This is a genomic window from Saccharothrix sp., assembly GCF_031180885.1.
Lineage (GTDB): Bacteria > Actinomycetota > Actinomycetes > Mycobacteriales > Pseudonocardiaceae > Actinosynnema.
On record NZ_JAPSLK010000001.1, the window covers coordinates 700,679 to 755,077 of the forward strand.

Annotated in this window: 64 protein-coding genes, 1 tRNA gene and 2 pseudogenes (2 of these 67 only partly in view); 43 read left to right on the plus strand and 24 right to left on the minus strand. The window is 70.6% G+C overall.

Annotation, left to right across the window (positions count from 1 at the left end; all coding sequences use genetic code 11):
• The 3 genes from RIN75_RS03495 to RIN75_RS03505 all read left to right on the plus strand — a co-directional run.
• Positions 1-369, plus strand: the 3' portion of a protein-coding gene (locus RIN75_RS03495) for an NAD(P)H-dependent oxidoreductase (protein ID WP_309110257.1). Its footprint begins 192 nt before the window's first position; only the last 369 of its 561 coding nucleotides appear in the window; its start codon lies beyond the left edge, outside the window; its stop codon occupies positions 367-369.
• 128 nt (positions 370-497) lie between these two features.
• Positions 498-920 (plus strand): organic hydroperoxide resistance protein, encoded by a 423-nt coding sequence (locus RIN75_RS03500; protein WP_309110258.1) that lies wholly within the window; start codon positions 498-500, stop codon positions 918-920.
• An 11-nt stretch (positions 921-931) separates the two neighbouring features.
• Positions 932-1,408, plus strand: coding sequence for a DNA starvation/stationary phase protection protein (locus tag RIN75_RS03505; protein WP_309110259.1), 477 nt, complete (start codon positions 932-934; stop codon positions 1,406-1,408).
• A gap of 268 nt (positions 1,409-1,676) precedes the next feature.
• On the opposite strand, the gene RIN75_RS03510 is transcribed toward RIN75_RS03505, so the two are convergent.
• The 3 genes from RIN75_RS03510 to RIN75_RS03520 are packed head-to-tail and all read right to left on the minus strand — an operon-like array spanning position 1,677 to position 4,526.
• On the minus strand, positions 1,677-3,488 hold the full coding sequence (locus tag RIN75_RS03510; RefSeq protein WP_309110260.1) for a prolyl oligopeptidase family serine peptidase: 1,812 nt from the start codon (positions 3,486-3,488) through the stop codon (positions 1,677-1,679).
• Positions 3,485-4,282 (minus strand): methyltransferase domain-containing protein, encoded by a 798-nt coding sequence (locus RIN75_RS03515; RefSeq protein WP_309110261.1) that lies wholly within the window; start codon positions 4,280-4,282, stop codon positions 3,485-3,487. The genes RIN75_RS03510 and RIN75_RS03515 overlap by 4 nt, the downstream gene beginning before the upstream one ends.
• A complete protein-coding gene (locus RIN75_RS03520) occupies positions 4,233-4,526 on the minus strand; it encodes a hypothetical protein (RefSeq protein ID WP_309110262.1) in 294 nt (97 codons plus the stop codon). Before RIN75_RS03520 ends, RIN75_RS03515 begins: the two co-directional genes overlap by 50 nt.
• Positions 4,527-4,811: 285 nt before the next feature.
• Here RIN75_RS03520 and RIN75_RS03525 point away from each other — a divergent pair, with 285 nt between their 5' ends.
• The 3 genes from RIN75_RS03525 (at position 4,812) to RIN75_RS03535 (ending at position 8,345) form a co-directional block, all read left to right on the plus strand.
• Entirely contained in the window at positions 4,812-5,177 is a 366-nt protein-coding gene (locus RIN75_RS03525) for a PASTA domain-containing protein (protein ID WP_309110263.1), read from the plus strand.
• Positions 5,178-6,791: 1,614 nt separating this feature from the next.
• Positions 6,792-7,340 carry a hypothetical protein gene (locus RIN75_RS03530; protein WP_309110264.1) on the plus strand — a complete coding sequence of 183 codons (549 nt, stop codon included), beginning with the start codon at positions 6,792-6,794 and terminating at the stop codon, positions 7,338-7,340.
• A gap of 678 nt (positions 7,341-8,018) precedes the next feature.
• On the plus strand, positions 8,019-8,345 hold the full coding sequence (locus RIN75_RS03535) for a tyrosine-type recombinase/integrase (RefSeq protein WP_309110265.1): 327 nt from the start codon (positions 8,019-8,021) through the stop codon (positions 8,343-8,345).
• A gap of 832 nt (positions 8,346-9,177) precedes the next feature.
• Here RIN75_RS03535 and RIN75_RS03540 read toward each other — a convergent pair.
• Together RIN75_RS03540 and RIN75_RS03545 are read right to left on the minus strand one after the other, a co-directional pair.
• Positions 9,178-10,062, minus strand: coding sequence for a GNAT family N-acetyltransferase (locus tag RIN75_RS03540; RefSeq protein ID WP_309110266.1), 885 nt, complete (start codon positions 10,060-10,062; stop codon positions 9,178-9,180).
• Positions 10,059-10,886, minus strand: coding sequence for a GntR family transcriptional regulator (locus RIN75_RS03545; protein ID WP_309110267.1), 828 nt, complete (start codon positions 10,884-10,886; stop codon positions 10,059-10,061). Before RIN75_RS03545 ends, RIN75_RS03540 begins: the two co-directional genes overlap by 4 nt.
• Positions 10,887-11,621: 735 nt before the next feature.
• On the opposite strand from RIN75_RS03545, the gene RIN75_RS03550 reads away from it, so the two are divergent.
• From RIN75_RS03550 to RIN75_RS03660, 23 genes and pseudogenes are all read left to right on the plus strand, one after another.
• A complete protein-coding gene (locus tag RIN75_RS03550; protein WP_309110268.1) occupies positions 11,622-11,945 on the plus strand; it encodes a hypothetical protein in 324 nt (107 codons plus the stop codon).
• Positions 11,945-12,403, plus strand: coding sequence for a Pycsar system effector family protein (locus RIN75_RS03555; RefSeq protein ID WP_309110269.1), 459 nt, complete (start codon positions 11,945-11,947; stop codon positions 12,401-12,403). Before RIN75_RS03550 ends, RIN75_RS03555 begins: the two co-directional genes overlap by 1 nt.
• Positions 12,403-12,786 carry a hypothetical protein gene (locus tag RIN75_RS03560; protein WP_309110270.1) on the plus strand — a complete coding sequence of 128 codons (384 nt, stop codon included), beginning with the start codon at positions 12,403-12,405 and terminating at the stop codon, positions 12,784-12,786. Before RIN75_RS03555 ends, RIN75_RS03560 begins: the two co-directional genes overlap by 1 nt.
• Positions 12,786-13,223 (plus strand): RRQRL motif-containing zinc-binding protein, encoded by a 438-nt coding sequence (locus RIN75_RS03565; protein WP_309110271.1) that lies wholly within the window; start codon positions 12,786-12,788, stop codon positions 13,221-13,223. Before RIN75_RS03560 ends, RIN75_RS03565 begins: the two co-directional genes overlap by 1 nt.
• Positions 13,223-13,420, plus strand: a complete 198-nt coding sequence (locus tag RIN75_RS03570) for a hypothetical protein (RefSeq protein ID WP_309110272.1) — start codon at positions 13,223-13,225, stop codon at positions 13,418-13,420. Before RIN75_RS03565 ends, RIN75_RS03570 begins: the two co-directional genes overlap by 1 nt.
• A 13-nt stretch (positions 13,421-13,433) precedes the next feature.
• Positions 13,434-13,583: a hypothetical protein gene (locus RIN75_RS03575; protein ID WP_309110273.1), complete on the plus strand. Its 150-nt coding sequence runs from the start codon at positions 13,434-13,436 to the stop codon at positions 13,581-13,583.
• Positions 13,583-13,780: a hypothetical protein gene (locus RIN75_RS03580; protein WP_309110274.1), complete on the plus strand. Its 198-nt coding sequence runs from the start codon at positions 13,583-13,585 to the stop codon at positions 13,778-13,780. Before RIN75_RS03575 ends, RIN75_RS03580 begins: the two co-directional genes overlap by 1 nt.
• Before the next feature lie 19 nt (positions 13,781-13,799).
• Complete coding sequence (locus RIN75_RS03585; protein WP_309110275.1) at positions 13,800-13,976, plus strand: hypothetical protein; 177 nt, start codon at positions 13,800-13,802, stop codon at positions 13,974-13,976.
• A 57-nt stretch (positions 13,977-14,033) separates the two neighbouring features.
• Positions 14,034-14,489: an NUDIX hydrolase gene (locus RIN75_RS03590; protein WP_309110276.1), complete on the plus strand. Its 456-nt coding sequence runs from the start codon at positions 14,034-14,036 to the stop codon at positions 14,487-14,489.
• A 101-nt stretch (positions 14,490-14,590) separates the two neighbouring features.
• Complete coding sequence (locus RIN75_RS03595; RefSeq protein ID WP_309110277.1) at positions 14,591-15,040, plus strand: RNase adapter RapZ; 450 nt, start codon at positions 14,591-14,593, stop codon at positions 15,038-15,040.
• Complete coding sequence (locus RIN75_RS03600) at positions 15,037-15,315, plus strand: hypothetical protein (protein WP_309110278.1); 279 nt, start codon at positions 15,037-15,039, stop codon at positions 15,313-15,315. Before RIN75_RS03595 ends, RIN75_RS03600 begins: the two co-directional genes overlap by 4 nt.
• Entirely contained in the window at positions 15,312-15,635 is a 324-nt protein-coding gene (locus tag RIN75_RS03605) for a MazG nucleotide pyrophosphohydrolase domain-containing protein (protein ID WP_309110279.1), read from the plus strand. Before RIN75_RS03600 ends, RIN75_RS03605 begins: the two co-directional genes overlap by 4 nt.
• Positions 15,632-16,762: a DUF2637 domain-containing protein gene (locus tag RIN75_RS03610; protein WP_309110280.1), complete on the plus strand. Its 1,131-nt coding sequence runs from the start codon at positions 15,632-15,634 to the stop codon at positions 16,760-16,762. The genes RIN75_RS03605 and RIN75_RS03610 overlap by 4 nt, the downstream gene beginning before the upstream one ends.
• The gene (locus RIN75_RS03615; protein ID WP_309110281.1) at positions 16,759-19,014 is read left to right on the plus strand and encodes an FtsK/SpoIIIE domain-containing protein; all 2,256 of its coding nucleotides are present in this window, start codon (positions 16,759-16,761) and stop codon (positions 19,012-19,014) included. Before RIN75_RS03610 ends, RIN75_RS03615 begins: the two co-directional genes overlap by 4 nt.
• Positions 19,015-19,245: 231 nt before the next feature.
• On the plus strand, positions 19,246-19,419 hold the full coding sequence (locus RIN75_RS03620; protein WP_309110282.1) for a hypothetical protein: 174 nt from the start codon (positions 19,246-19,248) through the stop codon (positions 19,417-19,419).
• A 12-nt stretch (positions 19,420-19,431) separates the two neighbouring features.
• A complete protein-coding gene (locus tag RIN75_RS03625; protein WP_309110283.1) occupies positions 19,432-19,614 on the plus strand; it encodes a hypothetical protein in 183 nt (60 codons plus the stop codon).
• Between the two features lie 25 nt (positions 19,615-19,639).
• Positions 19,640-20,212, plus strand: coding sequence for a hypothetical protein (locus RIN75_RS03630; RefSeq protein WP_309110284.1), 573 nt, complete (start codon positions 19,640-19,642; stop codon positions 20,210-20,212).
• 183 nt (positions 20,213-20,395) lie between these two features.
• Positions 20,396-20,980, plus strand: a pseudogene (locus tag RIN75_RS43970) (DNA cytosine methyltransferase); the annotation flags it as partial.
• A 330-nt stretch (positions 20,981-21,310) separates the two neighbouring features.
• Complete coding sequence (locus tag RIN75_RS03645) at positions 21,311-21,550, plus strand: hypothetical protein (protein WP_309110287.1); 240 nt, start codon at positions 21,311-21,313, stop codon at positions 21,548-21,550.
• A 97-nt stretch (positions 21,551-21,647) separates the two neighbouring features.
• The gene (locus RIN75_RS03650) at positions 21,648-22,697 is read left to right on the plus strand and encodes a bifunctional DNA primase/polymerase (RefSeq protein ID WP_309110288.1); all 1,050 of its coding nucleotides are present in this window, start codon (positions 21,648-21,650) and stop codon (positions 22,695-22,697) included.
• A complete protein-coding gene (locus RIN75_RS03655; RefSeq protein WP_309110289.1) occupies positions 22,694-24,370 on the plus strand; it encodes a hypothetical protein in 1,677 nt (558 codons plus the stop codon). Before RIN75_RS03650 ends, RIN75_RS03655 begins: the two co-directional genes overlap by 4 nt.
• A 236-nt stretch (positions 24,371-24,606) precedes the next feature.
• Positions 24,607-24,963 carry a helix-turn-helix domain-containing protein gene (locus RIN75_RS43975; protein WP_375295899.1) on the plus strand — a complete coding sequence of 119 codons (357 nt, stop codon included), beginning with the start codon at positions 24,607-24,609 and terminating at the stop codon, positions 24,961-24,963.
• Between the two features lie 63 nt (positions 24,964-25,026).
• Complete coding sequence (locus tag RIN75_RS03660) at positions 25,027-26,538, plus strand: LacI family DNA-binding transcriptional regulator (protein WP_309110290.1); 1,512 nt, start codon at positions 25,027-25,029, stop codon at positions 26,536-26,538.
• A 126-nt stretch (positions 26,539-26,664) separates the two neighbouring features.
• Here the strand turns inward: RIN75_RS03660 and RIN75_RS03665 are convergent.
• Both RIN75_RS03665 and RIN75_RS03670 read right to left on the minus strand, forming a co-directional pair.
• Positions 26,665-26,738: transfer RNA gene (locus tag RIN75_RS03665), tRNA-Pro, on the minus strand.
• Between the two features lie 39 nt (positions 26,739-26,777).
• The gene (locus tag RIN75_RS03670) at positions 26,778-27,737 is read right to left on the minus strand and encodes a metallophosphoesterase (RefSeq protein ID WP_309110291.1); all 960 of its coding nucleotides are present in this window, start codon (positions 27,735-27,737) and stop codon (positions 26,778-26,780) included.
• Between the two features lie 64 nt (positions 27,738-27,801).
• Between RIN75_RS03670 and RIN75_RS03675 the strand changes: the two genes are divergently transcribed.
• On the plus strand, positions 27,802-28,269 hold the full coding sequence (locus RIN75_RS03675; RefSeq protein ID WP_309110292.1) for a GatB/YqeY domain-containing protein: 468 nt from the start codon (positions 27,802-27,804) through the stop codon (positions 28,267-28,269).
• 525 nt (positions 28,270-28,794) lie between these two features.
• On the opposite strand, the gene RIN75_RS03680 is transcribed toward RIN75_RS03675, so the two are convergent.
• On the minus strand, positions 28,795-31,251 hold the full coding sequence (locus tag RIN75_RS03680; RefSeq protein ID WP_309110293.1) for a transglycosylase domain-containing protein: 2,457 nt from the start codon (positions 31,249-31,251) through the stop codon (positions 28,795-28,797).
• Between the two features lie 258 nt (positions 31,252-31,509).
• Here RIN75_RS03680 and RIN75_RS03685 point away from each other — a divergent pair, with 258 nt between their 5' ends.
• Positions 31,510-31,797: a WhiB family transcriptional regulator gene (locus RIN75_RS03685; RefSeq protein ID WP_121223621.1), complete on the plus strand. Its 288-nt coding sequence runs from the start codon at positions 31,510-31,512 to the stop codon at positions 31,795-31,797.
• On the opposite strand, the gene RIN75_RS03690 is transcribed toward RIN75_RS03685, so the two are convergent.
• The 5 genes from RIN75_RS03690 to RIN75_RS03710 are packed head-to-tail and all read right to left on the minus strand — an operon-like array spanning position 31,798 to position 34,713.
• The gene (locus RIN75_RS03690; protein ID WP_309110294.1) at positions 31,798-32,919 is read right to left on the minus strand and encodes an ArsA-related P-loop ATPase; all 1,122 of its coding nucleotides are present in this window, start codon (positions 32,917-32,919) and stop codon (positions 31,798-31,800) included.
• Positions 32,916-33,908, minus strand: coding sequence for an ArsA-related P-loop ATPase (locus tag RIN75_RS03695; protein ID WP_309110295.1), 993 nt, complete (start codon positions 33,906-33,908; stop codon positions 32,916-32,918). Before RIN75_RS03695 ends, RIN75_RS03690 begins: the two co-directional genes overlap by 4 nt.
• A 43-nt stretch (positions 33,909-33,951) precedes the next feature.
• Positions 33,952-34,203: a hypothetical protein gene (locus RIN75_RS03700; protein WP_309110296.1), complete on the minus strand. Its 252-nt coding sequence runs from the start codon at positions 34,201-34,203 to the stop codon at positions 33,952-33,954.
• 4 nt (positions 34,204-34,207) lie between these two features.
• Positions 34,208-34,462, minus strand: coding sequence for a hypothetical protein (locus tag RIN75_RS03705; protein WP_309110297.1), 255 nt, complete (start codon positions 34,460-34,462; stop codon positions 34,208-34,210).
• The gene (locus tag RIN75_RS03710) at positions 34,459-34,713 is read right to left on the minus strand and encodes a hypothetical protein (protein WP_309110298.1); all 255 of its coding nucleotides are present in this window, start codon (positions 34,711-34,713) and stop codon (positions 34,459-34,461) included. Before RIN75_RS03710 ends, RIN75_RS03705 begins: the two co-directional genes overlap by 4 nt.
• Before the next feature lie 176 nt (positions 34,714-34,889).
• Between RIN75_RS03710 and RIN75_RS03715 the strand changes: the two genes are divergently transcribed.
• The 4 genes from RIN75_RS03715 (at position 34,890) to RIN75_RS03730 (ending at position 37,431) form a co-directional block, all read left to right on the plus strand.
• A complete protein-coding gene (locus RIN75_RS03715; RefSeq protein WP_121223613.1) occupies positions 34,890-35,045 on the plus strand; it encodes a DUF4177 domain-containing protein in 156 nt (51 codons plus the stop codon).
• Positions 35,042-35,500 (plus strand): RidA family protein, encoded by a 459-nt coding sequence (locus RIN75_RS03720; RefSeq protein WP_309110299.1) that lies wholly within the window; start codon positions 35,042-35,044, stop codon positions 35,498-35,500. The genes RIN75_RS03715 and RIN75_RS03720 overlap by 4 nt, the downstream gene beginning before the upstream one ends.
• 1 nt (position 35,501) lies before the next feature.
• Positions 35,502-36,104, plus strand: a complete 603-nt coding sequence (locus RIN75_RS03725) for a hypothetical protein (protein WP_309110300.1) — start codon at positions 35,502-35,504, stop codon at positions 36,102-36,104.
• 91 nt (positions 36,105-36,195) lie between these two features.
• Entirely contained in the window at positions 36,196-37,431 is a 1,236-nt protein-coding gene (locus RIN75_RS03730; protein WP_309110301.1) for a hypothetical protein, read from the plus strand.
• 136 nt (positions 37,432-37,567) lie between these two features.
• Here the strand turns inward: RIN75_RS03730 and RIN75_RS03735 are convergent, their stop codons facing one another.
• Positions 37,568-38,467 carry a Gfo/Idh/MocA family oxidoreductase gene (locus RIN75_RS03735; RefSeq protein ID WP_309110302.1) on the minus strand — a complete coding sequence of 300 codons (900 nt, stop codon included), beginning with the start codon at positions 38,465-38,467 and terminating at the stop codon, positions 37,568-37,570.
• Positions 38,468-38,471: 4 nt separating this feature from the next.
• Entirely contained in the window at positions 38,472-38,828 is a 357-nt protein-coding gene (locus RIN75_RS03740; RefSeq protein ID WP_309110303.1) for a hypothetical protein, read from the minus strand.
• 69 nt (positions 38,829-38,897) lie between these two features.
• On the opposite strand from RIN75_RS03740, the gene RIN75_RS03745 reads away from it, so the two are divergent.
• Both RIN75_RS03745 and RIN75_RS03750 read left to right on the plus strand, forming a co-directional pair.
• Positions 38,898-39,662 (plus strand): NUDIX domain-containing protein, encoded by a 765-nt coding sequence (locus RIN75_RS03745; protein ID WP_309110436.1) that lies wholly within the window; start codon positions 38,898-38,900, stop codon positions 39,660-39,662.
• Positions 39,659-40,411 (plus strand): MBL fold metallo-hydrolase, encoded by a 753-nt coding sequence (locus RIN75_RS03750; protein ID WP_309110304.1) that lies wholly within the window; start codon positions 39,659-39,661, stop codon positions 40,409-40,411. Before RIN75_RS03745 ends, RIN75_RS03750 begins: the two co-directional genes overlap by 4 nt.
• A 169-nt stretch (positions 40,412-40,580) precedes the next feature.
• On the opposite strand, the gene RIN75_RS03755 is transcribed toward RIN75_RS03750, so the two are convergent.
• A complete protein-coding gene (locus tag RIN75_RS03755; protein ID WP_309110305.1) occupies positions 40,581-40,871 on the minus strand; it encodes a hypothetical protein in 291 nt (96 codons plus the stop codon).
• Here RIN75_RS03755 and RIN75_RS03760 point away from each other — a divergent pair.
• Positions 40,870-41,199: pseudogene (locus RIN75_RS03760) on the plus strand (winged helix-turn-helix transcriptional regulator); the annotation flags it as partial. The gene RIN75_RS03755 and the pseudogene RIN75_RS03760 overlap by 2 nt on opposite strands.
• Positions 41,200-41,216: 17 nt before the next feature.
• On the opposite strand, the gene dnaN reads toward RIN75_RS03760, so the two are convergent.
• From dnaN to RIN75_RS03780, 4 genes are all read right to left on the minus strand, one after another.
• Entirely contained in the window at positions 41,217-42,317 is a 1,101-nt protein-coding gene (gene dnaN, locus RIN75_RS03765) for a DNA polymerase III subunit beta (protein WP_309110306.1), read from the minus strand.
• Between the two features lie 83 nt (positions 42,318-42,400).
• A complete protein-coding gene (locus RIN75_RS03770; protein ID WP_309110307.1) occupies positions 42,401-43,639 on the minus strand; it encodes an MFS transporter in 1,239 nt (412 codons plus the stop codon).
• A 572-nt stretch (positions 43,640-44,211) separates the two neighbouring features.
• A complete protein-coding gene (locus RIN75_RS03775) occupies positions 44,212-44,886 on the minus strand; it encodes a Crp/Fnr family transcriptional regulator (protein WP_015097742.1) in 675 nt (224 codons plus the stop codon).
• A 192-nt stretch (positions 44,887-45,078) separates the two neighbouring features.
• Positions 45,079-45,330 carry a hypothetical protein gene (locus RIN75_RS03780; protein ID WP_015097743.1) on the minus strand — a complete coding sequence of 84 codons (252 nt, stop codon included), beginning with the start codon at positions 45,328-45,330 and terminating at the stop codon, positions 45,079-45,081.
• A 219-nt stretch (positions 45,331-45,549) separates the two neighbouring features.
• Here RIN75_RS03780 and nth point away from each other — a divergent pair, with 219 nt between their 5' ends.
• Genes nth through RIN75_RS03805 form a run of 5 tightly spaced genes read left to right on the plus strand, consistent with a single transcriptional unit; the run spans position 45,550 to position 49,545 of the window.
• Entirely contained in the window at positions 45,550-46,317 is a 768-nt protein-coding gene (gene nth / locus RIN75_RS03785) for an endonuclease III (RefSeq protein WP_309110308.1), read from the plus strand.
• Positions 46,314-46,898: a TlpA disulfide reductase family protein gene (locus RIN75_RS03790; RefSeq protein ID WP_309110309.1), complete on the plus strand. Its 585-nt coding sequence runs from the start codon at positions 46,314-46,316 to the stop codon at positions 46,896-46,898. Before nth ends, RIN75_RS03790 begins: the two co-directional genes overlap by 4 nt.
• Entirely contained in the window at positions 46,895-47,557 is a 663-nt protein-coding gene (locus tag RIN75_RS03795; RefSeq protein WP_309110310.1) for a CoA pyrophosphatase, read from the plus strand. The genes RIN75_RS03790 and RIN75_RS03795 overlap by 4 nt, the downstream gene beginning before the upstream one ends.
• A gap of 16 nt (positions 47,558-47,573) precedes the next feature.
• A complete protein-coding gene (locus tag RIN75_RS03800; protein WP_309110311.1) occupies positions 47,574-48,761 on the plus strand; it encodes a MarP family serine protease in 1,188 nt (395 codons plus the stop codon).
• A 37-nt stretch (positions 48,762-48,798) separates the two neighbouring features.
• Positions 48,799-49,545: a methyltransferase domain-containing protein gene (locus RIN75_RS03805; protein ID WP_309110312.1), complete on the plus strand. Its 747-nt coding sequence runs from the start codon at positions 48,799-48,801 to the stop codon at positions 49,543-49,545.
• On the opposite strand, the gene RIN75_RS03810 is transcribed toward RIN75_RS03805, so the two are convergent.
• The 4 genes from RIN75_RS03810 to acs all read right to left on the minus strand — a co-directional run.
• Positions 49,514-50,446: an alpha/beta hydrolase gene (locus RIN75_RS03810; RefSeq protein ID WP_309110313.1), complete on the minus strand. Its 933-nt coding sequence runs from the start codon at positions 50,444-50,446 to the stop codon at positions 49,514-49,516. The two genes, RIN75_RS03805 and RIN75_RS03810, sit on opposite strands and share 32 nt — an antisense overlap.
• Positions 50,447-50,454: 8 nt before the next feature.
• Positions 50,455-50,940, minus strand: a complete 486-nt coding sequence (locus RIN75_RS03815) for a phage holin family protein (protein WP_309110314.1) — start codon at positions 50,938-50,940, stop codon at positions 50,455-50,457.
• Positions 50,941-50,981: 41 nt separating this feature from the next.
• Entirely contained in the window at positions 50,982-52,178 is a 1,197-nt protein-coding gene (gene nhaA, locus RIN75_RS03820; protein WP_309110315.1) for a Na+/H+ antiporter NhaA, read from the minus strand.
• A gap of 262 nt (positions 52,179-52,440) precedes the next feature.
• A protein-coding gene (acs, locus tag RIN75_RS03825) for an acetate--CoA ligase (protein WP_309110316.1) crosses the window boundary here: on the minus strand, positions 52,441-54,399 show its 3' portion. 27 nt of this gene lie beyond the right edge of the window; only the last 1,959 of its 1,986 coding nucleotides appear in the window; the start codon falls outside the window, past its right edge; it ends in the stop codon at positions 52,441-52,443.

Sequence of the window (54,399 nt, forward strand, 5' to 3'; positions counted from 1 at the left end):
GACGCGCTGCGCGTCGCCGACGGCGTGGTGCTGGTCTCGCCCGGCTACCACGGCACGGTGTCCGGCCTGGTCAAGAACGCCCTCGACTACATCGAAGACCTCCGCGCGGACGAACGCCCCTACCTGCACGGTCGCGCCGTCGGCTGCGTCGCCGCCGCGCACGGCTGGCAGGCGGCCGTGACCACGCTGACCGCGTTGCGCTCCATCGTGCACGCCCTGCGCGGCTGGCCCACACCGCTCGGTGCCGCGATCAACTCCCGCCAGGTCGACTTCGACCTCGAAGGCGGCTGCTCGGACACCACGGTCGCGGACACTTTGCGCACGATCGGGCGACAGGTGGCGGAGTTCGCCGCGTCACAGACCCGTTAAGCGGCTCTACTGGACGGGTACCTCTGCGAGGGGCGTGAGCTGCCACACCGCCGGGTGTGGTTCGGCTTCGGCCGGGTGTTGGGAGTGATCGGAAGCTCCGACCACCAGCTCGAAGGAGAGCGTTCACCATGCAGGTGCTCTACACGGCGGAAGCGACGGCCGCGGGCGACGGCCGCAACGGCGAGGTCCGGTCCTCGGACGGTGTGATCGACGAGCAGTTGGCCACCCCGAAGGAGCTGGGCGGTCCCGGCGGCGACAAGACCAACCCGGAGCAGCTGTTCGCGGCCGGCTACGCGGCGTGCTTCCACAGCGCGCTGAAGCTGGTCGCCCGGCACGGCAAGGTCGCCCTGGGCAAGACCACCGTGACCGCGAAGGTGAACCTCGGGCCGAACGGCAACGGCGGCTACCAGCTGGCCGTCGACCTGCACACGCACATCCCGGGCGTGCCGCAGGACGTCGCCGACGACCTGGTCGCCAAGGCGCACCAGGTGTGCCCGTACTCCAACGCCACGCGCGGCAACATCGAGGTGGCGCTCACCGCCACCGTCTGAAGGAGGCGTCCATGAGCAAGTCCCCGATCACCAGCCCGCTGCCCGAGGCGGACAAGAAGTCCGTCGGCGCGGTGCTCCAGGCGACCCTGGTGGACTTGATCGACCTGTCCCTGGTCGCCAAGCAGGCGCACTGGAACGTGGTCGGCAAGAACTTCCGCAGCGTGCACCTCCAGCTCGACGAGCTGGTGACCACGGCCCGCACCTACACCGACGAGGTCGCCGAACGGGCCGCCGCGCTGGGCGTCTCGCCCAACGGCAAGGCCAAGACCGTGGCCGCCGCGTCGGGTGTGCCGGAGTTCCCGGACAACTGGCTCAAGGAGGACGAGGTCGTCGCGGCGGTCGTGAGTGCGCTCGCCAAGCTCATCGAGCGGCTGCGGGCGCGCATCGACGAGACGGACAAGTCCGACCTGGTCACGCAGGACCTGCTGATCGAGATCACCAAGAACCTCGAGCAGGCGCACTGGATGTGGCAGGCCCAACAGGCCTGACCGACCCCCGGAACACGCCCCGCGGGACGCCTACCCGGCGCCCGGCGGGGCGTTCCTGTTTCCTCGCCCGCCTCGAACTGTCGTACCCCGGTGGGACAATGGAAACGGGGCCGAGGCCGCCGTCTCTGCGGGAGATTGAGGGCCGGAGGCCGCCATCCCGCAGGAGATGAGGGCCGCCGGTCCCGCGGAACCAGCGGGCCGCCGTCCCGCGGAACCGGAGCCCGGAGGCCGCCGTCCCGCGGGAGATGGGGCCGCCGTTACACGTCGGTCAGAGCACGGTTCGCCGGGCGAAGGCGACCTCGGCCGCGGTCTGCCGGATCGTCTCGGCGACCACCAGCGAGCCGTGGCCGGCGTCGTACCGGTACACCTCGTACGTCGCGCCCCGCTCCGCCAGCCGGTCCAGGTAGTTGTCGATCTGCCGGATCGGGCAGCGCGGGTCGTTCTCGCCGGCCAGCACCAGGACCGGCGCGCGCACCGCGTCCACGTACGTCAGCGGCGAGCACTCCCGGTAACGGTCGGGCACCTCTTCGGGTGAACCGCCGAACAGCGCCCGGTCGAAGGCCCGCAGGGGCTCCATCTCGTCCTCGTACGCGGCCAGGTAGTCCGCGACCGGGACGCCGGCGATGCCCGCCGCCCACAGGTCGGGCTGGGTGCCCAGGGCGAGCAGGGTCAGGTAGCCGCCCCACGACGCGCCGTTGACCACGCACTTCGCCGGGTCGGCGAAGCCGGAGGACACGGCCCACTGGTGCACGGCCGCCACGTCCTCCAGCTCGGTCAGGCCCGGCCGGCCCTCGATGGCGTCGCGCCACTTCGAGCCGTAGCCCGTCGAACCCCGGTAGTTGACGTGCACGACCGCGAAACCGGCGTCCAGCCAGACCGCGCGGTACGCCGAGAAGCGATCTTCGTCGGCCGCGTGCGGACCGCCGTGGAGGCTGAACACGGTCGGCAGCGGACCGTTCCCGGCGTTCTGCGGTCGGGCGACCAGGGCGTGCACGTCGCCGACGAAGACGTCCTCCAGCTCGACCGACGGCGGAGCCTTGTGGCCCGGCGGCGACAGCAGCACGCGTTCGTCGCCGTCCACGTCCAGGACCCGGACCACGCCGGGCTGGGCGGCGGAGGACCAGGAGTATTCGACGGCACCGTCGGGGCGGACGTTCGCCGAGCCGACCGTCCCGTGTGGAGTGTCCAAAGCGGACAGTGTGCCGGTGGTCAAGTCGTAGCGGTGCAAGGTGTTGCGCGCCTGGAACGTGTGGACGACCAGCAACGCCGACGCGTCCTCGTACCAGTCCGCGCTGATCTCGCCGGGCAGGTCGATCGAGATCTCGGTCTCGGTGTCCGCCGCCACGTCCCAGATCAGCAGTTCCTCGCGGCCGCGGCGCTCGTGCAGGACCAGGAGGCGGTTGTCGCCGCGGACCGGGCTGAACGCGATGGCGTCGAGGCCCTTGCCCGGGCCGTCCCACTTCTCGGCCACCGGCGTGCCGTCCGGGGTGACCACGCGCAGCGCGGTGTGCCGGTTGTCGCCGTGCTCGGAGTGGGCGAGGGCGATGAGCGTCTCGTCCTTGGACAGCGCGGCCACGCCGCCGTCGTTCTCGTGGGCGTAGATCACCGCCGCCGGACCACCCGACCGGGACACGTACACCGCCGTCCCGTCGTCGGTGGACGTGCCGACGACGACCACCTCGTGACCGATCTCCAACCCCGCCGGGTACGCGGCGGGCACGCCCTCGACGGCGGTTTCGACCTCGCCGCCGGGCTTGAACGGCTCGCGCACCCAGACGCCGAACTCGTCGCCGTCGGTGTCGTTGAACCACCAGATCGTCTCGCCGTCCGGGCTCAGCGCCGCGTGGGACGTGCCGTTCGGGCGGTCGGTGACCTTGCGGTGGGTGTCCGCGCCGCGGTCCCACGCGTAGATCTCCCAGACGCCGCTGGAGTTCGACAGGTAGAGGCTGCGGTCCGGCGCGTCGTCCGCCCAGCCGGGCAGGCTCACCCGGGGCGCGGTGAAGCGGTCCCGCCAGCGGGCTTCGGCCTCGGGGTCGTCGAACAGCGGCTCGGGGACTTCGGCGGTCGGGTGCGTCGTCACCCCTCCGATCCTGCCGGCTGCCGCGCGGTGACCAGGTGGTAGTCCACGAGACCGCGTTCGGCGGCGGGCAGCCAGCCGCGGTCCCAGTGGTCGCGGTGGGGTCCCTGCGCGAGCCACCGGTCCAGGCCCGCCCACACGTGCGCGCCGATGCTCTCGGCCCGCACCTCGGTGAACCCGGCCGCGCGCAGGTCGTCCAGGAAGCCCTCGACGGTGTGGGGCAGGTCCAGGCCGCGCGCGAACGAGTCCAGCAGGTCGCTCAGCTCCGGTCCGGCGCCGTGCGCGGCGAAGAACGTCGTCACCGCGAGCCGGCCGCCGGGCACGAGCACCCGCGCGCACTCCCGTGCGAACCCGGCCAGGTCCTCGAAGTGCTGCGCCGCCTCCACGGACAGGACGCGCTCGAAGGTGTCGTCGCCGAACGGCAGGTCGTCCGCCGCGCCGACCCGGAACTCCACGTCAGGCGTGTTCCGCCGGGCCCGTTCAACCTGCTCTGGGACGAGGTCGACCCCGCACACCACTCGCGGCCCACGCCCCACGACCTTCCGCGCGCCGACCCCTTGCCCACACCCGACCTCCAGGACCCGGTCGTCCGCGGTGACGTGGAGGGTGTCCAGAACCGTGTCGTAGAGGGCCTGCTGGGCGGCGATGCGCTGGTCGACGGTCAGCTCGCCGTCGAGCGGGATGTCCCGCCAGTACCCGAAGTTGATGAACCCGCCCGCGAAGACGTGCAGGGCGGCGAGGTCTTTCTCACCGTAGGTCCGCCGCCGGACCTCGGCCCGGATCGCCTGCTCTTCCATGCTCCCGATCGTGCCCGGGTCTTGAGTCCAGTTCCTCGTCGAGGATGCGGTCGAAGGTGCGGGACGCGCGGGTGAGTGCGCTCACGGCCAGCCCGACCACGGCGACCGCGAGGCCGACGACCAGGCCGACCACGGGGTTCACCAGCACCGTCACGAACCCGGCCGCGCCGAGGCAGACCAGGCTCCAGGCGATGAAGCGCACCCGGGCGGTGGAGGTCGGTTTCGTCGCGGAGACGGTGCTCATGGTGACTCCTCGCGGGAAGCGTCCGGGCCGACGCGTTGTCCGACATTTCGCGTCGATCTCCACGCCCGTTACCGTCCGTGAGTTGAACCGTCAACCTTCACTCATATGGCTTAACAGAACGTGACCGCCCCTCGGCTGTATAACTACAGTACGTCAGAGTTCCGCTACTGAGCTGAAGATTCACTACATCGTGTGGCTCTGCCACGCCGGGCACTCGGCGGCGTAACGCGATCACAGAGCGTGCCGACACGGGAACAAGACCCGACCGAAGGGGCCCGCCGCCCGATGACCCTCAGCCGCTCGGCCGCGGCCGCACTGGCCTTGATCGCCCTGACCGCGTGCTCACCGCCCACCACCGCTATCCGCCCGACCGAGGCGCCCTCACCGTCCGCCGCTGCCACCACCATCGAGCCGCCACCCACCGCGAAGACGTGCACCGTCCCCGACGTCGTCGGCATGGTCCACCAAACCGCCCAGGACACCATGCAGGCCGCCGGCCTCTACCGCCTGCGCGAGGAGGACGCCACCGGCCAGGGCCGCGCACTGGTCGTCGACCGCAACTGGACGACCACGGCCCAGAGCGTCCCCGCCGGCCGGGTCGTCGACTGCACCACGGAGATCCTGCTGTCGGCCAAGAAGATCGGCGAGTGAAACGGCGAAGGGGCTGCCCGATGATCTCGGACAGCCCCTTCGGCTGGTCGGGGTGACAGGATTTGAACCTGCGACCTCTTCGTCCCTAAGCAAAGGTCCAACTCCGGTGACCTACTCGTTCGCGCAGCTCAACCACCGTGTCAGGTCCGTTGACGTCCGGGCGCGTATGCCTACGAACGGGGTCGTTGTCACACAGTTGGTCACTACGCTGACCCCCGAGTTGACGTGCGCTTAAGCCGTGGAGCGCCCGAGCGCCCCATGTAGTCACTCCAGCCGGTCGGGTTCAGGCGCTTGACAGGGCTCTGAACTGCCAACCACAGCCCTTCTGCCGCATGGACTCCACGTCCGTGCTGGCTGCACAGGGGGCAGGCGAGGCCTGACCGTAGAGCGCGCCTCACTCGACCAGCGTGTCCACCCTCTCAGGCCCTACCGGCCGTCACCAACGTCATGACCCGCAACAGCTAGACCCGCGCCGGCCCACGAACTGCCCACTAGCGCGCGGGGGTAGTAGGACCTCACGTCGCACCAGGCGACCGCGCAACCACGCGGAAGCCGGAGGGCCAGGGTGGTAGGGCGGCCGGGTTCTGTGTGCCCTTCGCCCAGACCGGCGTGTTATGCGTGCCATGCCTCTAAACCGGCCGCTGCTGCCGTGATTGTCGAACCCTCACCGGATCGGATGAGCGGCTGGCGTCGCTGAGCAATGGCTGAGACCTGTGGATCGGCCGGTGAGGGGCCGCACCTTCCCGGTGATCGAGTAGAGGTCTCAAACAGGCCGACGTTGGCGCGTCGGTCGGGAAGGCACGCCCATGCTCACCGTAGTTCCTGACCCCCGTATCCGGTGACAACGACCAGCCGGCCGCCGGGGGGCACCACCCGTTCACAGCGCGAAAGGCTCTTGACCAGCGCGAACGCGGTCAAGGGCCTTACTCGTCTATCCGGCCGTGTCAGGTGGAGTCCGGCCGCCTACGGGTGTCCGGGCCAAATACGGCCAAAGTTCAGCAGGACCTGACGCCTCCGGACCGCACCGCTCCTGGCCCTCCGACCTTGCGCCACGAACGGGTGACCGTTGCGAACGGATGGTTCACTGAAGAGTTCTTCCTTGCCTACAACCACGAACACCGACACTCCGGCATCGGCATGCACACCCCGCATCCGTCCACTTCGGAACCGCAGAACAGATCCGCGACCGACGCCAAGCCACCCTCGACCGCGCCCATGTCCGACACCCGCAACGCTTCGCGCGCCGCCCCAACCACCCCGACTGCCCAAGATGGCCTGGATCAACCAGCCCATCGGGCAACCACAACCGGCACCATAAACACAACCTTTCTCATCTAAATTGACGACTAGCGCGACGCCGTCATCGCCGGGCGGGTGACTGTGCGTACTTTACGGATCACTAGTGACAGGGCGGACGAGTTATACGGCTTACTGTGACGTGGATTCCGGTCACGCTTCGCTCAACTGATCTCACCCATCCACACGTGTGTGGGAACTAGTTGGTTGAGCCTGGCAGCGGAGACGTCGCTGCTGGACACTACCTCGTGTCCAAATTTCTCTCCGGGCGATCGAAAGATATTCGAGCGTCGCTCTGATACATGTCAGGAGGATTCCGTGCGAGCCCTACGTGTTCTCGTTGCCGCCGTTGCCGCCGTTGCGCTGCTCACCAACGCCGGCCCGGCCATCGCGCAGGACGAACCCGCAACCCGAGATTTCGAGTCGACGGGCATCTTCTATTTGCAAGAGAACCTCGACCTACAGTCGGTCCCGGTAAATCAATACGCGGACTCCCAACTCAGGGTCCGGTTTACTCAGCCCGGTATATACGATCTCGACTACAATGTGCGCGGCGCGATCTCCGGGAGGACACCGTTCGACGCGCTCATCGTCGTCCGACTCTGGAATGAGACAACGAGCAGCGTGGTGGGCGGTAGCGAACGCATGGTGGTGCATGTCATCGACCGCGACCCAGCCGATCTCCCGGTGGGCGCCAACGACACGATTCCGATTAGTGAGCGAATCACGGTGGACGGCGTACCGACCACGATCGTGCTGCAGGCGATGCGATTCGTCAGGCAGCCCAGCGGGAATACGACGGCGGCCTGGATCTTCTCCAACCCGCACGGCCGCACCTCCGTCCGTGTTCTCAAGGTGCACCCGTAGCCGTTCCAGGCCGAAGCAAAAATCCGGATCTCTGGCCATGCGTGTTTGTGCAGCTCAGATACCAGATGACGTCCGTTGACGTCCGGGTACGTATGCCCGCGAACGGGGCCGTTGTCACGCAGTTGGTCACGCGCTGACGAGGTGAGCGCCCAACCGTCACGTACCGGCTTCCCGTCGTCCGCGACCCTGACTCGCTCAAATCAGGCGCTCCACAGGCTTCTGAGCGGCCAACGACAGCCACTCTGTCGCCCCGTTCGCCCGACTCTTGCACACTCCAGACCGGACCACCCACGCGTGTGCGGGGGGAAGACGTGTGGTTCGAGCACCCCGACCACGGCAAGCAGGGGCCACCCCTGCGTGTGCGGGGAAGACGGGGACGCGCTGCACCTCGGCAAGCGCGTCCGCGGGCCACCCCTGCGTGTGCGGGGAAGACACTTCTTGACCTGGGACTATAGCGGCCAGTGGCCTGGGTCTCATTCACTTTGCAGCCGGACCGCACTCTGGCATCCCCACTGACCGGCACTACAACGGGTAGGTGAGGCCGTTGGCGTCCGTCCGGGTGTGTATCCGTGATCGCGGCCGTTGTCGCGCAGTCGCCCGCTGCGCTACCTCTCCTACCTCCTCCCTCTCTCGGGGATGGAAAACAAACCCGCAAACCCGCAGGGACCAGGCACAAGGGTGGCTGACCTGGGCAAACACCGCGCGGGTTTGGGTGTGGGTTTGGCAGATGTGGCGGCTTTGAAACCCGCATCCAAACCCGCCAGACCGCCCTCGGTCCTCAAGGCGGCGGGACTGAACGCCGCCGAGTGGACGCCGCATGAGCTACGTCACAGCTTCGCGTCCCTGCTTTCGAACAAGGGGATGACCATCGAGCAGATTTCGCGGCTGGTCGGGCACAGCGGAACTTCAGTCACTGAGGAGGTCTACCGCCACCAGATCCGGCCCGTGATCCAGGACGGGGCGATCATCATGGATCAGATCTTCCCGGTGGTCGCGGAACCGTAGTCACGCAGTTAGTCACGCAGGAACGAGTCAGGGCCGGTATGTCTTAAGACATACCGGCCCTGAGCTGGTCGGGGTGACAGGATTTGAACCTGCGACCTCTTCGTCCCGAACTAGGTACGGCACCCGCGCCGACCTGGGTGCACACCTAAAAGCCCTGGTAGGGACGTTGGTGGCTGTTGGTCCATGTCGGCATCCGGAGCACTCCATCGCCACTGCTTCTCCCAGATTTCTCCCCAGGGCCACACCCCTACTCGCGGGGGATGAACGTTCGCCACGTCGCCTGCCCTCGGAGCCTGGCGGTCGTGTCCAGGATGAGGTCATGGCAGCCGCAGCCAGCCACGTTCGAGCGCTCTACAGGCTTCTGAGCGGCCAACGAGAGCCGCTGTGCCGCGCCGTCCGCCGGGGCCAGCCGCGCCAGTCCCAGGCCCTGCCACCACGCCTACGCGCCCCCAGGCGGGTTCTCCCCGCCCTCCGGGTGGCTCGTTGCGTGGCTGTACTGCTCCTACTCCCCCCTCTCAGGATTAGAGAACAAACCCGCAAACCCGCAAGATGCTGGAGCAAGGGCTGTTGACCTGCACAAACACGGCGCGGGTTTGGGTGCGGGTTTGGATGACACGGCGGGTTTGAAACCCGCACCCAAACCCGCCAAACCCGCGCACGGGAGGCCACAAGCCCCCTACTACCCCGTGCGGGGTAGTAGGGCCGTCCTGCCCTGGTTGCCCGCCTGCGCCAGGCCTGCCAAATCCGTCTTATCGAACAGCAGAGCAACGAGTAGGTTCACGAGGGCAGCGAAAAGGGGGCACCGCGACTAAGCGGTGCCCCCTTTCTCGTTTTAGTCCATACCTGTTAGTGTCCGGTAGTACATCCCATTCGCCTGCTTAATCTGCGACGCTTTGACTTCAAGCGCTCGCGATGCTTGTTGCAGTGCGACATCCCAAGGGTCGATAAGCGTTTTGTTGCCGTCTTCTCGCTTCAATTCGCGTAGCACCTGTGCGGCGTCAGACGCAATCGGTGACGAACGCTTCTCCAGGGCGTTCGCCGCGATCTCAAGGGCCGAGTTCCAAGGATCGTCACAACTTGCCGGTTCAGTTTCGCGGATGTTGGCCACAAAGTTGGCCGCTTCGATCCATGCTGCTGCCAAGCCGTCGGGATCGTACCGATTCACGTGCTCCCCCAATCCAACTGCGCGTTGCATCAGTGCCCCTGAACCGCGAATTCGACCCGGGACCGTTAGATCTTCGGCGGTGACCTCAGCCACCTTGATGAACCCATGTCGTTTGTAGTAGTCCTGCAACGATTGGTTGTGCCGGTGGACATCCAGGCGTAGCCACTTCTTCCCCCAAGCCGCAACTCGCTCCGCCGCCCAATCGAGCAACGCGCCACCGATGTCGTGCCCGGCCGCGCGTCGCCTGACTGCCATGCGGAAGACATAGCCGCCTGTCTCGGAACCGTCCGGCCAACCGTGCGCGAACTGAGGATCGGCGGCTTTCGAGAGCGTGACTGTCGCGACGGCCTCACCAGTCTCGTCACGTGCAAGGAACGTCATACCGTGTTCGATATACGACCGAATCCTGTCGGTTCGCCACGTTGCGTCGCTTGTGAACGAGGCGGGCCACTGGTCGATGCCGCGCCCCTTTAGCCAACCTGCGGCATCGTCAAGGATCTCCAGAACCGTCGGCAGTTCGTCCGGCTGTGCAACATCGATCGACAGCTTCAAGAGCTTTCCCCGCGATTCCCGCTGAGAGCGGATTGGTTCACGGCAAGTTCGTAGCGAACGAACTGACGATCTCCCGCAAACACGCTGACAAGGACTCGAACACGCCTACCCTGGTCGTCAATGCCGATGCGGGCGTGCTCACCTACCGGAGTCCCCTTGGGCAGGAGCAGCAACTCTGCTTCTTCATCCCTTGGCATCCGTGAACGCAGTTCATCAATGAACTTCACCTGTCGGATGCCGAGCGAGGCGATAATGCCTCCCGGCATGGTGATGTCGCGCTCTTCAAGCAACGGAGCGACGCCGTTCACCTGTCGTGTTGCGATGTCTTCAGGGAACCACGAGTCAGCAATCATCGCGGGAGTCCACTCAATCGCGCCGGGGCGGCGGACCGAACGGATGCGCCGCCGACGGTAGAGCCGCGTTTTTGATTCGACGTCGAGCCACTTGGCGACCTGTGCGGGTGCCGCTCGCTGCGTGACGGTGACCTGCTGACGCGCTTCCCAGCCCTGATGTTCGACGTCGTTCGCCCACTGGTCCACGCCGCGAACCACGTCGTCCTGGTACTCGCCCACCTCGAACTTGGTGGCGTTGAAGCTGATCTCCAAGGAGCTACGGACGGTGCGGCCGACGCTTCCTGCCCCAGCCGACACCAGCCCGGCCTGCTCCAACCGGGTGAATGCGTTCCGGATTGTTGATCTGGCTACGCCGTACCTCTCGACCAGTTCCCGTTCCGGGGGCAGCTGATCTCCCGGGGCGTATTTGCCCTGCTCAATGGCCTCGCGCAGATCGTCGTAGACGACCTGCCAACGCGCCCTGCTGTCCACCTTTGCGCCTCCCGGTGTGGCCGGTTTGGTCAGTTTGGAGCGTACCAAGTGCTTGCGCCCGCGTCTCGATGGTGCCTATGGTACGTACCAAGCGAACCAAGGGCGAAGAGGTCGCCAAGCCACCAGCCCCGTTCCGCTTCCGATCTTTGAGAACTGCATACGTTCCTGGATTCAGCGACTGGGCATGGGCTGACGAAGGGGGTGGGCCGTACGGCGGCGCGGTGAGAGCCGGTCCGCTAGGTCTGTCCACACTGGAGGGAGATCACCCGACATGGTTCGGGCGGATCCCAGAAGGTGATTAAGCCCTTCCCGCCGCACGTGGTTCTTGCCGTGCGTTGCCGTGGGAGACGTTGCCCTGATCGCTGCGTGTGCATGGTCCCGGCTGGGAAAGCCGCCGGGACGTCCGCAACCCGTGCGCCTTTCCGCCGTGGACGTAGCGCAGTCGTTCTTTGACATCTCCACAGTGTTCGAGCGGTCCGCCTGCCTGCCCTGTCTGAAGGGCTGAGGGGGCCTGGCCGCTGTCAGCCGCGATTGCGGCTGGCTCTCCGGTGTGCGGATCTCGCCCGGCACCGGGGAGCAGTCACATGAGACGCATCCGTTGGATGCCGTTCCCCCGCATCACACCCGCCGACCCGGGGCGGGTCCACTCGCTGATCGTCGGCGGGATGCGGGGGTTCGGGAACCAACGGCATCACCTGGTTCCTCATCTGATTCCGACGCAAGGAGCTTCGACCGATGCAGAGCTACGACTTCACGGCGGCCGGCACCGACTCCGAGCCGACCGCCGACGACATCGCCGCGATCGACGCGTCCGGGGTGCTGACCACCCTGGACGCCGAGTTCCACCACCTGATCAGCCACCCGAAGCTGGCCGCCGAACTGGCCGAGATCCGCCAGGCGCAGCCGGTGCGCACGACCGCCCTGCTCGACGGCAGCGCCCGCGCCGCCCGTGACCTCCGCATCGCGCAGCGCGCCCTGGGCACCACGGTGCGGGTGCTGGCCGTGCACAACGGGTTCACGACCGGCGCGCCGGTCCAGGCCGGAACCGAGGCCGCGTGATGGGGCCGCAGTCGGTGGAGTCCGCGTTCGCGGACGTGGCGGCGCAGATCGGCCAGGCGAACGGCAAGGCGACCGGGTTGCTACCGCTGTTCGGCGGCGCGGTGGTCGGTGTGGTGGCGCTGGCGGCGCGGCCCATGCCGCTGGTGGCGCAGGTGCTGTTGGCGTTGGCGGGAGCGTGCACGTTGGCGGCGGTGCTCGCGCTGCTGTCGGTGGTGCGCCCGCAGTTCACCCCCAGGGACGACAACGGTTTCCCGTTCGCGGCACGGTTCGCCGACCGGCCCTCCGCGCTGCTGGAAGCGTTGCAGGAGCGGCCCGGCGACGTGGCGATGGCGACGTACACGGTGCGCCTGGCGCAGATCGTGCGCAGCAAGTACGTGCGGGTGCGCACCGCAGTGGACCTGATCGTGGTGGCGCTGCTGCTGGTGGCTGTCGCCCTGACCGTGATGGCGGTGGCGTGATGACCAGGACCAAGACGAGGACGCCCGCGATTCGGCAGGCGGAGATGTTCGCGGTGTTGGCGCTGCACCTGACCCGCAACCCGGACCTGTACCCGGTCCACCTGGGCGCGGGTGGCCACCTGCAGTTGGAGTGGGTGCCCGGCGAGTTGGACGCGGTCGAGTTGTTGAAGTGGGCCGACTCGCTGAGCACGCCGGAGTTCGTCTACTCGGTGATCAGGGACGAGGCGTTCGTCTACGTGACCGGGGTCGCGGGCGGCCGGGAGCTGACCGTGTGGACGGTGGTGCGCGGCCTGGTGACCGCAGCCGGCCTGAACCCGGTGGCGCACAACAGGCCGCTGCCGGCGGACGTGTTGCGCGAGTTCGCGGACGGGTTGTGGTCGTGATGGCGGGCAAGACCTTCCCGTGGGTGCTGACTCCGTCCGTGCCGTGGGCGGACGGCCCGCAGTTCACCCGAGGTGTCCACGACGGGTTACCGCTGCTGTCCTACGGATGCGCGCCCCGCACCAGGTTGGCCACCCGCCGGCAGCTGCGGGAGATGGGGTTGCGCCCCAACGGTCAGGACCCGGTCGCGGTGCTCTATGTGCGGCACAGAAGGTCCGGCAAGGCCAACTTCGCCAGCCTCTACCTGATCGACAAGGCCGCGCCGGTCCGCCCGATGACCCGGGCCAGGTGGACCGCGCTGGCGAAGGCCAACCTGGCGCGGCGGATCTGCCCGCAGTGCGGCCGTGACCGCTTCTACGTCATCCCGCCCACGTTGGGCGCGTGCTTCGACTGCGTCGTCGCCAACGAGACCACCGAGAACGAAAGGCAGGCCGCGTGATGAGCCACTACATCCACCCCATCACCCCGTTCGACGAGAGTGTGTCAAGGCCCCGGTGGAGCGCCGAAGCGCACCGCGACGAGGCGCGGCGGCTGCTCACGCTCGCGGAGCACGACGACACCGCGAACCGTCTGGCCGCAGCCCACGTGCACGCCGTGCTGGCGCTGTCGCTGCGCCCGTTGCCGGGATCGGCGTGATGCGCCGGCGACCGTGACCCGCCGCTGGGACGGCGAGCCGGAAACCCCGGCGGACAAGCGGTTCTTCGACCTGCGCGCCACCGGCCACACCGGGCCGATCGACCAGGACGGCCACGCCGTGCCCCGACACCTGACCATCGACGACCTAAAGGGAGACGCGTGATGTTGATCCCCGACCCGGACGGCACCGCCCACGCCTGCAAGAAGGGCTGCGGCCTGACCACCGTGCTCGCCGTGATGGGCGACGGCCGCCCGGTCCGCGTGCACTGCGGCACCTTCCGCACGGCCTGCCCCGGCCAGCCGACCCGGCAGACCCCGCAGACCTGGACCCGGTTCGCCCGGCCCGCGCACGCGGCCTGACCTCGCCCGGAGGCACGTGATGTTCGGACGCAACAAAGCCCAGCAGGCCACCACGAAGCCGGCGAACGACACCAGCACCGCGACCAACACCAAGAAATGCAACCACGAGATCTACTCGGGCTACCGCGAGGGCGACTTCCTCGTGTGTTCCTGCCACGACTGCGACCACTGGTGGACCCGACGCGTAGCCGGATAGCCGACCTCGACCCGTCGACCACAACGAGTTCCGATCACGAGAGGTAACGAGGAAGTCATGGAGACCACGAACGCGAGCCTCGCCACCGACATGGTGTTGCTGGCCCCGGACGCCGCCGGGGTGTGGCACGTGCTGTTGATCGAGCGCGGCTGGGACCCGTACGCGGGCCGGTGGGCGCTGCCCGGCGGCTACGTCGAGCCGCACGAGACCTTCGCCCAGGCGGCGGTGCGGGAGTTGTTCGAGGAGACCGCCGTGCACAGCCCGGCCGGGGTCGAGCAGGTCGGGATCTACGACGCGCCGACGCGCGACCCGCGCGGCCGTGTGGTCTCGGTGGCGTTCGTCGCCGTGCTGAGCCGGCCGGTCCCCGCGCAGGGCGGCGACGACGCGCGCACCGCCCTGTGGTGGTCGCTGGCCGAGGTGTTCGACCCCGCCTCGCCGCTGCCGCTGGCGTTCGACCACGCCCGCATCCTCACCGACGCCGTCGCGGTGGCCGGAGTCCGCTACCGCCCCTGACTTCGCCCGGACCGGCGGCCCACTCCCGCCACAGGAACTGCCACCGGTCCGGTCCACCCCAACACCGCCCCCACCCAGGGGCGGGTCAGGAGAGACCAAGCATGTCCGACAACGCTGCCCACCACCAACCGCCGACGGTGCACCTGGTGTCGTTCGGCTACCTGCACGGCGAACCGCCCGCCGCCGACATCGTCGTGGACCTCCGCCGGGTGCTGCGCGACCCCGCCCGCATCCGGGACGGCGGCCTGCTCGACCTGGACGGCCGCCACCCCGTGGTGCGCGACGCCGTCATGACCACCCCTGGGGCGTTGAGCCTGGCGGCCGGTGTGTTCCTCGCCGCCGTGGCGCTACACGAGGCCGGCAAACCCGTGACGGTCGGGTTCGGCTGCGCGGGCGGGCGGCACCGCTCCGTGGCGCTGGCCGAACACATCGCCGTGTTGATGCTGGCCGACGGCTTCGGCGACCCGATCCCCGTGCGGGTGGACCACCTGCACGTCCACCTGCCGCGCGTGCTGCGCGACGGCGACGACACCCCGGGGGGCGGGCGATGAGCGCTGTTCCCGCCCCGGTCCTGCTGCTGATGGCCGGGCTTGCCGTCGCCGGGCTGATCGTGTTGTGGAAGGTGCTGCTCACCGCCGGCCTGATCGGGCTGACGCAGTGGGTGGTGATCACCCAGACCGACAGCCCCACCGCCGCGCTGATCGTCTTCGGGCTGCCCGCCCTGGCGTTGGCGTTGGTGCTGCGCCGCTCCATCCCGCCCCACCGTTTCCCGCGTCGTCCCGCCGGTCCCCGGTTGCGACCGACCCGTGAGGGGGTCGTCCGGTGACCGGTGTGTCCATGCCGGCGGGGCTGCCCGCAGTGGCGCGGGAGTTCGCCGAATCCCTGCGCGCCCACGGGTTCGACCCTGAGCGCGCGGCCGACCGGCAGGTCATGTGCCTGGCCGAGGAAGTCGGTGAGTTCGTGGGTGCCTACCGCCGGTTCACCGGGCAGGCCCGTCGGACCGGCACCGCCGAGGAAGTACGCGACGAACTGGCCGATGTGGTGCTCGCGGCGTTTGTCGCCGCGTACGAGCTGGGCATCGACCTGGCCGCCGCGATCGAGGACAAGACCCACACCATCCGCGCCCGAGGTTGGAGGACCCGATGAGCACGTGGCAGGAGGAACGTCGCGCGAACCGTGCCGCCGAGGCCGCGATCCGGCGGGCGGACAAGGACGCCGAAGCCCAACGGCGTCGGGCCGACCAGGCGGCGGCGGTCCAGCTGCGGCAGGAGCGGGCCGACACCGCCCGGGACCGCCGTGTCCGGGCGGTCAAGGCTGCGGGGGCCTGGGTGCGGTCGAACGTGCTGGAACTGCTGTTCGTTCCGGTGATCGTGGTTCCGGCCGTGCTGGCGTGGACGGCGATGGCCGCCTACGGGCAGGAGGTGTTCGGCCCGGCCGGCGTGTTGCTGCCGCTGTTCTCCGAGGGCGCGATGTGGACGTTCGCGTTCGCCGTGCCGATGGCGCAGCGCGCCGGCCGCTCCACCGGCTGGCTGCACCTGGGCGTGTGGGTGTTCGCGGCCGTGGCCGCGATCCTGAACTACGTCCACGGCCAGACCGTCGCCCACGGCGTGGTCATGGCCCTGGTGTCGGTGGGCGGGGTCGTGGTCCACCAACTCATCACCGCCTCCCCGCTGGGCCGCCGCCCGACCCGGGCCGAACGCGACCACGCCCGACTCCAGCGCCTGGCCGCGCGGCGGGTGGTCGCGGTGCGGCGCGCCGCCGTGCGGCAGGCCGCCGCCGCGCTGGCCGCCGACGGCACCGCCACCCTCGTGCACGCCCCCGGCGTGGTGCGGCTGCGCCGCCGCGTGCTGGGCCGCGCGCGGCTGGTGCCCGCCGTCGTGGCCGGGCTGCCCGTCGCCGGCGGTGCCGGCGACAGCATCGCCGAGCAGATCGCGGCGGAGATCGGCGAGTACCTGGGCGCGCTGCCCGCGCCGCGCCCCACCGCCGACGCCGCCGACGACCGGCCCGGGACGGGCGCGGAGATCGGCGCGCGGCCGGCGGGAACAGCGGAAACCGACACCGCGCCGACCGACCCGAAGATCACGCGCTACAGCGCGCGGGTGCGGGCCGCGATCGACGGCGAACGGCTTCCCGCCGACCCGTCCCGCAAGCAGGTGCAGCGGTTCCTGCGCTGCCGCGCCGAGGACGCCGCCGCCGTGCACCGCGTCCTGTTCCCCGCCCACCCGGACAACGGCCCCGACGACGACGGCCCCCGTGAGGAGGTGACCGCATGACCACGCCCCACCCCCACCACGACCGCGACCACGACGACCCGCGCGGCGGGACCGGTGTGCGCGACAACGTCGTGCCGCTGCGCCCCGCGCCGCCCGCCGCAGGGACGCAGATCGAGCCCGCCCCGCCCGTGGTCGAAGGCGAGTTGCTGACCGAGGAGGAGTCGGCGGCGCTGGACCGCCGGCTGGCGGCGCAGCGGGCCGAGCGGCTGCGCGCGGCGGCGGGCACGGTCGCGCGGGTGGTGCGCACCGGTGCCACCCACGACCGGACCCGCCGGGCCGGGCGCGCGGTGGTGCGCAACGCCCTCTACGTGCCGGCCGGCGCGGGCGTGGTGGGCCGCCAGGTGTGGGAGGCCCACACCACCGCCCGCTACCAGCGGATGATGCGCGCGGCCGAAGCCGCCGGGGACTTCGCGGCGGTGGCGGAGTGGGAGGAGCGGCAGGCCCGGTTCGTCGCCGAACGGCACCGCCGGATCATGACGTGGCTGGCCGCCCCGGTGCACGTGGTCAAGGCCGTGCTGGTGGTGCTGGTCGCGCTGGTCGGTGTGCTGGTGCTCACCGGCCTGGTGCTGGCGGTCGACAGCGGGGACCTGGCCGCGTTCCTGACCCCGTTCGCCACCACGTTCGCGGTGCTGTCCGGGGTGGTGTCGGTGATCGACGCGGTGTGGGGGCCGTTGACCACGGTGGCCCCGTTCGCCGCGCTGGCGTGGCTGTGGCATGTGGGCCGCACCCGCACCACCCCTCCCGCGTGGGTCGCCGCGCACCGGCCGGAGGACCGCGCGGACGTGCCGATCACCCCGTCGGTCCTGGTGACCGCGCTGCGGGACCTGGGCGTGTCCAAGCTGACCAAGGAAATCAAGGCGATGGGCGACGCCGGCGCGGGGATGCTCGGGCTGATCCGCATCGCCGGGTGCGGTGTCGAGGTGGACGTCACCCTGCCCTCGGGGGTGTCCACCCACGACATCACCGGCAAGCGACGACGCCTGGCGGAGAACCTCTACCGGCACGAACACGAGCTGTTCATCACCATCCCGCCGGCCGCGCGCACGGTGCGGCTGTGGATCGCCGACCCGGGCGCGCTGGACGAACCGATCGGCCCGTCCCCGCTGGTCACCGACCCCACGACGACCGCCGACATGTACACCGGCCGCGCCCCGTGGGGCCAGGACCTGCGCGGCGACGCCATGGCGTTGTCGCTGCTGCAACGGCACCTGCTGATCACCGGCCTGTCCAACCAGGGCAAGACCGCCGCGCTGCGCGCCCTGGCGCTGTGGCTGGCCCTGGACGCCACGGTGGAGTTCCGCATCGCCGACCTGAAGGGCATCGGCGACTGGCACATGTTCGCCGACCTGGCCACGGTCCTGATCGAAGGCCCGACCGACCCCGACGCCTGCGCCGCGACGCACATGCTCGAAGCCGGCGTGGAGGAGATGGAACGTCGCCTGGCCGCCGTGGACCCCGAGACCCACAAGAACGGCGTCACCCGCGACCTCGCGCGCGCCGGCCAAGGGTTCCACCCCCTGGTGCTGATCGTGGACGAAGCCCAGCAGGCGTTCATGAACCCCGCCATCGGCGAGGACAAGCGGCCCTACGGCGGACAGACCAACAAGAGCCGCTACTTCATGGCCGCCCGCAAAATCCACAACCAGGGCCGGGCGGTCAACGTCACCCTGTGGCAGGGCACCCAGAACCCCACCGACCAGAACCTGCCCAAGCTCGTCCGCGAGGGCGCGCACATCCGCGCCTCCCTCGTCGTGGGCACCGAGAGCGAGGCCCGCATGGCGTTGGGGGACAAGGCCGTCAACGCCGGCGCGGCACCGCAGGAACTGCGCCAGGGACTGGACAAGGGAACCCTGCTCGTCGCCGGCGACGGCGTCCCGCTGCCCCCGCAACAGGCCGCCATCACCGTGCGGACCCACTTCATCGACGGAGAGGACGCCACCGCCATCGCCGACCGCGCCAAGACCCTGCGCACCCGGCACACCGCCACCGACACCACCCCGGCACCCGCACGCGACCTGCTCGCCGACGTGGAACAGGTCATGGGCGAGGAAGTCCGCGTGCTCACCGAAGTGGTACGTCAGCGCCTAGCCGAACTGGACGCCGTCACCTACGAAGGCATGACCGCCGAAGACCTCACCCAAGGTCTCGCCCTCGACGGCGTCGAGCCCTACAAGTACAACGGCCGCAAGCACCTCAGGCTCGCCGAAGTCCGCGACGCGCTCACCGTCCGTGACAACCAGCCCGGCGAGTGACCCGGGGAGCGAGCTGGGGAGGCCGCCTCGGGCTGGGGAGTGCTCCCCAACCCCCTCCCCAGCCGCGCTCCCCAAACTCCACCAGCACGAACACCGTCTTGGGGACCCAGGGACCCCGGTAGCCGCGACCTGCTGAAACACCGGGAAGAAACCACTTCCGCGCGGGTGGCCACGCGTCCCCAGGCGATGACGCACACCCAGAATCAACTACAGAAAGTGATGGAGGCGACCGTGTCGAAGCAGATCATGCACCTGGGCAACCGCAGTTGGTGGGACGGCACCCTCAAGACCCTCTGCGGTCTGACCATCCCGGACGGAGGGGCCGAGAAGGTCTGGTTCCCCTCCCTGTCCAGGCACACGCCGTGCCCGACCTGCGAAGCCGTCCACCAGCGGACCAGCCGGTAGAGAGGGCTGGTCATGGCCAAGAACGCCCAGGACGACGGCCTGATCCACGTCGAAGTGTCCCGCAGTTGGTGGGACGGCCACTCCAAGACCGCGTGCGGCCGGCGCATCGAGAAAGCCGAGACGGTCTGGACCTGGTGGACCGACCGGAAGTGGTGCACCACCTGCAAGGCCTACGACAAGGCCAAACGCACGTAACCGCACCTCACAGCAGGGACGTGACATGTGCCGAACAGGCGGACGCCGCTGCGACGGCAGCAACCACACCAGCCGCTCCACCCAAAACACCCGCAAACGCGTCTCCCGCGCCCGCAAAGCCCTACGCGAAGCCAAAGCCGGCGGTGACCAGGACGCCATCACCCGGGCACGGCAACGCCTCGCCACCGCCCGCGCCGCCCACCAGGAGGCCAGGAACGCCATGCGCCACAACGACAACACCCCAGACCAGGATAGGGACGTGACCCCGGACAACGGCCCGGACGTCCACACGAACCGGCCGTCCACACACGACACCGACCGATCCGGACCGGGCACCGTGCGCGTGGTCAACAACCACGTCAGCCACATCAGCGGCAACGCCACCGTCTACCAAGCCGACGTGATCCACGGACCGCTCGTGTTCGACGCAGGCCCGGCCGGGGACGTGACCACCGAACCCGCACCGCGCACGACCCGCCCGGGCGGCTCCGGACGCGTGCGCGTGCAGGCCGGGCTGATCTTCGGCGGCGTCCACGGCGCAGACGACGACGTGGACGTGACCGCCGCGAACATCCGGCACGACCCCGACACCGACTGACAACTTCGGCGCACCCCAGCGCCGGGGCGGCAGGAGGACCGGACCGGCGAAGAGGCGTAGCCGGCCAACCTCCAACCCAAGTGCCTTCGGACTCTTCCCGGGGTCCGGGGGTCCGCTGACATCACAGCAGCCCGCGTCGGGGACGTGACCACCACACCGTCCCCGGCGCGGGACCCACCAGACATGACCGTCCACAACAGACGGAGGCTTCGCCATGCCCTTATCCGCGATCAAGGCCGCCACGCACGCGCGAGGGGTGGCGTGAGCACGCTGAGGGTCGGTGGCCTGTTCGAGGGCTACGGCGGCTTGACCGCCGCCATCCGCGCCGTGCTGGGCGGCCGGCCCGCCTGGTTCTGTGAGAACGACCCGGGCGCGTCCGCCGTGCTGGCGCACAACCAACCCGAGGTGCCCAACCTCGGGGACATCACCCGCGTGGACTGGGACACCGTGCCGGGCGTGGACGTGCTCGCCGGCGGGCCGCCCTGCCAAGACCTCAGCCTCGCCGGGGCAGGCGCGGGTCTGCGGCGGGGCACCCGGTCCGGACTGTGGTTCCACATGGCCGACGCCATCGCCGCGCTGCGCCCGCGCCTGGTCGTCATCGAAAACGTGAGGGGACTGCTCAGCCGTGAAGCCGATAGCGACGTGGAACCCTGCCCGTGGTGTCTGGGAGACCGAGCAGACGTCCCTGCTCTGCGGGCACTCGGAGCCGTACTCGGCGACCTGGCCGGCCTCGGGTACGACGCGCGGTGGTGTGGCCTACGCGCATCCGACGTCGGCGCGCCACACGAACGGTTCCGGATCTTCGTCGTTGCTGCCCACGCCGACAGCGGCGGATTCGGACCGCTCCAGCGCGACGTACGTGAGGGGGAACCCGACCCTGGTGGGCGCGTTGTTGCCGACACCGACCGCGTCCGACGCCAACGGCCCCGGCCTGCACGGGACCGGAGCGGCGGACCTGCGCACCACCGTCCGGATGCTGCCGACGCCGACCGCACGCGACGGCAAGGGGCCGAACCAGCGCGGGGACGCGACGTGCCTGCACGGGGCGCTGCTGTCCAGTGGGGAGCCTACGAACCCGCAGTCCGCCGCTGGGAAACCGTGCTAGGGCGACCCGCGCCCGCACCCAGCGTCCTCGGACGCAAGGGCAACGCGGTGCTCAACCCGGTGTTCGTGGAATGGCTCATGGGCCTCGACCAGGGGCACGTCACCGCCGTACCCGGCCTGTCGCGCACCCAACAGCTCCGCATCCTCGGCAACGGCGTCGTGCCGCAACAGGGCGCTGCGGCCCTGCGCCGACTACTGCACCGCGAACACAACGCCGTCCCGCAGGCGGCATGACCACGGCCGGCCAGGCGGCCCGCACGGCTTCGCCCAAGCCGCGCCACGTCCACCGGCACCACGTTGCTGATCACTGCCCGGATCGGAGGGATCGACCATGTCCACAAACTCTGTTGCCGACCGCGCGGCCGGTGCGGCCCGGTGGGTGGCGGCCCGTCTGGGCTGGCAGGTGCTGCCGCTGCACCCGGACACCAAGCGGCCCCTGGCGGGCTGCCCGGACTGCCGGGGCAGCGGGCACACCGCCGCGCAGTGCCGCTGCCTGGCCCGCCGTGCGGGCGCGTTGTGCCACGGGGTCTGGGCGGCCAGCAACGACCCCACCGTGGTCGACCGGTGGGCGACCCGGTGGCGCACCGGGGTGTGGGCGGTGCACCTGGGCGTGTCCGGCCTGCTGTGCGTGGACCTGGACGTCCACGGCGGCACCCCGCCCGCCCAGCCGCTCAACGGCGTCCCGTGGCCCGACGGCGAGCCGCTACCGGTGGACGGCATCGGGACCTTCGCGATGCTGGCCGGGCTGCGGGACGCCCCGGTGGACCCTGGGACCCTGTCCACCGAGACCCCCTCGGGCGGGCTGCACCTGCTCTACACCGCCCAGCCGGGCCGGTGGAAGTCCAGCACCGGCCGGGTCCGCGACGGCGACGACACCGTGCGCACCGGGCTGGGCTGGCAGATCGACATCAAGGCCCACGGCGGCTACGTCATCCTGCCCGGCTCGACCACCGCCGCCGGCACCTACCGGCGCGCCTCCGCGACCGTCACACCCGCGCCGCTGCCGGGCTGGCTCGCCGCAGACTTGGCCCGCACCGGCCACGACAAACACGCCACCGCGCCCAGGCCGCCGGCACCCCAGGTCACGGTCACCGCACGCGGCGACGAGCGGCAGGCCCGCTACGCGGCGGGGGCGCTGCGGTCCGCGTGTGCCGAGATCGCCGCGATGCCGCCGGACTCGGGCCGCAACCGCAAGCTGTTCCGCTCCGCCTCAAGGCTGGCCGGGATGGTCGAGGCCGGGTGGATCGACCGGGACCAGGTGGAGACCGCGCTGGCCGAGGCCGCCGCACACGCCGCACTCCCGGCCGGGGAGATCCGCTACGCGATCGCGTCCGGCTTCCGCAACACCCGGCCCGCGCCAGAGCACAGGAGCGCTTCATGACCATCGCCGCCGACCCGACCGCCGACGCGCCCGCAACGGACACCGCGCCCGCCGACAGGTTGGCCATCCGGATCGGCGGCGAAGCCGACACCATCCGCGTGCTCACCGCCGCCGTCGCCGAAGGCGCACTGCCGGACGTGTTCGTCTCCGGCGGCCAACTGGTCCACCTGTCCCGCGTCTCCGGCGCGGCCGACCCCGGCGACCAGCAGCCCACCGCGCTCCCGGTCCGGGCCGACCCGGTCACCGCCCCGGCGCTGGCGTTCCTGCTCGCCCACCACACCTACGTCCACCGGCTCAAGAAGGACAAGGAGACCGGCGAACTGGCCGAAGTGGAGGCCAGCCCCACCAAGACCGCGCTGTCGGCGGTGCTGTCCTCCCGCTACTGGCCCGGCGTGCGCCCGCTGGCCGGCATCGTCGGCTCACCCGTGCTGCGCCCGGACGGCACCCTGCTCCACACCACCGGCTACGACCCCGCCACCAGCCTCTACTACGCGCCCACCACACCCATGCCGCCGATCCCCGCCGTCCCCACCGGGGACCAGGTCGAGCAGGCCCGGGAATTCGTGCTGGGCAGCCTGCTGCGGGACTTCCCGTTCGTCGCCCCGGCAGACCGGGCCAACCACCTGGCCTTGTTGTTCGCGCCGATCCTGCGGCCCTACCTCGGGTGCCTCACCCCGTTCGGCCTGATCTCCGCCACCACCCAGTCCAGCGGAAAAACCCTGCTCGCCGAGATCCCCGGCTACCTCTACGGCAGCAAAAACCTGGTCTGGCGCAAAGGCGACGACTCCGAGCTGGAGAAATCCATCACCAGCGCCCTGCACAGCCCCGCACCGATCATGCTGTGGGACAACATCGCCGAAGGCAGCGTGGTGTCCTCCGCAGTCCTCGCGCAGCTGCTCACCTCACCGCAGTGGTCCGCCCGGATGCTCGGGTCCTCCGGCGCCGGGTTCACCGCCGTCAACGACAGGCTGTGGCTGGCCACTGGCAACAACATCCGCCTGGGCGGGGACATGGCCACCCGCACCGTGCTGGTCCGACTCGACCCCAACGACCCCCACCCCGACCAGCGCGACCAGTCCCGCTTCGGCATCCCCCATCTCGACAGTTGGCTCAAACACCCCGCCAACCGCGTCACCGTGCTGCGACACCTGCTGATCCTGGTCATGGACTGGATCAACGCCGGGGCACCGCGCAGCGGCCACACCATGCGGCAGTTCACCAGCTGGGCACAGGCCGCCGGCGGACTGCTCGCCCACCACGGCATTGACGGGTTCCTGGACAACCTCGCCGACATGCGCGAGGCAGACGACGAAGATGCCGAATGGGTCGCGTTCCTCGCACGCTGGCACGAACTCAACCACGACCGACCGGTCACCAGCCGCCACCTTCGGCAGCAAGCCGAAATCGACATCGTCAACGGCGCGCCAGTCGACCAATGGGAAGGAGCATTCCTCACCGACGACCAAGGCCGCATCCCCTCAACCAAATCCATCGGCCGCATCCTCACGGGACACATCGGCCGCTGGCACGGCGACTACGTACTCCGATCCGCCATGGACACCCACGCCAAAGCCCGCGTCTTCTGGACCGAAACCCGCACTACCTGCGAACAGGCCACCGACGAAGCCGGAGACCACCACTCAGCCGAGGGACAACACGACCTCTGGCAGTAGCACCACGGCCCGGCCGGCGGCCCCGACCAGTCCCGACGCGGACCTGCCGGCGGGTCTGCGGGTTTGGCCCGACCCCTCGCGGGTTTGCTGCGGGTTTGACCTGAACCCAAACCCGCGCCACATCACCGCAGGTCAGACGGCCTGCGCGGCCGGATCGGCGGGTTTGCGGGTTTGACACGTCGTCCCCCGCACCCGCACAGCACCAACGCACGTACCGACCTCGGGAGGTAACTCCAGTGAGCAGGCAACAGGGGAACCGGTCCACGAGTTCACCAGGAGGGCCGGTCTACTACCGTCCCACCGAAGTGGCGAGGATGCTCCGCTGCTCCGAGTGGTGGGTTAAAGAACAGGCGCGCAAACGCCGAATCCCGTTCAGTTGGATCGGGGGCAGCTATCTGTTCACGATGGAGCACATAAGCGAAATCGTAGCCCTCTTTGAACAGCGACCCGGGCCGCCTACTGCGGCCCCGGCGACGACCGAGAATGTCCGTTCTGCCCGGACACTCAAGGCGATCGCAGGGCAGTCAGTCGCTCGCCTCACTGCGCGCACGCCACGTCGCGCACAGGTAGCACGCGGAACATCAGCAGCTTGACGACCAGGATGCCCCGTCACCGCGCGACCAGGTGACGGGGCATCTGCCTGAAGCGGGGGAATCGTGGGATATGCGGAGAAACGTGGAAACTACTGGCGTGGCCGGTACAAGATCGGGCCGGGGAAGTACGGGACGGTCTCCGATGCGGACGGCGTAACGATCCGCTTCGACAAGAAGCGAGATGCCGAGAACGCCGCCGACGAAGCTGAGGCGGCGATCCGTAATGGTAAATGGCGCGATCCTTCGGCTGGTGGCATCACCTTCGGGCAGTACGTACGCCGATGGTATGCGGCGCAGGATCTTGCCGCATCAACGATGCAGAACTACCGGAGGCACATCGAAGAGCATCTTCTGCCAGTGTTCGAAGAGACGGCGCTGCGCGACATCCTGGCGGCCGACGTGAATACCTGGGAGAAGCAGGAGAGGGAAGTGGGATACGCCGAATCCAGCATCAAGACCTGGCGTGGGACTCTCCACCTGATCCTGGCCGATGCCGTCGAAGAGGGTTTGATTGACACTAACCCTGCGGCACGGCGTCGTGGCCGGGGCAAGAGGTCCGGGCGTTCGAAGAACCGTGGCCCCGAGAAGGCTGTGACGACAGCGCTGGGAATTCTACTCATCGCCGAACGCGCAGCCCTCCTGTCGGGCCGTGACGATGAGTTTGTTGCAATTGTGACCAAAGGGTTCACCGGAATGCGTTGGGGCGAACTCGTCGGCCTCGAAGAGGACTACGTGCGATCGGCCAGCATTCGAGTGGAGTGGCAGCTTTACGAACTGGACACCGGAGAGCTTCACCGATGCCCTCCGAAGGACGACTCGCACCGCACGATCGACATACCGCCGTGGCATTCGGAGCTATTGATTGCGCACCTGGCGCACAACGGCCGGCAGAAGGCGTGTTCCTGTCACGGTCGGAACTACGTGTTCAGCGGGCACCGGGCCGCCAACGGTGCCGTACGCCAGGTCGGCGCGAAGCTGCTCGACGTCGCCCGGCTTGCTGGCGTTTCCACCGGGACCGTGTCGGCGGTCCTCAACCGCCCGGAAACGGTCCGGGAGGCAACACGCCAACTCGTGGAAGCGGCCATCTCCGAGCTGGGTTACGTGCGTGGCGGTGCGTCGGGTGTGCTCGCGGCTCACTGGCGTAGGAACGGGTTCGCTACCTGGCTCTTCCAACCGGCCGTCACCGGCTGGTATCCCCGGAAAGCGCCCTCACCGGCACGCCCGGTGCCGCTCATCGGCAACCCGTGGCCCGGCATCCCGGTACGCGGCCGAAACGCCGCAGGCCGGGCTGACGCGTGCTGGCTGCCGATCGCCAAGGGGCTGACGCCGCACGGCCTGCGGCACACGCACCGGACGCTCCTGGTGGAGCTGGGGGTGCCAGAGAAGCTGATCGACGACCGTATCGGGCACGAGGACGGCTCTGTACAGGGTCGGTACACCCACGTAACGGCACTCATGCGGGAACGGCTCATGGAGGACCTGACAAGGCTGTGGGAGGCCGCCCTGGACGCTAGGCGGGAGATGTGCCCGACTTCGCCCGTTCAAGCCCTGGACTGGCTGCTCCGGGCGGACTGAGCGGGGGAGCCGGCTGGGAGAAGAAAACCATGATCTTCTCCCAGATTTCTCCCCAAATGGGGCGGAACACGAGTCAGGCCCGGTCCACATCTTCCGTGGACCGGGCCTGACCTGCATTGACCGGCGTCGGGGTGACAGGATTTGAACCTGCGACCTCTTCGTCCCGAACGAAGCGCGCTACCAAACTGCGCCACACCCCGGTCTCGCCCGGCCCCCGCGGGAACCGAACGAGGAGAACTCTACCTGACGTTCCCACCCACTCCGAACCGGGTATCCCTTTCCGCCACCGACCCGGCCTGACCAGCGTCGAAGGGACGCGGCACCAGGGTCAGCAGGCTGGCCTCCGGCGGGCAGGCGAAGCGGACCGGCGCGTACGGGGACGTGCCGAGGCCGGCGGAGACGTTGAGCCACATGTGCGCGCCCCAACGGGAGACGCCGCGGGCGCGCGAGCGGTCCAGGTCGCAGTTGGTCACGATCGCGCCGTAGCCGGGCAGGCGGAGTTGGCCGCCGTGGGTGTGGCCGGCCAGGACCAGGTCGTAGCCGTCGGCCGCGAACGGGTCCAGCACGCGCGGCTCGGGGGAGTGGGTCACGCCCAGGCGCAGCGCCGCGTCCGGGACCGGGCCCGCGATGTCGGCGTACCGGTCGCGCTTGAGGTGCGGGTCGTCCAGGCCCGCGGCGAACACGGTCTGGCCCGCGACCTCGAACGTCCGGCGCTCGTGGGTCAGGTCCAGCCAGCCCCGTTCGACCATCGCGGCCCGCAGGTCGCGCCACGGCAGCGGGATGCCGTGGATGCGCTTGGTCTTCGCCGACGGCAGCAGGTAGCGGGCCGGGTTCTTGGGGCGCGGCGCGTAGTAGTCGTTGCTGCCGAACACGAAGACGCCCGGGCGGTTGAGCAGGGGGCCGAGCGCGCGGATCACGGCGGGGACGGCCTGCTTGTGCGCGAGGTTGTCGCCGGTGTTCACGACGAGGTCGGGTTCGAGGTCGTCCAGCGCGGCGACCCAGCGCTGCTTGGACTTCTGGCCCGGCATCATGTGCAGGTCCGAGATGTGCAGGACCCGCAGCGGCGCGGAGCCGGGCGCGAGGACCGGCACGGTGGCCTGGCGCAGGGTCCAGTGCCTGCGCTCGATGCCCGCCGCGTAGGCGAGCGTGGCCGTGCCGAGGGCGGTCGTGGCGAGCAGCGTGCGGCCGAGCGTGTTCACGTCTTCGAGGGTAGGGGGTTGACCGGTTCGGGGCGCACGCCGGTGCCCGGTAACGTTTGCCCACATGGCGGAGCTGAAGGCGCGGTTGCAGGCGGATCTGACGGCGGCGATCAAGAACCGGGAGACGGTCCGGGCGGGTGCGCTGCGGATGACCCTGGCCGCGATCACCACCGAGGAGGTCTCCGGCAAGGCCGCGCGCGAGCTGTCCGACGACGAGGTGCTGAAGGTCATCACCCGCGAGGTCAAGAAGCGCCGGGAGGCGGCCGAGGCGTTCGCCGGCGCGGGGCGGACCGAGCAGGCCGAGCTGGAGCGCTCGGAGTCCGCGGTGCTGGAGGACTACCTGCCCGCGCAGCTGTCCGACGACGAACTGGCGGCGATCGTGGCCGAGGCCGTCGCGGAGGTCGAGGCGCAGGTGGGCGCGGCTCCGGGCCCGAAGCAGATGGGCCAGGTCATCAAGGCCGCCAACGCGAAGGTCGCGGGGCGCGCGGAGGGCGGCCGGGTGGCGGCGGCGGTGAAGGCCAAGCTGAGCTGAGGGCTTGACCCTGAAGGCTTGAACGCACGAGCCGCCCGCCACGCGAAGTGCCGGGCGGCTCGCTGCATTCGGTCTTCGGGTTCGCGGCGTCCGGGCTCCGGTTCGCGTCGCGTGCCGGTCTACAGCTCCCGGTTGGGCGTTCACCGCCGGCCCGCGGGCCTGGGCTCGACGCTGACCCCGCAACCCTGGGTTCCGCGCCGGCCCGCAGTCCTGGTTTCGCCACCGAGCGCTGGTGTCCGGCCTCCGGTTCGGCGTGCGTCCGCCGGCCCCCGATTCGCGTTCAGCGCCGGCCTTCGGGCCCCGGATTCGCGTTGAGCGCCGGCCTCCGGCCCCGATTCCATTGTCCCACGGGGGTACGACAATCCCGCTTCAAGCGCCCCGGGGCTCATTTTCCCACGCGGGTACGACAATCCGGATTGGAGCGCCCCGGGGCTCATTCTCCCACCGCGGTACGACAATCCCGAGTGGAGCGCCCCGGGGCTCATTGTCCCAGGCGGGTATGACGATCCAGCGTGCGCGGCGCTATCAGCCCGGTGGATCAGTTGGCAGGGTTATCTGCGGTGGGTCGGTTGGTCTGCCGTTGCCCGGTGGCTGTGGGTCGCCGGGTGCGGGTGGGTTCTGGGTGCTTGTTTCCGTCGGCGCCGGCGGTGGGACGTAACCGGTCGACACCAGCAAGGTCACCACGGTCCCACGCAGTGCCGAACCCCGGGGCGTCTGGCCGACGACGGTTCCCTTGGGCTGCTGGGAGTTCCGGTTCGACACGGTCACCTTGTAACCGGCCTCCTCCAGGATCCTGGTGGCGTCGTTGACGTTGCGCCCGACCACCTCCGGGATCTGGATCTCCTTGCCGCCCTTGCGGTAGCGCTCCTCCACCGGGGGCAGTTCGCTGCGCGGCAGTCCTTCGTGGACCTTCGTCATGGTCTCGAACCACGTCCGCGCGGGCACGGTGCCGCCGTAGATGTCGCCCCCGCCGCACAGCCTCGGCGGGCCGCCGTTCACGCAGATGCCGCGCGGGCTGGTGCCGTCGTTGAACGTCTGCACGGCACCGGCGAAGTCCGGGGTCGCGCCGATGAACGCCGCCGACTTGTACTCCTCCGTGGTCCCCGTCTTGCCGATCACCGGCCGGTCCCACTTCACGCTCTTGGCCGCCGCCGCCGCGGTGCCCTGGCCCTGGTCGTCCTTGCTCAGCCCGACCGCCAGGCCGTTCGCCAGACCCTCGGCCACGACCTGCTCGCACGGCGCCTCGTTCACCGGCACCTGCTTGCCGTTGCGGTCGGTCACCTTCCCGATCGGCGACGGCGGGCACCACACGCCGCCGCTGATGATCGTCGCCGCCACGTTCGCCAGCTCCAGCGTGCTCACCGGCGCGGGCGACAGGGTGAACGACGCGTTGCCGCCGTTGGCCTTGTAGAACTCCGTCTGCGACACCCGCAGCCCCTGCTCCTTGGCCTTCGGGTTGGGCCGCTCGCCCGCGAGGTTGGTCGCCATCGTCTCGCGCATGCCCAGCCGGGACGCCATGTCCACCACCGGGTCCATGCCCAGCTGCTCCTCCAGGATCACGAACCCGGTGTTCGGCGAGGTCTGCAACGCGGTCTGGAGGTTCATCTGCGACGGGTAGTTCGACGACGCGTTGCCCAGGCAGTACCACCGGGTGCCGGGCTCGCCGGTGGGCGGGCACTTGTCGCCGCCGCCCTTGAACACCCGCGACACGTGCGAGTTCGGCGTGGCCATCATGTTCTCGATGCCCATGCCCTTCTCCAGGGCCGCCGCCGCGGTGAACACCTTGTAAACAGATCCGGCGCCGAACTTGTTCTCCACCCCGGACGGCAGGTCGTAGGTGGTCTGGAACTGGTCCGCCTTAAGGCCGTAGTCCCGGTTCGCGACCAGCGCCAGCACCTCGTGCCGCTCGCGGCCCGGCCGCACGATGGCCATGGTGTTCGCGATGCCCTCGGTGTCCTTCGCGACCTGCGCCTCGGCCGCGGCCTTGGCGTGCGAGGTGATCGTGCGGTCCAAGGTGGTCTGGATGGTGTAGCCGCCGGTCTTCAGCTGTTCGAGGCTGAAACCGTTGCGCTGCAAGTAGGTCACCACGTACGAGCAGAAGAAGCCGTTCTCCGGCCCGGCGCCGACGCACCCGTTGGGCGGGGTGCGCACGGGCGTCGCGAGGCCCAGCGGCTCCTTCTTCGCGGCCTCGGCGGCGTCCTTGGAGAGCTTGTCGTTCTCGACCATCTTGTCGATCACCTGGTTGCGCCGCTCCAGCGCCTTCTCCGGGAACGCCTCCGGGTTGAGCGCGGACGGGCTGTTGACCATGCCCGCGAGCACCGCCGCCTGCGGCACGGTCAGCGCGTCCGGCGTGGTGTTGAAGTACGCCTGGGACGCCGCCGCGATGCCGTAGATCGTCGAACCGAACGGTACGACGTTCAGGTAGCGCGCGAGGATTTCCTCCTTGCCGAGCTTGCGCTCCAGTTGCAAGGAGATGCGCGCTTCACGCGCTTTGCGCGCAATGGTTTGCTCCTGCGCCCGCTGCGCCTCGACCTGGTTGTTCCGCGCCACCACGTGCACGAGGTAGTTCTTCACGTACTGCTGCGTGAGCGTGGAAGCACCCTGCGTGACCGCGCCGCTGACCTGGTTGGTGAACCCGGCCCGGATCGTGCCCCGCCAGTCGACGCCCTGGTGCTCGTAGAACCGCCGGTCCTCCACGGAGACCAGCGCGGCCTTCATCGTGGGCGAGATCTTCTCGGGCGGGACGAGCACGCGGTACTGGTCGTAGAGGTACGCGATCGGCGCACCGTCCTTGTCCGTGATCGTCGTGATCAGCGGCGGGTCGGTGGTCACCAGGTCGGCGGAGATGCTGTCGACCGTGTCGGACGCTCTGTTGGACACCAGGCCCAACGAGCCCACGACGGGGAACATCATGCCCGCGAGGAGCACCCCCGCGAGCAGACACAGGCCGAGCAGTTTGAGCACGCCGTTCCTGGCCCTCATGCAGGTCAGGTTACCCAGGTCACGTCCAGGTGAGACGGGTCGCGGGGCATTCATTACCCAGGATGAGTACGAGTACTCAAGACAGGTAACAGGTGGGCAACCCAGGGTTGGAGGTGGAACCGGAAGGCTCTACAGTCCGTCACTGTCCAAGACAGCAGCCGATGGCACGACCACTCGATGGTGAGCCTACGGCATCCGCGGCAGGGGTGTGGCGGATTTCTGAAGAGTCTGGGCACTGTGTGAACTGAGGTGGGGGTTATGCAACAGGGGGATTGGCGGATCAAGGCTTCGTGCCGTGATGAAGAGCCGGACCAGCTCTTCGTCCGGGGTGCGGAGCAGCGCAAGGCCAAGGTGGTGTGCCTGGGGTGCCCGGTGCGCACCGAGTGCCTTGCCGAAGCCCTGGACAACCGGATCGAGTTCGGCGTCTGGGGCGGCATGACGGAACGGGAGCGTCGCGCGCTCTTGCGCCGGCGGCCCGACGTCACGTCGTGGCACGAACTCCTGGACACCGCGCGCCAGGAGCACCGGGAAGCCAAGGTCGGGTAGTCACTCGCCCGCGAGCCGCCGGCCGATCTCGTGCAGGCCGTCGAGGTCGTGCACGTCGGTCGGCAGCGCGGGTACCCCGACCAGGGGAACAGCCGGGTGCGCGCGGGTGAACCGCGCCAGCAGTCGCCGCTCCCGATCGGCGACCGCCACGCGGTCCGCGTGCACCCGCAAGACCGCAGCCGCGAGGGGGGCGTCACCCGAACGCTCCAGCTTCTCCGCCGCGGCCAGCGCGCCCGGTGCCGGGAGGGATGCCAGCACCGGGTGCGTGCGGTTGGCCACCAGGCCGTTGATCGGCATGTCCTCCGCGGACAGGCGTTCCACGAAGTAGCTGGCTTCCCGCAGCGCGTCCGGCTCGGCCGCCGCGACCACCAGGAACCCCGTACCGGGTGAGCGCAGCAGGTCGTAGGTGGCCTGGGCGCGCTGCCGGAAGCCGCCGAACATGCTGTCGAAGGCCTGCACGAACGTGGACGCGTCGTGCAGCAGCTGGCCGCCGACGATGGTCGACACGGCCTTGGTGAACAAGCCGAACCCGGCCCCGACGATCTTGCGCAGGCCCAGGCCGCCGGCCCGCGCGGGCGCGGACAGCAGCCGGATCAGCTTGCCGTCCAGCACGGTGGACAGGCGCTGCGGCGCGTCCAGGAAGTCCAGGGCGCTGCGGCTGGGCGGGGTGTCGACGACGATGAGGTCCCACTCGTCGCGGGCCACCAGCTGGCCCAGCTTCTCCATCGCCATGTACTCCTGCGTGCCGGAGAACGACGTGGAGATCGTCTGGTAGAAGGGGTTGGCCAGGATCTGCTCGGCCCGCTCCCGGCCCGCGTGCTGCCACACCATGTCGTCGAACGTGCGGCGCATGTCCAGCATCATCGCGTGCAGTTCACCCTTCGGGGTGAACCCGTCGACCTTGACCTCGCGCGGGTGGTTGTCCAGCTCGCGCAGGCCCAGCGACTGCGCCAGCCGGCGCGCCGGGTCGATGGTGAGCACGACCGCGCGGCGGCCCCGTTCGGCGGCCCGCACGGCCAGCGCCGCGGCCGTGGTGGTCTTGCCGACCCCGCCGGAGCCGCAGCACACCAGGACCCGGGTCGCCGGGTCGTCCAGCAGCGCGTCCACGTCCAGCCGGTTCACCGCACACCCCGCGCGACCAGCACCTCGGCCAGCTCGTACAACGCGGCCACGTCCACCCCGTCGGTCAGCTCGGGCAGCTCGACCGACGGCAGGTCGGCCTCCGCGAGCAGCTCGTTGGCCTGCTGTTCCATCCGCACCCGCGCCGCGTGCTCGACGGTCTGGTCGACCAGGCCGTGCAGCACGTCCTCGTCCACGTCCAGACCGGCGGCTTCCAGACCGGCGCGCAGGCGGGCCTCGTCCACCCTGCCCTCGGCGGCGCCGGCCAGGGAGCGGGCCGGCAGCCGGGGCGGCCGGACCCGGTTGACGAACACCGCGCCGGGCCGCAGGTCCGCGGCGTCCAGCTCGGCGACCGCGTCGAGGGTCTCGCGCACCGGCATCTCCTCCAGCAGGGCGACCAGGTGGACGGCCGTGTCACCGGAGTGCAGCAGCTTCACCACGCCCTCGCTCTGCCCCTTGATCGGGCCCACTTTGGCCAGGTCCGCCATGGCCCGGGTGACGTCGAGGAACCGCACCACCCGGCCGGTGGGCGGCGCGTCCAGCACGACCGCGTCGTACTCGTGCCGACCCGTCCTGCCGGCGCGCCGCACGCACTCCTTCACCTTGCCGGTGAGCAGCACGTCCCGCAGCCCGGGGGCGAGCGTGGTGGCGAACTCGATCGCGCCCATGCGGCGCAGCGTCCGCCCCGCGAACCCCAGGTTGTAGAACATGTCGAGGTACTCGAGCAGCGCCGCCTCGGGGTCGACGGCCAGCGCGCGCACCTCGCCGCCGCCGGGTGCGGACGCGATCCGCTCCTCGGCGTAGGGCAGCGGCGCCCGGTCGAAGAGCTGGGCGATGCCCTGCCGGTTCTCGACCTCGACGAGCAGCACCCGCCGCCCGCCGGTGGCCAGGGCCAGCGCCAGGGCGGCGGCGACGGTCGTCTTGCCCGTGCCGCCCTTCCCCGTGACGACGTGCAGCCGGGCGCGGGTGAGCTCGTCGGTCCAGCCGTTCACCGGATCAGCGTATGCGCGTCCTGCTGAGAACCGCCTGGCACGGTCAGTCCATCAGCGTGATGAAGGCCACCGCCATGGCGGTCGCGGCGACGGTGCCCCAGGCCGCCACGGACGGCAGCCAGTACGCGATGAGCACCGCCACGAGCCCGACGACGGCGAGCCCGATCAGGCCGGCCCGCCACACGTCGGCGCCCCGGGCGTGCTTGCGGTCCCGCGCCTGCGCCATCGCGACGAGCACGAGCACGAGACCGCCCACCACGAAGGCGCCCGTCGCCACGATCCGCCAGGTCTCCACTCGATCAAGGTAGCGCCGAACCGCCTGGTTGGGCAGGGTTCACCCACACGAGGGTGGTGGTGATGTCATGTCCCTCCTCGAAGTACTTCAGGGAGTTGACCGCGCCGGGGGTGAGCATCCGGAACTCACCCGACACCGCGGCCACCTCGGCGTGGTCCTCGAACTCCATTCCCCATGCGGCGACCCACTGCTCCTCGTCGTCGCTCTGCACCACGGCGAACAGCCGCGGCGCCAACCCGCTGACGTCGAACGCGCTCACGCGGCCCCCTCGCCGTTCGCGTCCGGCGGCAGGTCCACCACGATGAACCCCCGCTCCTCCGCCCACTCGGCCGCGTGTCGCCCGATGGTGAGCAGCAACTGGGCCAACTTCCCGGCCCAAGCCTCGATAGGCTCGGTGTACTCGGTCGTGCTCATCCCGGTCGACTCGTCCATGACCCGGGCGATGAACCTCTTGCACTCGTCCAAAGCCCGCCCACACCCCGCCGCGATCTCCAACTCGTCCCGGTCCATCCACCCCACCTGTTGATCCCCGAAGCGCCGGGAGGACGCATCGTTCGTCCTGGCGACATAACGATACCGCGCGGTGCCAAGATTCCAGTCGAATCGATCGGGTGGTTCTGGTGGTCACCGGGCTCGTTGGGCGGACCTGAAGCGGTGGGGTGCGCGGTCCGGCTAGGCTCCCCGGCATGCAGAAGTGGGAGTACGCCACTGTCCCGCTGTTGATCCACGCCACCAAGGCGATCCTGGACCAGTGGGGCGAGGACGGCTGGGAGCTGGTCACCGTCCTGCCCAACCCCTCCGGTGAGCAGCACGTCGCCTACCTGAAGCGGCCCAAGGCATGAGCTGGCGGGACCGCCTGGCGGAGCTGGGCGTCGAGCTGCCGCCGGTCGCCGCGCCGGTCGCGGCCTACGTGCCGGCGGTGCGGTCCGGGAACCACGTGTACACGTCCGGCCAGCTGCCGTTCGTGTCCGGGGCGCTGGCCGCCACCGGCAAGGTCGGCGGGGACGTCAGCCCCGAGGAGGGCAAGGCGCACGCCCGGACCTGCGCGCTCAACGCGCTCGCCGCGATCGACGACCTGGTCGGGCTCGACAAGGTCGTCCGGGTGGTGAAGCTCACGGGTTTCGTGGCGTCCGCCGAGGGGTTCACCGGGCAGCCCGCCGTGATCAACGGCGCTTCGGAGCTGTTGGGTGAGATCTTCGGGGACGCGGGCAAGCACGCGCGCGCGGCGGTCGGCGTGGCCGAACTGCCGCTGGGCGCGCCGGTCGAGGTGGACCTGATCGTCGAAATCGGGGAGTGAGATGTCGGACACGTGCCACGAGCTGTTGCTGCGGCTGGCCGGCCGCCTGCCGGACGACGTGCTGTGGCGGTTCCGCGACTGGGCCGCGTCCGACGCCGTCGTGGTGCTGGCCCGCGCCCTGCCCCGCACGTTGCTGCACGACCGGATCGGGCTGACCGACCACGAGCAGCGCCTGCTCATCGACGCCCTTGTCCCGCACGGCGCCGATCTTTCGGCGATCAGTTCTGTCAAGGGACTGGACGAGGAGCCCGATCCCGGTTACACATTCACCCCGGAATCACCCGAACGGGTGCTGATGGGCGATTCCGCGACCGTAGTGCTCGGCGCGACCCTGCGCGGGCGCCCCGGGGTCGGCGAAGTCCGGTCCACGTGGCGCCGGGGTCCGGGCGGGGCCAGGAGGCTCATCCTGGTCACGGCCACCTCCGGGTACGCGCGCCTGGCCGGTGAACTCCAGCGGGTGCTGCGGGCGCTGGGCGAGCACGACCCCTGCGTGGAGGTCCTGCCCGCCGGAACGGACCTGCCGCCCTACCACCGGGCGGCGTTGGCGGCTTCGGAGCTGGTGTGCACCGGCGCCGAGGCCGACGGGCACCTGGTGCCCGTATAGACCCGTCGCAGCCGCGCGGGCCGGAAGGAGAGCAGGCGTGACGAACGACGGAGTGGGGCTTCCCGTCCGTTTACACGACCTCCTGTTGGCGTTGGCCGGACGCGTTGACGACGACGCGTTGACCTGGGCTCGGGAGCTGCTGGCGGTCGCCGAACTCGACCGCGCGGTCGAGCTGGTGGTGGGCTGCCTGCTGGCGGGGCGGATTCCGGTCTCCGTGGACGAGAGACGCGAGATCGGCTGGCTGCTCGGCGAGGTCCGCTCGGACGTCGCGCTGGCGGACCGGCTGTTCGCGGTCGAGCAGGTGCCCGTGCAGCGGCACCGGTTCACCGTCGAGTCGGACCCCGCGGACGGGCTGGCCGAGGTGCTGGGCAAGACCATGTCGGTGCTGCCGGACGTGCGCTCGGTGCGGGCCACGTGGCGGTCGACCCCGGCGGGTGCGGCGCCCGGACCGCTGCCGCAGCGGGTCGTGCTGGTCGACATCGGCCCGTCCGGGTTCGCGCCCGCGACGGCGTACCGGGTGGACGGCGTCCTGCGCCGGGCCGGGATCCGCGCGGTGGTCGAGGTGCTGACCGTGGGGACGCCGTTGGGCGAGTACCACGCGGCGGCGACGTCGACGGCCCGCGAGGTCTTCTTCCAGTCGGCCCCGGTGCCACCGCCCGCGGCGGCCGGGACCACGTGGTTCGACGGCGAGGTCCGGGACGGGGCACCGGTGGTCGAGCCGGAACCGGTGCCCGCGGAACCAGAACCCGGCTCCAAGTCGCGGCGCTCCCGCGCGGAGTCGTTCGAGGGCGCGCAGCCGTTCCCGCCGAAGCCGGTGAAGCGGCTGCCGGTGCGCGAGGTCGAGGAGCCGGTGGCCGACGCCCCCGAGCCGCCCGCGACCGCGATCGCCCCGGCACCCCCGATGACCCCGGTCGACCCGGCGCCACCGCTGCCACCGGTGTCGGCGACCCCGGTCGACGAGCCGACCCCACCCACCGACGACCGCCCGGAACTCCCGTCCCGACGCCCCGATCCGCTCCCCACCCGCGGCTCCCGCGCCGACAAGCGCAACCGCGTCGAGGAGCCGCCGGTGTCGCGGACCGAGGAGACGACGGAGCTGAACCCGGACGACCTGGCCGCCCTCCAGGCGGCCCTGGCCGACGGCAACGCCCCCGCGTCGGTCCACCTGCCGCCCACCGTGGACGCCAAGCTGAGCGACCGCGAGCGGGCCCTGTTGCAGCAGCTGCACGAGGAGCTGGCGCAACGGGAGCAGCAGTCGTGGCCGGGCAGCGGACCGGAGTACGTGAACGGCGTGCCGAAGCCGAACAACGGCAAGTACCCGGGCTGACCAGACGGACGCGACGCCGCCGGACCACTCAGGTGCTCCGGCGGCTTCACGCCTGAGATCGGTGCTCCAACGGCTTCACGCGTGGAACTGTCGGTGGGCCGTGCGACGATCGAGACGGGGCCGGAGGCCACGCCCGTCAGACGCCCGCTTTGCGGCGGGCTTCGTCGATGATGCGTTGGAGGTGCAGGCCGCGGCGCACGTCGCAGCGGTGGGTGGTGGTGCCGCTGTCGACCATCGCCACGAAGTCGTCCAGCAGGTTGGTGTAGCACTGCTGCGCGCCCGTCCCCCGGTCCACGAGCTGCCGGTACCCGTGCTCGCCGAACACGCTCACCTCGACCACCGGCGGCACCAGCGGCACGTTCATCGTCAGCGTCGCGGTGCTCGTCGCGCCGCCCTCGTGCGCCAGCGCCACCTGCCACAGGCCCGCGGCCGAGCGGTGCGCGCTGATGACCTCGGTGATCGTGCCCAGCGCAGCGTCGAGGATGTCGAACGCGTGCGGCCCGATGTCGTCGATCGGACCACGCTCGTGCCGCCACGGCGAGTTCGAGAACGGCCCGTCCAGCAGCGCGCCGGTCAGCCACCGGGCCGTGCCGCCGATCCACCCGCCGGTCTGCCGCAACTGCTCGAGCTGCTCCTCGGTCTCCGGCGCGAACCGCCGGGTCAGCACCACCAGGGACGCCACGCCGGCGTCGGACACCGCGTCCGCCAACCGGATCGCATCGTCCACAGTGGACGCGATGGGCTTCTCCAGGATGACGTGCTTGCCCAGTCCCGCCGCCTTGATCGCGATCTCCGCCTGCACCTCCGGCGGCACGGCGAACGCGACCGCGTCCACGCCGGCCAGCAGCTCGTCGGGATCGGCGGCCGCGGTAGCGCCGTACGACTCGGCCAACTCGGCGGCGGCCTCCGGGCGGCGGGCCCACACCGAGGTCAGGCGGGTTCCGGGGTGGTCGGCCAGGCCGGGCGCGTGCACGAGCTTCGCCCACGGTCCGGCTCCGACGAGTCCTACGCGCAACTGTTCGTCCACGACGCCCATACTTTCATCGGCCGCCTACGTAAGTCGAGGCGGGCACGAAGATCCGGCCGCTGTTGCCGAACCGCAGCTCGACGCCGTCCGCCTGCCGCACCACCTCCGGCTCGTGCCCCCAGCCCGCCGGGACCTCGACGACGTGCCCGTGGTCTTCCGATTTCCCGAGCCACACCTCGTACTCCGGCGCGCCGAGCAGGGTGCCGACCTCCTTGACCCAGACTCCCGGCTCACCCGGGTCGGCGCTGATCGTGTCGCGGCTGGGCAGGAAGGCGAGCACGGCCAGCACCGCCGTCATGCCGGTGCCGACCACCGCGCCCAGCACGAACAGCAGCACGTTGAGCAGGCAGCCCCTCTTCGCGGTGTCCACAGCGGATCATCCTCGTCGTAGGCTCGGGTCGTGCGCGAACTTCCCGAACAACTGGTCCTGCCGCCGGGCATGGTGCCCGACGTCGTCCCCGAGGTGCCGGTGACGCCGCGCGACGCCGCGACCGTCGTCCTGGTCCGCGACGCCGACACCGGGTTCGAGGTGTTCCTCCAGCGGCGGGTCCTGGGCATGGCGTTCGCGGGTGGGATGACCGTGTTCCCCGGTGGCGGTGTCGACCCGCGAGACGCCGACGCGTCCGTGGCGTGGACCGGTCCCGGCCCGGAGTGGTGGGCGGAGCGGTTCGCCTGTTCGACGGAACTCGCGCGCGCACTGGTGTGCGCGGCCGTGCGGGAGACGTTCGAGGAGTCCGGTGTGCTGCTGGCCGGGCTGTCGGCGGACACCGTCGTCGCGGACACGTCCGCCTACGCCGACGCGCGCGAGGCGCTGGTCAGGCGCGACCTGTCGTTCGCCGAGTTCCTGGCCCGGGAGGGGCTGGTGCTGCGCGCCGACCTGCTGCGGCCGTGGGCGAACTGGGTGACGCCCGCCGAGGAGCCCCGCCGGTACGACACGCGGTTCTTCGTCGCGGTGCTGCCGGGCGGGCAGAAGGCGGACGACGTCACATCGGAGGCTTCGGACGCGGGCTGGCAGCGGCCCGCGGAGGCGTTGGAGGATTGGCAGGAGGGCCGGCGGCTGCTGCTGCCGCCCACGTGGGTGACGTTGTCGGAGCTGGCCGAGTTCCCGGGGGTGGCGGACGTGCTGGCGGCGCCGCGCGAGGTGGAGAAGATCATCCCGAAGCTGGTGCGGGACGGCGACGTGGTCCGGGCGGTCGTGCGGTGACCCCGCCGTACGGGCAGTTGCGCGAGGTCACGCCGTTCGCGTCGGTCGTGCTCGCGGAGAACCCGGGCGTGATGACCCTTGAAGGCACGAACACGTGGCTGCTGCGCGCGCCGGGCGCGGAGTCGTGCGTGGTGGTCGACCCGGGTCCGCTGGACCGGGCGCACCTGGAGCGGGTGGCCTCGTTCGGGCCGGTCGACGTGGTCCTGCTGACCCACGGGCACCACGACCACTCGGAGGGGGCGGCGGAGTTCGGCCGGTTGGTCGGCGCGCCCGTGCGGGCCGGGAACCCGGCGCTGGGCTCCGCCATCGCGGGCGGGGAGGTGGTGGTCGGCGGCGGGCTGGAGATCCGGGTCGTGGCCACGCCCGGCCACACCGACGACTCGCTGAGCTTCCTGGTCGAGGACGCCGTGCTGACCGGCGACACCATCCTCGGGCGCGGCACCACCGTGCTGGACGGCAAGCTGCGGGACTACCTGGAGTCGCTCAAGGTCCTCGCCGACCTGCCGCCCGGGACGACCGTCCTGCCCGGCCACGGTCCCGAGCTGCCCGACGCGAGCACGGTCGCGCGGGCGTACCTCGCGCACCGGGAGGAGCGGTTGGCGCAGGTCCGGGCGGCGGTCGAGCGGCTCGGCGGCGAACCGACCGCGCGCGAGGTGGTCGAGGTCGTGTACGCGGACGTCGACCGGTCGCTGTGGCCGGCCGCAGAGTGGTCGGTGAACGCGCAGCTGGAGTACCTACGCGACGCCTGAGGGGTTGTCGATCACTGTGTTCGATGGCCGCGACTTCGTCGCGGCGGCGAGGCCGCCCTGGGGGTCGGCTTGTCGCGCCGCGTTTCCCGCCGATCGAAAAACGTGATCGGCGGGAAAGGCGGCGCGACAAGCCGACGGCGGCCTCGCGGTGAACGCGCAGCTGGAGTACCTACGCCACGCCTGACGGGTTGTCGATCACGTACCGCCAGCCGTCGGGGCCGCGACGGGCCACGTCGGTGGCGGTGCCGGTGATCTCGCCCAGCCGCCAGTCGACCACGAGCAGGGCGATGTCGCCGTTGACCAGGATCTTGCGCGGGCTCACCTCCATCTTGGCGTCGAGCTTGAGGTGCCCGTCGAGGACTTCGGGCTCGGCGCCGGGTTCGTAGAGGGACGACGGGTCGCCCTCGTTGAACAGCTTCGCGAACAGGGCGGGCAGTTCGTGCGGGGTCTGTGCGGGCATGGCATCGACGCTAGGGAGGCGTTTCGTGGCCAACCAAACGGTGAGTTACCTGGCGGTCGACCGGCCGACGCCGGAGTGCCCGGTCGAGATCACCTTGCACGCGCTGCGGGGGCGGTGGACGACGTTGGTGGTGCGGGAACTGCTCGGCGGTCCCCGCACCTACAGCGAGTTGGCGGCGGCGCTGGCCGTGTCGGACAAGGTGCTCACCGACCGGTTGGCGCAGTTGGTGGAATGCGGAGTGGTGGAGCGGTCGCGGGTGGCCGGGTGGCCGTCGCGGGTGAGCTATGCCCTGACCCCGCGCGGGCGGGCGTTGCGCGGGGTGCTGGACGCGCTGTGGAGTGGGGGTCAGTGGACCGTGCGTAGCGGCACGACCAGGTACTTCAGCTCGATGCCGTCGTCGGCCGGCGGCGCGGTCAGGACTGTCGACCGCAAGCCGTCCTGGATGCGCAGCTCCACCCGCCGGCCGCTGAACGCCTTGAGCGCGTCGGCCAGGTAGCGCGCCTGGAAGGTCTTGGTCACCCGGTTGCCCTCGGTGGTGGCCTTGACCGACTCCTCGGACTCGCCGGTCTGCGGGTCGCTGCCCCGGACGCGCAGCTCGGAATCCTCCACGTGCAGCGTCACGGACCCGTGCGGGCCGGAGTAGGGGGTTGCCCTCCTCACGGCGCCGGCCAGGGCGTCCGCCTCCACAACCACGGTGCTGTCGATGATGGCCTCCAGCAGTGTGCGGGCTCGGTCGTCGGGGAACGGGGCGGCCAGGAGCGCGGTGCTGACACTGCCGCCCGGCCAGGACAGGGCGATGCGATCTTCGTCGGCGTGGATGGTCACGACAGTGTGCTGGGGAAGGCGCGACACGTCAGCCATCAGGGCGGCCGGAGCCAGGACGTTCAGGGAACCTTCAGGCGACCACGGGACGGTCGCGTACGCCATCCGGTAGCGGTCCGTGGCGATCAGCTCGACGTGCCGGTCGGTGCCGGTCATCCGGATGCCGGTGAAGATCGGGAGGACGTCGTCCTTGGAGGTCGCGCTGGCCACCGGGACCAGGGCGGCTTCGAGGACGTCCGAGGGGATCGCGCCGGCCTTCGGGGGCAGCGGCGGGATGCCCGGGTGGGTGGCGAGGTCGAGCAGCGGGAGGGCGAAGCGGGCTGTGGTGGTGCGGATCGCCAGCCGGGAACCCTCGACGACCAGCCGGACCTGCGGGTCGTCCAGGCCGCGCAGGGTGTCGGCGAACGGCTTGGCGGGGACGAGCGCCGCGCCGTCGGTGTGCGTGGTGGCGGGCCGGTGCAGCCGCACGGCCCGCTCCCGGTCGCTGCCCGCGAGTTCCACCCCTGTCCCGTCGGCGCGCAGCACGAGGCCCGCGAGGACGGGATCGAGCACCTGGGTGGGCAGCAGGCGGGCCACCTCGGTGGCGGCGGCGGCCAGCTCGGTGGTGGTCGCGGTCAGGTCCATGTCGAGGACCGTATCCGCGACCACCGACAATTCCGGGCGGTCGGCTGAGGACACGAACGGGTGAACCCGGGTGGAGCGGCGGGTCAGCGCCCGACCAGGGCCAGCTCATCCTTGCTGGGCAGCGGCGCGCCGGCCGCCACCGTGCGGCGGAACGCCCACACCAGGGCCGCGATCAGCAGGCCCGCGCCGGCCGCCGCCACGAACGCCGTGCCGGTGCCGTGCGACTCGACGAGCTGACCGCTGAGCGACTGTCCGATCGCCAGCCCCACGGTCACCGCCGTCACGACCCACCCGAACGCCTCGGTGGCCGTGCCCGCCGGCGCGACCTGCTCGATCGCCTCCGAGTGGGTGGTGGCCTGCGGGGTGATCAGGGTGCCCACGACCAGCAGCGCCGCGCCCAAGCCGATCAGCGTCGTCGGGACCGCGAGCAGCAGCGACAGCAGCGCGAACCCGCCCAGCAGCACCGGCAGCCGCAGGTGCATGGCCCGCGGGAACGGGCGCATCGCGTACAGCACGCCGAACAGCACCGAGCTGACCGACCACAGGCTCAGCAGCAGACCGCCCAGGCCGACGTGACCGGCGTTGGCGGCGGCGGCCGGGACGGCGACCTCGATGAACCCGATCGTCACACCGAACCCGAGCGCCGCCAGCGCGACCGTCCGCATGCCCGGCGACGCCAGCGCGCCCAGCAGGCTGCGCTGCGCCGGCGACGGCCGCACGCCGCGCACGGTCGGGTTCAGGGCGAACCACAGCGCGCCGACGACCATGGACGCCGCGCCGACGACCACACCGGTGCCCGCCCACGGCGCCGCGACGAGCAGGCCGGACAGACCCGGTCCGAGGATGAAGAAGACCTCCATGCTGATCGCCTCGTAGGCGTACCCGGCCAGCCGCGCCGACCCCGGCGGCAGCATGTGCGCCCACAGCGCCCGCGACGCGGAACCCACCATCGGCTCGGTGAACCCGACCGCGAAGGCCAGCGGAACCAGGACCGCGAGCGCGGCGCCGGCCTCGACGGCCGTCACGGCGAGCGTCACGAACACCGCGAACAGGCTCACCGCGGTCAGCAGCGGCCGGGTGGGGCCGAGGCGGTCCATCAGCCTGCCCTGCACGATCGACCCGACCGCGACACCGACCAGGGACGTCGCGGACACCAGGCCCGCCGCCGCGAACGAGCCCGTCTCGCGCTGCACGTAGAGCAGCAGCGACAGGCCGACCATCGCGATGGGCAGCCGGGCGAGCAGCGACGCGACCACGGGGCCGCGCATGCCGGGGGTGGTCAGGGCGGTGCGGTAGTCGGAGAGGCGGGCAGAGTGGGACATGCGTACCAGTATGCAGGCTTTGGTACGCGCGTACCAGCTTTTTGCCGGTTAGGCCGGTCACCAGCGGGGCGAAGGTTGCGGTTCGGTCACAACAATGGGATGACCGGGTGAAACCATGCAACGGAACCGCTGAACAGCGGGTCCTTGAGGGTGAATCCGCTTGAGTTTCGGGGGGACTGCCGTGCGATCGTGGAACTTGCGCCCGCTGACCGGTTTTGGTCGAGGTCAGAGGGGGTAACCAGACCTCCTTCCGGTGCCAGAGGGTCGGGGCCTGCGGGTACCGGATGTGTGGAGAAGCGCGGACTGTCGGGGGATGGGCCGCGCACACGACAAGACCGGTGCGCCGCGTCGGGGGCGGCGCCCGGTCTTGTTGTGCTGTGCCTGATGGCGCGACTGGCGTCGCGCGGCTCGGGCCGTCTGAAAGTCGGCTCATCGCGCCGCGTTTCCCGCCGATCGAAAAGCGTGATCGCCGGGAAAGGCGACGCGACAAGCCGACGCGGCCCTCGCGGGTGAAGAGCCGCCCCGCGGGCGGCTCCGGGGAGCTGGCTGCCGGCGCGCGCCAGCTGGTGCGCCTACCTCGCCCGTCGCGCCAGGCGCTCGGGGTCCAGGATCAGGACGCTCTTGCCCTCCAGTCGGAGCCAGCCGCGGTGGGCGAAGTCGGCCAGGGCCTTGTTCACCGTCTCGCGCGACGCGCCCACGAACTGCGCGATCTCCTCCTGGGTCAGGTCGTGCGTGACCCGCAGCAGCCCCGCCTCCTGGCTGCCGAACCGCTGCGCCAGCTGGAGCAGGGCCTTCGCCACGCGGCCGGGCACGTCGGTGAAGATCAGGTCCGCCAGCATGGAGTTCGTCCGGCGCAGGCGGCGCGCCAGGGCGCGCAGCAGCTGCTCGGCGATCTCCGGCCGGTTCGTGATCCACTGCCGCAGCGCGGGCCGGTCCATGCTCACCGCGCGCACCTCGGTCACCGTCGTGGCGGTGGACGTGCGGGGGCCGGGGTCGAAGATCGACAGCTCGCCGAACATGTCGGACGGTCCGAAGATCCCCAGCAGGTTCTCCCGGCCGTCGGGCGACTTGCGGCCGATCTTCACCTTGCCGGACTGGATGATGTAGAGCCGGTCACCCGGCTCGCCTTCCGCGAAGATCACATGGCCACGCGGGAATTCAACGGACTCCAGCGTCTGCGCCAGTGCCTCCGCTGCCGCCGGTTCAACCCCTTGGAAGATGCCCGCGCGGGCCAGGGTCTCGTCCACCTCGTCCCTCCTGTCGACGCGACGGTCGAGTGCGTTCCGCCTTCTGGCGGATCGGCGCGCTGCCGTCGATCACTGAGTGCAGTCTAAGGGGTGTGTCGTGGATCGCCTCCCGGCGCGCCGTGCGACCAACCCCGGACAGCCCGATAAGGCCCGCCGGGTGTGCCCCGCGGGCCTCGCCGGTCCGTGCCGGCGCTAGCGGCGGGTGCGCCGCTGACGCAGGTTCCTGGCACGACCGCCCAGCCGGCGCAGCCGGAACAGCTCCAGCGCGCGGCCGATGCCGTGCCCGTAGAGCGCCCTGACCTCGTCGGGGCGCGCCGACTCCAGGAACTCCTCGACCTCGTCCTCCTGGACGGCGACGTGGCGGAGACGAGCTTCAACGCGCTCCATGAAGAGCGCGAAGAACATGATCACGATCGGAACGGCGATGACGAACCAGGCAGTCATGATGGCTCCGATCCTTGCGCATCCCCCGGGGCGCGCGTGCGAGGGGGTAACTTCGGCGTGTCGAGTCCGTCGTTGTATGAGGTGGACGTGCGCCCGGCCCCGCCGGTTGCGTCCCTCGTGCCTTCTGCTTGCCGACTACCCATGGTTGAGTTTGGCCAATCAAATGGTGCGCTCGCGATGCCGAGTCCGCCCGTCGAGCGCGCGGGTAGCCTTTTGGCCATGGCAGCGCGCGCGGTGACGAAGGTTGAGACTCCGCTTGGTCGTACGCGCAGGGCGCGCAAGATGGTTCGACTGCTGGAGACCGGGTACCCGGACGCCCATTGCGAGTTGGACTTCACCAACCCGTTGGAGTTGCTGGTCGCGGTCGTCCTGTCCGCCCAGACCACCGACGTCCGCGTGAACCAAGTCACACCCGCTCTGTTCCAGCGCTACCGCAAGGCCGCCGACTACGCCTCAGCCGACCGCACCGAGCTGGAGGAGTACATCCGCCCCACCGGCTTCTACCGGAACAAGGCCACCTCGTTGATCGGCCTCGGCTCCGCCCTGGTCGAACGGTTCGGCGGGGAGGTGCCCGGGAAGCTCGCCGACCTGGTCACGCTGCCCGGCGTCGGCCGCAAGACCGCCAACGTGGTGCTGGGCGACGCGTTCGGCGTGCCCGGGATCACCGTGGACACCCACTTCGGCCGGCTGGTCCGCCGCTGGGGCTGGACCGAGGAGGAGGACCCGGTCAAGGTCGAGCACGCGGTGGGCAAGCTCGTCGAGCGCCGCGACTGGACCCTCCTGTCGCACCGCACGATCTTCCACGGCCGCCGCGTCTGCCACGCCCGGACGCCCGCGTGCGGCGCGTGCTTCCTGGCGCCCCAGTGCCCCTCCTACGGCATCGGCCAGGTCGACCCGGTCAAGGCCGAGAAGCTGGTCAAGGGCGAGGAAGCCCCGCACCTGATCGCGCTGGCCGAACGGGTGCGGTCGGGGGAGAAGCCGGCGTGAGTCGGACAGCTCGCTGGGCGGTCGTCGTCCTGGTCCTCGTGGTCGCCGCCGTGGTGGCGCTGTGGCCGCGCGACGCCGAGCAGCCGGCCGACCGCCCGCAGACCGTCGCAGCCGAAGACCTCGGGCCGATGCGGGAGAAGGCGGCCCTGCCCCCGTGCCCGCGTGGCGAAGGCGGGCCGTCGGTGCTGCGCGGCGTCACGGCCACCTGCCTGGGTGACGGGCAGCCGGTCGACGTCGCCGCGGCCCTGCCCGGCAAGGCGCTCGTGAACTTCTGGGCCACCTGGTGCGTTCCCTGTCATGAGGAACTGCGGGTGCTGGACGCCTACGCGCGGCAGCCCGGCGCGGTGCCGGTGCTCACCGTGCTGGTGCAGAGCAAGGAGGGGGACGGGCTGGAACTGCTGACCAAGCTGGGGGTGCACCTGCCGGCGGTGTTCAGCGACGCGGACGCCGTGCGCCGGGCCCTGGGGTCGCCGCCGCACCTCCCCAAGAGCTACGTGGTGGGCGCGGACGGCTCGGTCGCCGAGGTGACCCGCTACCCCGTGCTCACCTCCGTGGACCAGGTGCGCGAGGTGGTCGGATGACCGCCCTGGTGTCGCCGGAGGACGTCCCGGAGTGGATGAGCGGGTTGGTCAAGGCCACCGCCGAGATCGACCACCGGGCGTTCACCCGGATCTCCCCGCCGCCGGACGGGACGGGCCGCGAGGCCGCCGTGCTGATGCTGTTCGGCGAGGGCCCCGACGGGCCGGACGTGCTGCTGCTGCGCCGCGCCGACACGCTCGGCTCGCACCCGGGTCAGGTCGCCTTCCCGGGCGGCGCGGCCGACCCGACCGACGACGGACCGGTGGACACGGCGCTGCGCGAGGCGTTCGAGGAGACCGGTGTGCTGCGCGAGGGCGTGCGGCCGGTGGCGACCCTGCCGAAGCTGTACGTGCCGGTGTCCGGGTTCGTGGTCACGCCGGTCCTGGCGCACTGGGACGAGCCGTCGCCGGTCGCCCCGGTGGACCCGGCGGAGACCGCGGCCGTGGCGCGGGTGCCGATCGCGCACCTCGCGGACCCGGCGAACCGGTTCCGGGTGACCCACTCGTCGGGGTTCGTCGGTCCGGCGTTCTCCGCGCCGGGCATGTTGGTGTGGGGGTTCACCGCGGGCCTGCTCAACGGCCTGCTCGCGCTCGGTGGCTGGGAAAGGCCGTGGGATGCCACCGATGTGCGCGACCTTGAGCTAGCGTTGCGCGCTACCTGACGGAGGGAAGGGCTGCGTGAACTGGGTAGACCTGCTGGTGCTGGCGCTGGCCGCCTTCGCGGCGGTCTCGGGTGCGCGGCAGGGCATGGTCGTCGCGCTGCCCGCGTTCGTGGGCGTCCTGGTGGGCCTGGTGCTGGGCACCCAGCTCGCGCCGCTGGTGGTGGCCCAGTTCGAGAACGTCGTGACCAAGGTCGTGTTCGCGGTCGGCATCGTGGTGCTGCTGGTCGCGCTGGGCGAGACGCTCGGCGTGTACGTGGGCCGGATGCTCAAGTCCCGGGTCAACTCCAGCCCGTTGCGGGGCGCGGACAACGCGCTGGGCGCGATCGTGCAGGGCGCGGTGGTGTTCGTGGTGGCGTGGATGATCGCGCTGCCGCTGACCATGGTCGCCGGGCTGCCGTCGCTGGCCAAGGCGCTCAACCAGTCGGTGATCCTGTCCACGGTCGACGACACCATGCCGCAGGCGGCCCGGACGTTGTCCGAGGACCTGCGCAACCTGTTCGACGTGTCCGGCTTCCCGGCCGCGATGAACCCGTTCGACCGGACCCCGCTGGCCGACGTCGGCCCGCCCGACCCGGCCCTGGCGGCCAACCCGGTCGTGCAACGGCTGCGCCCGTCGGTGTTGAAGGTCCGCGGTCGGGCGCCCTCGTGCTCGCGGGCGCTGGAGGGCACCGGCTTCGTGATCTCGCCCGAGCGGGTGATGACCAACGCCCACGTCGTCGCGGGCACCACCGAGGTGACGGTGGAGGTCGGGCGCGGGCAGTTCGACGCGACCGTCGTGCACTACGACGCCCAGACCGACATCGCGATCCTGGCGGTGCCGGACCTGGAGGCCACGCCGCTCCAGTTCCGCACCGACGAGATCAAGCAGGGCGAGGACGGGATAGTGCTCGGCTACCCGCTGGACGGCCCCTACACGGCGTCCGAGGCGCGGGTGCGGGAGCGGATCAGGATGCTGCGCGGGCCGGACATCTACGACGCCACCACGGTGACGCGGGACGTCTACACGATCCGGGCGAAGGTCCGCAGCGGCAACTCCGGCGGCCCGCTGGTGGACCCGCAGGGCCGGGTGATCGGCGTGGTGTTCGGCGCGGCGGTGGACGACCAGGAGACCGGGTTCGTCCTGACCGCGCAGGAAGTCGCGGACGAGGTCGCCAAGGCCCCGACCATGGTCCGTCGAGCCTCCACCCAAACCTGCGCTTCTTGAGCACAGGATCTCCACATGTGAGTGCTTGCCTGGGCGCATGGACGCCATCGGGTACATGGACCGGGCAGCCGCCTTGGACGACGCCCGCGCCTACAAGCTGAGGCTGCTGGACGCACTGGACGTGCGGCGGCGGCACACCGTGCTGGACGTGGGCTGCGGCCCCGGTACGGACCTGCTGGACCTCGCCGCGACCGGTGCGGAGTGGGTGATCGGCATCGACGCCGACCCGTTGATGGTCGCCGAGGCCCGGCACCGGACCGAGGAGTACCCGGCCGTCGCCGTGCACCTGGGGGACGCGCGCACGATGCCTGTGGCCGACAAGATGGTCGACCGGGCGCGGGTGGACCGGGTGCTGCACTACGTCCCCGACCCGGAGAACGTGTTCGCCGAGCTGCGGCGGGTGGTGAAGGACGACGGTGTGGTCGTGGTCGCGCAGCCGGACTGGGACACGATCACCGTCGACCCCGGTGACGTGCGCGCCAACCGGAAGGTCCGCGAGTTCGTGTGCGACCACGTGGTCACCAACGCGACCGTGGGGCGGCGGGTGGTGCGACTGGCCGAGGACGCCGGGTTCACCGTGGACCTGCGGATCACGACCCCGGTGCTCCGCGACTTTGCCGACGCCGACGACATCCTGGGCCTGAGCCGCAACGCCGAACGGGCCGTGCGCGCCGGTCAGCTCGACGCCGACGAGGCCGCGAGCTGGTTGCACGACCTGGCAGTCGGGCGGTTCTTGGCGACCTTCATGCTGTTCACGGCTGTACTGCGGCCAGGAACCCGCTGATCAGCCCGTTGGTGGTGTTCGGCGCCTCCTGGTGCGGGAAGTGGCCGACCTCGGGCAGGCTGCGGAACTGCGAGCCCGCGCCGACCCAGCGGCCCGAGTCGACCGCCGTGGACTCCAGCATCACCGGGTCCAGCGCGCCGTGCACCTGCAACACCGGCACGTCCAGCCGCCGGTCGACCGCCTCGGCGAACCGCCGCCCGTCGCCGCGCAACTGGGAGCGCACCGCCCACCGGTAGTACTCCATCGCGGAGTGCGCGACACCGGGCACCAGCGCCGCTTCCCGGTTGCGCCGCACCACCTCGTCGAACTCCGGCGACACCGTCCACTTCGGACCGGACCACGCGGTCAGCAGCCGGGCGACCGCCGCGCCGCCGTCGGCGGTGAGCCACCGCTCCGGGTACACCGGCAGTTGGAACCGGAACACGTGCCCGCTGGCCCGGCCCTGCCCGCGCGGGTACCGGCGGATCGCGTGGCGCAGCGCCAGCGGGTGCGGTGCGGCGATCGTGGTGACCGAGTCGACCAGCCGCTGGTGCATCGCCGCGACCGTCCACGCGAGCATCCCGCCCCACGCGTGCCCGATCAGGTGCGCCCGGGACGCGCCGAGCGCCTTCACCAGGCCCGCGACGTCGCCGGCGAGGGTGAACCCGTCGTAGCCGCGCGGCGGTTTGTCCGAGTCGCCGTAGCCGCGCAGGTCCACCGCGACCGCCCGGTACCCGGCCTCGGCCAGGGCCACGAGCTGGTGCCGCCAGGTCCACCAGAACTCCGGGAACCCGTGCAGCAGCAGGACGAGCGGACCGTCGCCCAGTTCGGCCACGTGCAGGCGGATGCCGTTGGCGGACACGTCCCGGTGGGCCCAGGGTCCGGCGACCCGGGCGGTGGACGGGTCCGGCGGCAACCGCACGGCCCGGCTCAGGACCCGTCGCCGCGGTTGCGGAGGGCCGCGACGGTGTCCTTGGCCGACGCGATGGTCCGCTTCGGCACCTTGAGCTTGCGCACCTTGCGGTACCCCAGGAACCCGAACGCGACCGCGGTGAGGAACATGACGCCGAACGTGATCAGGAACGACCAGCCCAGCCCCAGCCCGAACAGGTCGTTCAGGCCGAAGCCCAGCGCCATGAACAGGAAGAACATGGCGAACGCCAGCACGGTGAGCGCCAGGACGAAGAAGACGCTGCCCTTGAGGCCCTTCTTCACCTCGCCGGCGATCTCCGACTTGGCCAGCTCCACCTCGGCCCTGACCAGCGTGGACAGGTGCGCGGTGGCGTCGCGGACCAACCCGCCGATGGACGTTTCCTCCGCGATCTTCGCCGCGCTCTCCGCGGTCAACGGGATCGACGGAACAGGTGGCAGCCCGCTGCCGTTGGTGTTCTCCCGAGCGCTGGTCACGAAGCTCATCGTGCCATGCACGCCAGGAGCCGGCCGCCCGACCGGCCGATCTACACCTCTTCGTCCAACTGCTGGTGCACCCGACTGCGCCGGATCAACAAAAGCGCCGCGAGGAGAGAAGCCGCCATGGAAGCCAACAGCACCGCGGCTTTCGCCTGTTCGGCCGCTGCACCGTCGAGCGCCAGATCGGAGATCAACAGGCTGACGGTGAACCCGACACCGCCGAGCATCGCCACCGCGGTGATGTCCCGCCACCCTGCACCGTTGGGCCAGACCGCCGCCTTGAACACCACGGCCAAAGCGGACGCCCCGACGATCCCGACCAGCTTGCCCACCACCAGCCCGAGCATCACACCGAGCGCCAACTTGTCCGAGAACAGCGCGCCCAACGCCTCCCCGTTCACCGGCACCCCCGCCGCGAACAGCGCGAACACCGGCACCGCCACCCCGGCCGACCACGGCTGCAACCGGTGCTCCAGCCGCAGCGCGGGCGCCTCGTGCTCGTAGTGGTCCTTGCGCACGCGGGTCAGCAGGGCCAGCGCCACACCGGCGATGGTCGCGTGCACGCCCGCCTCGTGCACCGCGACCCACGTCCCGATCGCGAGCGGCACGTACAGGAACGGCGAGGTGACCCGCTTGTGCTGGAGGAACGCGTACAACCCCAGCAGCGCGACCGCCACCAGCGCCGCCACCACGTTGAACGTCGCGGTGAACAGCACGGCGATGAGGATGATCGCGCCCAGGTCGTCCACCACGGCCAGGCTCAGCAGGAACAGCCGAAGGCTGCTCGGCAGCCCGGACGCGGTGATCGCCAGCACCCCCAGCGCGAACGCGATGTCCGTCGCCACCGGGATGGCCCAAGCCCGCTCGATGCCCGGCTCACCCCACCCGACCGCGAGCGCGATCACCGCGGGCACCACCATGCCACCGACCGCCGCCACGACGGGCAGGACCGCGGCCTTGACGTTGTTCAGCTCGCCGATCACCAGTTCGCGCTTGAGTTCCAGCCCGGCGACGAAGAAGAAGATCGCGAGCAGCCCGTCCTTCGCCCAGTCGCCGAGGCTCAGGCTCAGGTGCAGCGACTCCGGTCCGATGTGGAGGTCCCGCAACGCCTCGTACGCCCCGCTGAACGGGGAGTTGGCCCACAGCAGCGCGACGGCGGTCGCGGCGAGCAGGATCATGCCGCCGACGGTCTCGGTGCGCAGGAAGCGCGCGAACTCGGTGACGACTTGGCGCTTGCGGTTCATCGGGAACTCCGGGCGATCGGCTCAATGGACATACTCGTGCCGACCAGACTTCCCGGCTCACCAGTGCGAAACCTTAACACGAACGTGGGTAACGCCAACGAACGGAAGGGCCCCCGCCGCGGCAGGAGCTGTGTTGGATGGCCGCGACTTCGTCGCGGCGGCGAGGCCGCCCTGAGGGTCGGCTTGTCGCGCCGCGTTTCCGACGATCGAAAGGCGTGATCGTCGGAAAGGCGACGCGACAAGCCGACGGCGGCCTCGCGGGTCAGTCCTCCGAAGCGCCCGACTTCAGGCCGCTGGAGATGAGGTCCATCACCGACGAGTCGGCCAGCGTGGTGACGTCGCCGATCGCCCGGTTCTCCGCCACGTCGCGCAGCAGCCGGCGCATGATCTTGCCGGAGCGGGTCTTCGGCAGTTCCGGCACGACCATGATCTGCCGCGGCTTCGCGATCGGGCCGATCTCCTTGGCCACGTGCTCGCGCAGCGCCTTGATCGCCTCCGCGCCGGACGCCTCGTCGGCCACCCCGCCGCGCAGGATGACGAACGCGACGATGCCCTGGCCGGTGGTCGGGTCGGTCGCGCCGACGACCGCCGCCTCCGCCACGGTCGGGTGCGAGACCAGCGCGGACTCGACCTCGGTGGTGGAGATCCGGTGCCCGGACACGTTCATCACGTCGTCCACCCGGCCCAGCAGCCAGATGTCGCCGTCGTTGTCGTACTTCGCCCCGTCGCCGGCGAAGTAGAAGCCTTGCTCGCCGAAGCGCGACCAGTAGGTCTCGCGGTAGCGCTCCTCGTCGCCCCAGATGCCGCGCAGCATCGACGGCCACGGCTCGTCCAGCACCAGGTAGCCGCCACCGCCGTGGGGCACCTCGTTGCCCTGGTCGTCGACGACCTTCGCGCCGATGCCGGGCAGCGGGCGCTGCGCCGAACCGGGCTTGGTGGAGGTCGCGCCGGGCAGCGGCGAGATCATGATCGCGCCGGTCTCGGTCTGCCACCAGGTGTCCACGATCGGGGTCCGGCCCGCGCCGACGTTCTCCCGGTACCAGATCCACGCCTCGGGGTTGATCGGCTCGCCGACGCTGCCCAGCACGCGCAGCGACGACAGGTCGTACTTGGCCGGGATGTCCGCGCCCCACTTCATGAACGTGCGGATCAGCGTGGGCGCGGTGTAGTAGATGGAGACGCCGTACTTCTGCACGATCTCCCAGTGCCGGCCCTCGTGCGGGGTGTTCGGCGTGCCCTCGTAGACGACCTGCGTGACGCGGTTGGACAGCGGGCCGTAGACGATGTAGCTGTGGCCGGTGACCCAGCCGATGTCGGCGGTGCACCAGTAGACGTCGGTGTCCGGCTTGAGGTCGAACACGTTGTAGTGCGTGTAGGACGCCTGCGTCAGGTAACCGCCGGACGTGTGCAGGATGCCCTTGGGGCGGCCCGTGGTGCCCGACGTGTACAGGATGAACAGCGGGTGCTCGGAGTCGAACGCCTCCGGCGTGTGCTGGTCGGACTGCTTCTCGACCAGGTCGTGCCACCAGACGTCGCGGCCCTCGGTCCACTCGACGTCGGTGTTGGTCCGCTTGACCACCAGGACGTGCTCGACGCTCGCCGCGTTGGCCACGGCCTCGTCCACGGCGGGCTTGAGCGCGGCCGGGTTGCCGCGGCGGTACTGGCCGTCGGTGGTGATCACCAGCTTGGCCTGCGAGTCCTCGATGCGGGTGCGCAGCGCCTCGGCGGAGAAGCCACCGAACACCACGCTGTGCAGCGCGCCCAGGCGGGCGCAGGCCAGCATGGAGAAGATCGCCTCCGGGACCATCGGCATGTAGATGGCGACCCGGTCCTCGGCGCCGACACCCAGCTCGGTCAGCGCGTTGGCCGCCTTGGACACCTCGCGCTGGAGTTCGGCGTAGGTGATGGCGCGGCTGTCGCCGGGCTCGCCCTCCCAGTGGATGGCGACCTGGTCGCCGTGGCCGGACTCGACGTGCCGGTCGACGCAGTTGTAGGCGACGTTGAGCTTGCCGCCCACGAACCACTTGGCGAACGGGGCGTTCGACCAGTCCAGGACCTGCGTCCACTTGGTGTCCCAGCTCAGCCGCTCCGCCTGCTTCGCCCAGAACGCCTCGCGGTCGGCCTTCGCCTCCTCGTACAGCGCGGCGGTGGCGTTCGCCTGCGCGGCGAACTCCGGGCTGGGCGGGAACGTCCGGTTCTCGGTGAGCAGGTTGTCCAGGGC

Excerpts from the sequence above, each read along its gene's own strand:
- RIN75_RS03795 (WP_309110310.1), top strand. The coding sequence starts at position 46,895 with ATGACCGCCCTGGTGTCGCCGGAGGACGTCCCGGAGTGGATGAGCGGG.
- RIN75_RS03500 (WP_309110258.1), top strand. The coding sequence starts at position 498 with ATGCAGGTGCTCTACACGGCGGAAGCGACGGCCGCGGGCGACGGCCGC.
- RIN75_RS03515 (WP_309110261.1), bottom strand. The coding sequence starts at position 4,282 with ATGGAAGAGCAGGCGATCCGGGCCGAGGTCCGGCGGCGGACCTACGGT.
- RIN75_RS03625 (WP_309110283.1), top strand. The coding sequence starts at position 19,432 with ATGGCCAAGAACGCCCAGGACGACGGCCTGATCCACGTCGAAGTGTCC.
- RIN75_RS03685 (WP_121223621.1), top strand. The coding sequence starts at position 31,510 with ATGCAACAGGGGGATTGGCGGATCAAGGCTTCGTGCCGTGATGAAGAG.
- RIN75_RS03745 (WP_309110436.1), top strand. The coding sequence starts at position 38,898 with ATGGTGCCCGACGTCGTCCCCGAGGTGCCGGTGACGCCGCGCGACGCC.
- RIN75_RS03550 (WP_309110268.1), top strand. The coding sequence starts at position 11,622 with ATGCAGAGCTACGACTTCACGGCGGCCGGCACCGACTCCGAGCCGACC.
- RIN75_RS03710 (WP_309110298.1), bottom strand. The coding sequence starts at position 34,713 with ATGGACCGGGACGAGTTGGAGATCGCGGCGGGGTGTGGGCGGGCTTTG.
- RIN75_RS03590 (WP_309110276.1), top strand. The coding sequence starts at position 14,034 with ATGGAGACCACGAACGCGAGCCTCGCCACCGACATGGTGTTGCTGGCC.
- RIN75_RS03570 (WP_309110272.1), top strand. The coding sequence starts at position 13,223 with ATGAGCCACTACATCCACCCCATCACCCCGTTCGACGAGAGTGTGTCA.
- RIN75_RS03580 (WP_309110274.1), top strand. The coding sequence starts at position 13,583 with ATGTTGATCCCCGACCCGGACGGCACCGCCCACGCCTGCAAGAAGGGC.
- RIN75_RS03630 (WP_309110284.1), top strand. The coding sequence starts at position 19,640 with ATGTGCCGAACAGGCGGACGCCGCTGCGACGGCAGCAACCACACCAGC.
- RIN75_RS03610 (WP_309110280.1), top strand. The coding sequence starts at position 15,632 with ATGAGCACGTGGCAGGAGGAACGTCGCGCGAACCGTGCCGCCGAGGCC.
- RIN75_RS03505 (WP_309110259.1), top strand. The coding sequence starts at position 932 with ATGAGCAAGTCCCCGATCACCAGCCCGCTGCCCGAGGCGGACAAGAAG.
- RIN75_RS03770 (WP_309110307.1), bottom strand. The coding sequence starts at position 43,639 with ATGTCCCACTCTGCCCGCCTCTCCGACTACCGCACCGCCCTGACCACC.
- RIN75_RS03815 (WP_309110314.1), bottom strand. The coding sequence starts at position 50,940 with ATGAGCTTCGTGACCAGCGCTCGGGAGAACACCAACGGCAGCGGGCTG.
- RIN75_RS03565 (WP_309110271.1), top strand. The coding sequence starts at position 12,786 with ATGGCGGGCAAGACCTTCCCGTGGGTGCTGACTCCGTCCGTGCCGTGG.
- RIN75_RS03780 (WP_015097743.1), bottom strand. The coding sequence starts at position 45,330 with ATGACTGCCTGGTTCGTCATCGCCGTTCCGATCGTGATCATGTTCTTC.
- nth (WP_309110308.1), top strand. The coding sequence starts at position 45,550 with ATGGCAGCGCGCGCGGTGACGAAGGTTGAGACTCCGCTTGGTCGTACG.
- RIN75_RS03735 (WP_309110302.1), bottom strand. The coding sequence starts at position 38,467 with ATGGGCGTCGTGGACGAACAGTTGCGCGTAGGACTCGTCGGAGCCGGA.
- RIN75_RS03725 (WP_309110300.1), top strand. The coding sequence starts at position 35,502 with ATGTCGGACACGTGCCACGAGCTGTTGCTGCGGCTGGCCGGCCGCCTG.
- dnaN (WP_309110306.1), bottom strand. The coding sequence starts at position 42,317 with ATGGACCTGACCGCGACCACCACCGAGCTGGCCGCCGCCGCCACCGAG.
- RIN75_RS03655 (WP_309110289.1), top strand. The coding sequence starts at position 22,694 with ATGACCATCGCCGCCGACCCGACCGCCGACGCGCCCGCAACGGACACC.
- RIN75_RS03525 (WP_309110263.1), top strand. The coding sequence starts at position 4,812 with ATGACCCTCAGCCGCTCGGCCGCGGCCGCACTGGCCTTGATCGCCCTG.
- RIN75_RS03755 (WP_309110305.1), bottom strand. The coding sequence starts at position 40,871 with ATGCCCGCACAGACCCCGCACGAACTGCCCGCCCTGTTCGCGAAGCTG.
- RIN75_RS03650 (WP_309110288.1), top strand. The coding sequence starts at position 21,648 with ATGTCCACAAACTCTGTTGCCGACCGCGCGGCCGGTGCGGCCCGGTGG.
- RIN75_RS03585 (WP_309110275.1), top strand. The coding sequence starts at position 13,800 with ATGTTCGGACGCAACAAAGCCCAGCAGGCCACCACGAAGCCGGCGAAC.
- RIN75_RS03680 (WP_309110293.1), bottom strand. The coding sequence starts at position 31,251 with ATGAGGGCCAGGAACGGCGTGCTCAAACTGCTCGGCCTGTGTCTGCTC.
- RIN75_RS03595 (WP_309110277.1), top strand. The coding sequence starts at position 14,591 with ATGTCCGACAACGCTGCCCACCACCAACCGCCGACGGTGCACCTGGTG.
- RIN75_RS03600 (WP_309110278.1), top strand. The coding sequence starts at position 15,037 with ATGAGCGCTGTTCCCGCCCCGGTCCTGCTGCTGATGGCCGGGCTTGCC.
- RIN75_RS03520 (WP_309110262.1), bottom strand. The coding sequence starts at position 4,526 with ATGAGCACCGTCTCCGCGACGAAACCGACCTCCACCGCCCGGGTGCGC.
- RIN75_RS03555 (WP_309110269.1), top strand. The coding sequence starts at position 11,945 with ATGGGGCCGCAGTCGGTGGAGTCCGCGTTCGCGGACGTGGCGGCGCAG.
- nhaA (WP_309110315.1), bottom strand. The coding sequence starts at position 52,178 with ATGAACCGCAAGCGCCAAGTCGTCACCGAGTTCGCGCGCTTCCTGCGC.
- RIN75_RS03715 (WP_121223613.1), top strand. The coding sequence starts at position 34,890 with ATGCAGAAGTGGGAGTACGCCACTGTCCCGCTGTTGATCCACGCCACC.
- RIN75_RS03560 (WP_309110270.1), top strand. The coding sequence starts at position 12,403 with ATGACCAGGACCAAGACGAGGACGCCCGCGATTCGGCAGGCGGAGATG.
- RIN75_RS03805 (WP_309110312.1), top strand. The coding sequence starts at position 48,799 with ATGGACGCCATCGGGTACATGGACCGGGCAGCCGCCTTGGACGACGCC.
- RIN75_RS03615 (WP_309110281.1), top strand. The coding sequence starts at position 16,759 with ATGACCACGCCCCACCCCCACCACGACCGCGACCACGACGACCCGCGC.
- RIN75_RS03675 (WP_309110292.1), top strand. The coding sequence starts at position 27,802 with ATGGCGGAGCTGAAGGCGCGGTTGCAGGCGGATCTGACGGCGGCGATC.
- RIN75_RS03720 (WP_309110299.1), top strand. The coding sequence starts at position 35,042 with ATGAGCTGGCGGGACCGCCTGGCGGAGCTGGGCGTCGAGCTGCCGCCG.